Raw genomic sequence first — 57,671 nt, 5'->3', positions numbered from 1 at the left:
CAACGAAGCCAATGCCGTGCGCTATGCGCAGATTCTGGAGAAAACCTTCAAGGACTTCCCGGACAGCTACGAGCAGATGCGAGCCCAGGATTTGGCCTACTTCCGTTACTTCGCCGCAGAGAAAGCCCTTGAGAAAGGCGCGGGCGCACAATCTGGCGCGGATCTGGAGCAGTTGATCAGCGCGGGATACATCAGCTACGAGCCGCTGGTGTACGAAGACTTTCTGCCGGTCAGCGCGGCGGGGATCTTCCAGTCCAACCTCGGCGATGACGCCCAAGCCCACTACAACACCAACTCCAACCAGCAGGATTTTCAGCGGGCGCTGGGGCGCAACACCATCAACGAATTGAAACTCTACGCCGACACACAACAGCGATCCTTGCAGGTGTGCGCCGAGGCGCTGGGGATAACTTCGCTGGTCTGACCATTCGCCAAGGCGCTCAGCGTGATTGACACCTATTCTTCCTCAAGCATTTCTCTGCGGCTGATGCTCAAGCAAAGGTAGCGAAAGCATGAGGAAGATTTGGAGGCGGTATCTGGATCTGCTGGACCAGGATCTGAATACCAAGGTGTTCGATAACGTCAAAAACCTGCTGGTCTGCGCGTTGCTGTTTGCCGCAGGCAGCAACGCGCTCAACGGCAATCAGAAGGTTCTGATGGCTCTGTGGGGTTCTCAATTGACGGGGGTGGGCCTGATAGCAGTGTCCGCCGTGCTGATGTTGTTGAATATCAGCGATGGCCTGCGCCGCCTGGCGAAGCTGCGCTATCACAGGCTGCTGCAGGTGTTCTTCTGTTTGCTCTACCTGCTCATCGCCGTGCGGGTGGTGGAAATAGTCTGGGGCTTCAGGGCTAATTGATTCAGCTTTGACGGCGCAGCCACTCGTCGGCGACATCACCCATGGTTTTCGGCCGACCGTCTTTGATCCAGGCCATAAACGGGCGGTCGAACTTGAACTCGGCACCGCACTGCTCGATCAGAAAGCGCCGCACGCGCTGGGTGTTCTTGTAGCCTTTGTCCACGGGAGTGTCCCGGGAGATGGGGGTGCTGTGCCAGTCGAAGCTCATGAAAAAATTCCTTTTAGGTGACGGTAGATGCCGATGCGGTATGCGGCGCCCCTGACACAGCACCTTCTCCCAGTAAACACAGGCACTGTAGGAGCGCGCTTGCCCGCGATGACGTCGGCATGAGCAACAAATAGGGAGGCTCTGAAATCGCATCGCGGGCAAGCGCGCTCCTACCTGAGAGCATTTCAAATCAGACGATTACTTCAAACCTGAATGTTGCCGAGGTCGGCTTACAAAATCACCCGCATACACTGCCCGGCATGGTACAGGTTGAAGCCCGCTTCGTAAGCCAGCGCCCGCACCCCCGCGCTCTTCAGTTCAGGGGCCGGGGCGAAGGGGATTGGTAGTAAGCCGGGGTCGTCTTTTATCAGGAAGTCCGCAAAGGCTTTGCCCATGACTGTCCCCGTGGTGTTGCCCCGGCCGTTATAGCCATTGGCAGCCACCAGACCGGGGGCAGGCTCGAAAAGCTTGACCATGTGATCCGGGGTGAAGTCGATGCAGCCGGTCCAGTGCATCTGCCATTGGACCTTGCCCAACTGCGGGAAGTAATGGCCCTGAATGCGATCTGCCCAACTGCGGACAAACCAGTCTGGCTTGTTGCTCATCTTGCCCATGCTGCCCAGGATCAACCGGCCCTCATTGTCTCGGCGGATGCTGCTCAGCACCAATCGCGTATCCCACGAGCCCTGACCATACTTGAGGACTTCATCCGCTGCGCTGGAACTCAGGGGTTCGGACGCAACGTTGTAGTAGTAACCCTTGAAGAAATTCTGCTTGATGCCTGCCCATTCGCCCTCGGTATAAGCACCGGTAGACACCACGACTTTGTCCGCAGTGACAGTCCCTTCAGCCGTTTTGACCACCCATCCGGTGCCTTCGCGGTACACGGCTTGCACAGGCGACTGCTGGAAAATCTGCCCGCCGAGCTTCATCACGGTTTCGCCCAGGCCGATGGTGTATGCCATCGGGTTGATGGTCCCTGCTCGGCGGTCAAGCAATGCGGTGGGGATTTTGTCGGTGCCGCAATAGTCCCGGCATTTGGCGCCAGTGAGCAATTCGACATCGGCACCGCGACGTTTCCATTGGTCATGGCGGGCTTCAATGTCTTTGGCGCCGTTGGCGTTGTGCGCCATGTGCAAGGTGCCTTCGTGGCGCGCCTGGCAGTCGATTCCATACTTCTCGATCAGGTCGAAAACCAGCGCAGGCGCCAGCCCCATCACTGTGTTGAACCGCTCGCCGACGCCAGGTCCCAAAGTGGCCGCCGCCTCATCCGGGGCGATCCAGCTGCCCGCGTTGACGAGGCCGACATTACGACCTGAACCGCCGGTGCCCAGGCGCGCGGCCTCCAGTACTGCGACAGACTTGCCGTGTTCCAGCAGATGCAGCGCCGCCGACAGGCCGGTAATGCCGCCGCCGATGACGCACACATCGACCTTGATTGCGCTTTTGAGCAGAACAGGTTGAATCTGACGAGCCGTGGATTGTTCCCACAGACACTTTTCACGCAGCTGATCCATCTCGACCTCATCCCGCCAGCACCGCCGGTAGCCCCGGCCTAACCCTGGAAAATCATCTGCTTCATTCTTGATCCAATGCAAGGGCAACACCAAACAACCTTTAATCGGGATATCAGTCGGTTTCGGCATGATGTCCGGCCCTCGTAGTCTCCTGAGGGAGATTCCATGTTCGCCTGCAAACCCGAAGGACCCAAGGCTTATCAGCTACTTGCCCGCAGCCGCAAGACACTTGCGATAGCCTGATCACTTCCATTGATTTCAAACAGTAAAAAAGCGCCGCTACTTGTTTTAAAGTAGCGGCGTTCTGCCATGTCACGAGGCGCTGATTCGGCTAAATTGCGCTGTCTTAATACGTTCATCGGTTTGGCGCATTTTGTGATAGCTCATGGCCCGTTTTCGGCGCAGGATTTCACTGCTTTTTATGTGCCGAACACTCGGTAATGCTGTTCACCCGACTGACTAATGGAGATGCGTACGATGCTTATCCAGATTGAAGAAGGTACTCACGGCGCCAGCTGGATAGTGAAGCTGGACAATTACCCGGTTAAATGTCGCAGCTGGGATGAAGCCCGGGAATTCGCGGACAAGATGACCGCGAGAATAAATGCTCCTCACATGCTGCCCGGCAAGTTCAATGCCGCCGTTGCCAATCAGGCGCCGCCGCCCAGCCATTAATCGCTAAATACCAAAAAGCCCGGCAAATGCCGGGCTTTCCGTTTCTACGACATCGTTTTCACGAGGTTTTCACGCCCGCGCTTTTAGTCTGGCTTCACTCCTGTTGAATCTCACTTAGGCCCGCCACGTTGCGGGCCTTTTTTTGTCTGGGGTTTATATCGGATCCTCTAATCTGTAGGAGCGTGCTTGCCCGCGATAGGGGTGACGCGGTTTGTCAGGCATACCGTGTCATCGTTCATCGCGGGCAAGCGCGCTCCTACAGATTGAATTTCAGCAGGCTCACTCCGCGCTCGCAATGGCTGCTTTGCGATCATGCTTGGCGAAATCCCCCAACTGCGATAGCCGGTCAGAACTGCTCTGTTCCACTACTGCGCTGTTCCATTGGCCCGCCAGCGCCGCCATCCAGGCGAACAGAAACAACGCCACACCCTGCACTGCCCATTTTGCGATCGTCGACATCACATTACTCCCCTGCCTGAGTTCATGGCTGGGATGTAAACACCTGCGTGTTGCAAAAGGATTGCACCGCTTCGATTTAGCCCCACCGCCCATCCCTGCCAAGGAACTCCTGCCGCGCTAACCATTCAGAGCACTGAGGCCCGTATCAATCGACCGAGTGGCTGAGGCAACCGGTCTGAACAGGGAGTCACCCATGCGCGGATCAAGAACGAGCATTAAAAAAGCTGCTGTAGTTCTTTTGCCCACTCACAAAAAACTCGCGACCCATGAAGTGGTTGTCCATCAGAAGCTCGCGGAAAAAATCGCTGGCTTGCTAGGCACCGAGTTTTCAGGGCTCTACGACAGCGCCGTCCACACCTCCCCGAATCTGTATTACATCCCGTCCGACACACTGATCGGCAAACAGGACAACAGCGCCCTGAATATCCAGACCGCTGATGATCTGTTTGGCGGGCTTATCGCTCAGCCTTTCATGGCGACCAAAGCCATTTCCCACCCCTTGCTCAAGAATGCCACCGCACAGCCTCCCGGCTGGTCGCGGCAGTTCCACGAAGACGCCGCTGACGCAGTGCTGGGTGGATTCACGGTATTCAATGAAGCCGACGCCCTCAAGGCAGGTCGATTGATACTGGCGGACGGCCCGGCCCGGATCAAACCGGTATTGGCCACCGCTGGCCGCGGGCAGATCGTGGCCAGCAACGAGAGCGAGTTGACGGCGGCGATTGCCGAACAGGACATGCAGGAAGTCGCCACTTGGGGGCTGGTGATCGAAGAAGACCTCACCGATGTGGTCACCTTGAGCGTTGGCCAGGTGCAAGTCGCCGGTATCGTCGCCAGCTATCACGGCAGCCAGTGCCTGACCGAAGACAATAATGGCGAAACGGTGTACGGCGGCTCCACGCTGTGGATAGTGCGCGGCGGTTACGATCAGCTGCTGCTGCTGGATCTAGATGAACCGGTGCGCCGTGCGGTGACCCAGGCCATGCAATACGAGCAGGCCGCCTTCGAATCCTTCCCGGACTTCATCGCCTCCCGCCGCAATTACGACATCGCCCAAGGCACCAACTCCAGAGGCGAACGATGCTCGGGCGTGTTGGAGCAATCCTGGCGAATTGGGGGGGCGAGTCCCGCCGAAGTCGAGGCGCTGGTGGCATTCGCCGCTGATCCGGACTTGCGACGTATCTGCGCGTCGACCCACGAAATCTATGGCGAAACCACAATCCCTGCCGATGCCAGCGTGCTGTACGAAGGCGACGACCCGGACGTGGGTTTCATCAGCAAATTTACAAAGGTTCAACCTTATGAGCGTTAGCAGTGAAAGTATCGAGATTGCCGTAGATGGCCAATCGATTTCCGGAACGATTCTGACGCCGGGGGCCAAGATCCCTGGAATTCTGTTCGTGCATGGCTGGGGCGGTAGCCAACAGCGGGACTTGGCGCGGGCGAAAAATATCACCGGCCTTGGCTGCGTGTGCCTGACCTTCGATCTACGCGGCCACGAACGCACCCACGAGATGCGCGCCAAGGTGTCTCGGGAGCAAAGCCTGGACGACTTGCTGGCCGCTTATGACCGACTGGTTAGCCACCCAGCGGTCGACAGCGATGCCATTGCAGTGATCGGCAGCAGTTATGGCGGGTATCTGGCGACAATTCTGAGTTCCATGCGCCCGGTCAAATGGCTGGCGTTGCGGGTGCCCGCCTTGTATTGGGACGCCGACTGGGAAATGCCCAAGCAGGAACTGGATCGCGACAAGCTGGCCCACTATCGTCGTTCGGCAGTGACGGCCGCAGACAATCGTGCGCTGGCCGCCTGCAAGGAATTCCATGGCGACGTGCTACTGATCGAGTCCGAGCAGGACGACTACGTGCCCCATGCCACGCTCATGAGTTATCGCAGCGCTTTCGAACAGGCCCACTCGCTAACCTATCGGCTGGTAGACGGTGCCGACCACGCTCTGAGCAGCGACCTGAGCCAGAGCCTGTACAGCTCGATGCTGACCAACTGGATCAGCGAAATGGTCATCGGCGCCCGCCTTGTGGACTACCCGCATCATTCGGCGAAGTATTCCTGAGGATATAAAGCCTCACGCAACGGGCCTGGCGATTACCTGTGGGAGCGAGCTTGCTCGCGAAGGGGCCGGTACATCCAAATAGATTTATGGGGTCCGGAACATGGCCTTCGCGAGCAAGCTCGCTCCCACAGGGGTTTTGCGCTGCTGCCAGTTAGGCACTTACCCGACTATCAAACCCCGGCACCAGAATCACCTTGCGGCAATCTTCCTCCTTCTTGTCGAAGATCTTGTAGCCCTCGGCAGCCTCTTCCAGCGACATGCGGTGCGTGATGATCGCTTCGGGGTTCAACGCGCCGCTCTCGATGTGTTCCAGCAGCTCCGGGAGGTAGCGTTGCACGTGAGTCTGGCCCATCTTGAAGGTGAGGCCTTTGTCGAAGGCGTCGCCAAACAGGAAGCCATGAATAAACCCGGCATAAACACCCGGCACGCTGACAACACCGCCACGGCGCACAGCGGCGATGCATTGACGTAGCGCCTTGCCGCTGCTGCCTTCGAGCTTGAGCGTGGCCAGGATGGTTTCGGTGGTGCTGCCTTTGGCTTCGAACCCAACTGCATCAATCACCCCATCCACACCGCGCATACCAGGAGTCTGGTGAATGATGGTGTCTGCCGGATCATCGTCTTCATCGAAGTTGATCGGAATTACCCCATAGGTTCTTTGAGCGTACGCCAGACGATAGGGGTGGTGGTCAACCATGAAAATCTTCTCAACACCCAACATCCGAGCGCAGGCGGCACTGAGCAGACCCACCGGCCCCGCCCCGTATATCGCCAGGCTTGAGCCTTTGCCGACACCGCTGTTAAGTACGGCCTGCCAGGCTGTGGGCAGAATGTCCGAGAGGAACAGGACCTTCTCGTCCGACAAAGTGCCAGGCACCTTGAAAGGACCGGTGTTGGCCTTGGGCACCCGCACATACTCGGCCTGCCCGCCTGGAATCCCGCCGTACAGATGGCTGAAGCCGAACAAGGCCGCTCCTGGCGGAATCGCCTTTTTATTCAGAATCGCCCCACGCCCGGTGTTTGTGGTTTCGCACGCTGCGAACTGATCAAGCTGACAGAAAAAACAGCTGCCGCAGGCAATCACAAACGGGATTACCACCCGGTCGCCCGGCTTGACCGCAGTCACCCTGGAGCCGACCTCTTCAACGATACCCATGAACTCGTGACCGAAGATATCACCGGACTCCGTGGCCGGAATCTTGCCTCGATACAGGTGCAAGTCCGAGCCACAAATCGCCGTGGCGGTGACTTTAAGAACAATATCATCGGCCTCTTCGATTACCGGATCCGGCACCGTCTCGACCCGAACATCGTGGGCACCGTGATAAGTAAGTGCGCGCATAAGTTTCTCCTTATTCAAGTAAGCAATAACGCCAAGCGACAAATTAAGGAGAACGACGCCGGTATCTAAGTTCAGACCGATTAAATCCTCCAGGGACCAGCGGTAGTCCGCGCCCCGCGCACCGACCGTTCAGCCGTTACCCTGAACTTGACGAGTACTCGACATCTATATTTTGGACAAGGACCGACTGACTCCGAACGTTAGCCAACGCACGAGGATCTCGTCATGACTGCACACTTCATCAAGTTGTTCACTCACCCTGAACACGCGTGGCGAGACATTCGCCAGGACGAAGAAAAAACGCCCAGGCAATATTTAGTGCATTTGTTATTACTGGCGCTGATCCCGCCGGTCAGCCTTTATCTGGGTACCACGATGGTCGGCTGGAGCCTGGCCGAAGGCGAACAAGTAAGGCTCAACGCCAGCAGTGCCCTGCAATTAAGTGTATTGCTGTACCTGAGCATTCTGCTCGGAACGGTGCTGATGGGCGGTTTCATTCGCTGGATGTCACGAACCTTCGACGCTCGGCCGACGCTTAATCAATCCATTGGTTTCGCCGCTTATACCGCAACGCCTTTCTTTATCGCAGGGCTCGCCGCGCTTTATCCAAGTCGCTGGCTGGCGATTGCGGTGCTGGGTCTGGCAGGGGCTTATTCGACGTTTCTGCTGTTCGTGGGCATCACGACGTTTATGCGCCTGGAAGAAGGCCAGGGCTTTCTATACGCCACTGCCGCGTGGGGCATTGGCCTTTTGCTACTGGTGACGACCCTGGTGGAGATGATCCTGATCTGGTTCAACCACCTGATGCCGGAGTATGTGCGGGAGGTGGCGGTAGCGCTTTTGTAGAAGCGCGCTTGCCCGCGATTGCGGTGTGTCAAGCTATGAGCCTTTAGCTGAAACATCGCAATCGCGGGCAAGCGCGCTCCTACAGATCGCTGCGTCAGGTAATCGGCGCCGGGTTGAACAAGGTGATGTCGTTGTGCAGCCGGTAGTGCTCGGCCCAGGTTTTCTTCTTGCCGCTGGCCACGTCCAGATAGAAGTGGAAAAGCTCCCAGCCGAGGTCTTCGATGCTGGCGCGACCGGTGGCGATGCGGCCGGCGTCGATGTCGATCAGATCCGGCCAGCGTTGCGCCAGTTCAGTTCGGGTCGAAACCTTGACCACTGGCGCCATCGCCAAGCCATACGGTGTGCCCCGACCTGTGGTGAACACGTGCAGGTTCATACCGGCGGCCAGTTGCAACGTGCCGCAGACGAAATCGCTGGCCGGTGTGGCGCAGAAGATCAGACCTTTGCGGGAAACACGTTCGCCAGGGCCAAGCACGCCATTGATAGCGCTGCTGCCGGATTTGACGATTGATCCCAAGGATTTTTCGACAATGTTCGACAACCCGCCCTTCTTGTTGCCCGGCGTGGTGTTGGCGCTGCGATCGGCTTCGCCTTTGGCCAGATAACGGTCGTACCAATCCATTTCTCGGACCAGCTCGCCCGCCACTTCCAGCGACTCAGCCCGGGAGGTCAGCAGATAGATGGCATCGCGTACTTCGGTGACTTCAGAAAACATCACTGTAGCGCCAGCACGCAACAGCAAATCAGAGGCATAACCCAGCGCCGGATTGGCGGTGATGCCGGAAAATGCATCGCTGCCGCCGCACTGCATGCCCAGAATCAACTCGGACGCCGGCACTGTTTCGCGACGACGCTGATCGAGCTTTTTCAAGCGGACTTCAGCCAAATCCATGATCTGCTCGATCATTTCATTGAAGCCATGGCTGGAATCCTGAAGCTTGTAGAGCCATGGATCACTGAGGTCTACCGAGCTGTCGCCTTCATGCATGACCTGCCCGGCCTGCAATTTCTCGCAGCCCAGACTGATCACCAAGGCTTCGCCACCCAGGTTCGGGTTGCGCGCCAGGTTGCGCACGGTGCGAATCGGGATGTAAGCGTCAGTGGCCGTGATGGCCACACCGCAGCCATAACTGTGGGTCAGCGCCACAACGTCATCGACATTGGGGTACTTGGGCAACAGCTCGTCACGGATACGCTTGACCGCATGATCCAGCACGCCAGTCACGCACTGCACAGTCGTGGTAATACCCAGGATGTTACGGGTGCCGACAGTGCCGTCTGCGTTGCGATAACCCTCGAAGGTAAAACCTTCCAGAGGCTCGCCGCGCGCTGGCACTGCATCGGACATCGGCAGGCTGTCCAGCGCCGGTGCCGATGGCATGCGCAACTGATCTTCCCTGACCCAACTGCCTTTCGGAATCGGCTGTAACGCATAACCGATGGTGTGCCCGTAACGGATGATCGGCTCGCCTTCGGCGATGTCGACGGTATTGACCTTGTGACTCTGCGGTACGTTGTCGATGGTCACCAGGCCATTGTCAAACTCAGTGCCGGCTGGCACACCCTGGTCGTTGACCACCACGACCACGTTATCCAGCTCGTGGAGCCGGATGTAACGTGGCGAATCGGCATGTTGAATCAGGTTCATCACGTTTTCCTCAGGATTTAGCTTGAGAAAGTTCGCTGGCATTCTCGCCAGTCAGTGGCCCCTTGCTTGGAGGCTCTTTCAATTCAACGCGTTTGATCTCACCCACGATGAAGATGTAGCTGAATACCGCAACCACGGCGTTGGCGCCTACAAATACCAGAGCCCATTTGAACGAGCCGGTGGTGGCGATGATGTAGCCGATCACGATCGGGGTACTGATCGATGCCAGGTTGCCGAAGGTATTGAACAGGCCACCGCTCAAACCGGCGATCTGTTTCGGCGAAGCATCGGACATCACAGCCCAGCCCAGCGCGCCTACACCTTTGCCGAAGAATGCCAGGGCCATGAAGCCCACAACCATCCATTCAACATCAACATAGTTACAGGCCACAATCGAGGTCGACAGCAATAGGCCACCAATGATCGGAGCCTTGCGTGCGAAGGTCAGCGAATGGCCTTTGCGCAGCAGGTAGTCAGAGATGATCCCGCCCAGCACGCCACCGATGAAGCCGCATATGGCTGGCAAGGAGGCAATGATGCCCGCCTTGAGGATGGTCATGCCGCGTTCCTGCACCAGGTACACCGGGAACCAGGTCAGGAAGAAGTAGGTGATGCCGTTAATGCAGTACTGGCTCAAGTAGATGCCGAGCATCATGCGGTTGGTCAGCAGCTGACGAATGTAGTCCCATTTCGGACCTGACGCGCTGCCCTTGCCCTTGTCTTGATCCATATCGACCATGCCGCCGTTGTTGGCGATGTGATCGAACTCTTCCTTGTTGATGCGTGGGTGTTCGCGCGGGCTGTAGATAACTTTCATCCACACGGCCGAGAACACGATGCCCATGGCGCCCATGACGACGAACACATGCTGCCAGCCGAACTTGTAGACGATCCAGCCCATCAGCGGAGCGAACAGTACGGTGGCGAAGTATTGTGCGGAGTTGAAGATGGCCGATGCCGTGCCGCGTTCAGCGGTAGGGAACCAGGCAGCAACGATGCGCGCGTTACCAGGGAAGGAAGGCGCTTCGGCCAGACCCACCATGAAACGCAGCATGAACAGAACGACTACCGCAGAGCCGACGCCGAATTCACCGACATAGCCTTGCAGCAAGGTGAACAGGGACCAGGTGAAGATGCTCAGTGCGTAGATTTTCTTGGAGCCAAAACGGTCGAGCAGCCAGCCGCCTGGAATCTGACCGGCCACATAGGCCCAGCCGAAAGCGGAGAAGATGAACCCGAGAGTAACGGCGTCGATGCCAAGGTCTTTTTGCAGGCTGGAGCCGGCAATAGCGATGGTGGCGCGGTCGGCATAGTTGATCGTGGTCACCAGGAACAGCATGAGCAAGATCAAATAGCGGACGTGAGTCGGCTTGGACTTTTGCATTTGTGTGTGTTAACTCCCACTAATTATTTTTTTGCGCGGGTAAATCTGTTTTCTGGTGTCACTGCGCCTGTCGGCCCCTTGGAATGTGTCGCTATCAGCGGCATCTCCCACCTACAGTTGATACGCATTGTTGCAACCGATGCCACCGACCACGGCCTTCGAGGGTCATGCTGTCAGCAGATCATCAGGTGTATTGCGGGCGAATCACCAATGGCAAAAAACCGCTGATTGCTCAGCGGTTTGATGCCTGGTTGGCTGTTACTGCTTGCCCTGCTTGTCCATCAGCGCGGCGAGCATTTCGTACTCTTCGGCAGTCAGGTCGGTCAGCGGTGTACGCACTGGACCTGCGTCGTAGCCAGCGATTTTCGCGCCTGCTTTAACGATGCTCACGGCATAGCCGGATTTGCGGTTACGGATGTCCAGGTACGGCAGGAAGAAATCGTCGATCATTTTGCCAACGGCAACGTGATCGTCCTTGGCAATGGCGTGGTAGAAGTCCATGGCCAGCTTAGGTACGAAGTTGAACACTGCAGACGAGTAAACCGGTACGCCCAGCGCCTTGTAGGCAGCTGCGTAGACTTCGGCGGTTGGCAAACCACCCAGATACGAGAAGCGGTCGCCCAGACGACGGCGGATCGAAACCATCAGTTCGATATCACCCAGGCCATCTTTGTAGCCGATCAGGTTAGGGCAACGTTCAGCCAGTTTTTCCAGCAGCGGAGCGGTCAGACGGCACACGTTACGGTTGTAAACGATGACGCCGATTTTGACCGATTTGCACACAGCTTCAACGTGGGCGGCTACGCCGTCCTGGCTGGCTTCAGTCAGGTAGTGCGGCAGCAGCAACAGGCCCTTGGCACCCAGACGCTCGGCTTCTTGAGCGTACTCGATGGCTTGACGGGTCGAACCGCCTACACCGGCCAGGATAGGTACGCTGGTAGCGCAGGTGTCGACAGCAGTCTTGATCACTTCAGAGTATTCGCTGGCTGCCAGGGAGAAGAACTCACCTGTACCGCCGGCAGCGAACAACGCGCTGGCGCCGTATGGGGCCAACCACTCAAGACGCTTGATATAGCCAGCGCGATTGAAATCGCCCTGGGCATTGAAATCGGTTACCGGGAAGGACAGCAGACCGTGGGAAAGGATGGACTTCAGTTCTTGTGGATTCATTATTCGAACACCCTGAGCAGCAAAAAGTGAAAGGATCATCAGCTGTGTGCCGATGTCGTAAGTCATCGTACAACTGATACTAAATTCACTCAACAGGGATTTTTAACTTTTTCCATGAGCGGTAACAAATAGGAGCCAAGGCCCTGCAGGAATGGGGATTAGCGAGAAAGTCGCTAGACTAAGGTCGTATGATCACTGCGGACTCTCTGTAGGAGCGCGCCTGCCGCGAATAACGACGACGCGGTGTGCCTGACACAACGCGGCGCCTGCATCGCGGGCAAGCACCGCTCCCACAGACGATCACCGAACCTGTTGGAGCGAGTGGGCCGCATTCCGACTTGCCCGCTAAGAACGATGATGCGGTGTGCCTGACACCATGCGGCGCCTGCATCGCGGGCAAGCACCGCTCCCACAGACGATCACCGAACCTGTTGGAGCGAGTGGGCCGCATTCCGACTTGCCCGCGAAGAACGATGATGCGGTGTGCCTGACTGACTGCACTCCCTGTGGGAGCGGTGCTTGCCCGCGATACAGGCGCCGCGGTTCGGCAGATGGATCACCGAGACCTTATCGCGGGCAAGCAGCGCTCCCACACGGAATCCGATAAGGCCTGAACAATCAAACTCAAGCCCGCTGCGACTCTGCCTCTTCATGGGCATGGCGCAGACGTTCGCGGCTGTTGGTCAAGTGCAAGCGCATGGCGGCGCGGGCGGCGTCGGAGTCCTGGCGGGCGATGGCGTCGTAGATTTCTTCGTGCTCACGGCTCAGACGATTCATATAGTGTTGCTGATCGTCATGGGCCAGACGCGCCGAATTGAGCCGGGTGCGGGGGATGATGCTGGTGCCCAGGTGGGTCATGATGTCGGTGAAATAACGGTTACCTGTGGACAGCGCGATCTGCAGGTGAAACTGGAAGTCCGAGGACACCGCATCAGTGGCGTGGGCCGCGCTTTCATTCAAGGCATCCAGCGCGTTACGCATCGCCAGCAACTGCTCATCGGTCCGGCGCTGCGCGGCCAGCCCGGCCGACTCGACTTCAAGGCTGATCCTCAATTCGAGAATCGCCAGCACATCACGCAACGTGACGATGGTCGCCGGATCGATACGGAACCCGCTTGGGCTTGGTGTATCCAGCACGAACGTGCCGATGCCGTGGCGTGTTTCTACCAGCCCGGAGGCCTGCAATCGGGAGATAGCTTCACGTACCACCGTTCGGCTGACGCCCTGCTCTTCCATGATGGCCGATTCCGTCGGCAATTTGTCGCCACGCTTGAGCAGCCCGCTGCGAATACGCTCGGACAGTTCAGTAACCAGCTCCTGCGCAAGGCTGCGGTGCTTGCGGCGTGCGCGAGGAGGAGCGCTTTGATTTTCCATATCCAACATCAATCTCAACCAGGGAAAGAAGTCATGATAGCTCACCGAGTTATACGATCACATTCGTAAAAGCGACTGTATTCTCAGATAACGATCACAAAACCGCCTGCGAATGGGGCAGTTCGAGCAATTGTCCGCCATCAATACGCAGCAACCGTCGATGAAAGCGCTTGAGACTGCTGCGGTGGCCAATACTGATAAGGGTCACATCCGGTAACTCATCAATCACGGCCTGATACAGCAGCGCTTCGTCTTCTTCATCCATTGCCGAGGTGGCTTCATCCATATAGAGCCAACGCGGCTGATACAGCAACGCCCGGGCGAACGCCGCACGCTGTTGCTCGCCGGGAGATAACAGGCGCTGCCAATGATTGCTTTCATCGAGGCGTGACGTCAGATGACTCAATCGACAGGTTTCCAACACTTCAGCAAAACGTTCAGCAGGATAAATCTCAACGGCCTGTGGATAACTTAGCGCTTCGCGCAGTGTGCCAATAGGCAAGTAAGGCTTCTGCGGCAAAAACAGATAAGGTTCGTCGGGCAACCGGATGTGGCCCTCGCCATCCCGCCACAAACCGCCCAGTGCCCGCAGCAGCGTGCTTTTACCACTGCCGGACCGGCCACTCAGCATCACCTGATCACCCGGAGCAACCTTCAGGCTCGCGTCATTCAATAGCTGACGACTGGCACCCTGCTGCAACGCCAACCCCTGAATACTCAGCGAACTGCCTGAATGCTGAACATCAATGGCCGACACATGGGCTTCGTTCTGGTCCATGGCCTGGCGAAAGCTCAACAGCCGGTCACAGGTCGCCCGCCATGAAGCCAGAGTTGCATAGGCATCGATGAACCAACTGAAGTTTTCCTGCACGCTGCCAAACGCAGAATTGATCTGCATGAGCTCGCCCAGCTCGATCTTGCCCGCAAAATAGCGCGGCGCAGCCACCACGAAAGCAAAAATGATCGCGATCTGTGAATAGCCGGCGGTGAAGAACGTCAGGCGTTTCTGCACCCCCATCATCGACCAGTAGTTGCTCCAGACTTTGCCGAAGCGCGAGCTGAGCCGTTGATTCTCGTTGGGCTCACCATTGGAAAGCGCAATGCTCTCGGCATTTTCCCGGACGCGGACCAGCGAAAAACGCAGATCCGCCTCGAAGCGTTCCTGCTGGTTGCTTAGAGGAATCAACCGACGACCGATGACATGGGTCAGCCAGCTGCCCACCACCGCATAAAGAAACGCCGCCCAGAACATATAGCCGGGAATGGTGATGCCAAACAGCTCAATGCTTCCGGAAACACCCCAGAGGATGATCGAGAACGACACCAGGCTGACCACTGTCTTCATCAGGCCCAGACCGAGGCTCAAGGTACTGCTGGTGAACTGATTGAGATCCTCGGACAGACGTTGGTCCGGGTTATCGGTATAACCGCCCTGTTCCAGCTGGTAATAGTTTTTATGCGCCAGCCACTTGCTGAAGTGCTGCTCGGTGAGCCAGCGCCGCCAGCGGATGGTGAGCATCTGGGTCAGGTACAGGCGGTAAACGGCGCCAAGGATGCCGACGGTGGCGATGCCACAGAAATACAGGATCGACTGCGTAAACGCCGCGAGGTCCTTCTTTTCCAGGGCGTTGTAGAAATCCCGATACCAGCTGTTGAGGACCACTGAGATGCCCACGCTGAACAGCGACAGCACAATCACGGCGATCAGCAGGATCCAGGCCAGGCCTTTCTCTTCGCTGCGCCAGTAAGGGGTAATCAGTTTCCAGACGCGGGAAAAGAACTTCTCCTGCACGCTGTCATTGACAGGGCTGTACTCGGCATTGCGCTTCATGGTGATGACTCGACTTCGTAGTGAAGCTCCGCGTTCGTGCTGTGGGCAGCGAACGCTCGACACGATCATCCATGACTAAAAAATGCTCAGCGACGCACCGGACGCTTCTGCAATTTGCGCTGCAAAGTGCGGCGGTGCATACCCAGCGCTCTGGCGGTCGCTGAGATATTGCCTTCATGCTCGGTCAGCACACGTTGAATGTGCTCCCACTGCAAACGATCCACCGACATCGGGTTATCTGGCACCAGGGTGTCCAGGTCCGAATGCTGGGACAGCAGCGCTGCCAGTACGTCATCGGCATCAGCCGGTTTGCACAGGTAGTTGCAGGCGCCGCGCTTGATCGCTTCGACCGCCGTGGCAATGCTCGAATAACCGGTGAGGATCACCACGCGCATGTCCGGATCCAGCTCCAGCAGCTTGGGCAGTAGCACCAGGCCGGAATCGCCGTCCATTTTCAGGTCCAGCGCGGCAAATTCCGGAATGTCCGACTGAGCCAGAATCAAGCCTTCTTCGGCAGAACCCGCCGTGCTGACGCGAAAGCCACGTCGGGACATCGCTCGTGCCATCACGCGGGTAAAGGTTGCGTCATCGTCAACCAGCAACAGATGCGGTAGCTCTTCGCCTTCAACCTGAATTTCGTCACTCATACATCATCTCCTCGGGCGTCACGTGGCAGGCGCAGCTCGGTGAGCGTACCGCCTTGCTCATGACTGTAGAGTTTTACCGAGCCACCCGCGCGGGTCACGCTGGCCTTGCTCAAGAACAGACCCAGACCGAAGCCTTTGCCTTTGGTAGTAAAAAAGGGTTTGCCGATTTGTTCGGCAATTGCCAATGGCACGCCAGGGCCGTGATCGCGAATGCTGATACAGATTTCTGCGCTGTCCCAGTCCAGATTCACTTCCAGGTCTTCAGGACAGGCATCGGCGGCGTTGTTGAGCAGGTTGAGCAGCGCCTGGGTCAGGTCCGGCGGTGGCGCCAGCGTGGGCGCAGGGTCCTTGCCTAACAACTGGAATCGATAACTGGCTTCGGGCCGCATCAGGTGCCAGCGGTTGAGCGCCTCGGCCAGCCAATGGTTGACGGTCTGCTTTTCCACCGCCAGACGACGATTGGCCTCGGCGGCGCGCACCAGTTGCTGAAGGGTCTGCTTGCACTGTTTCACCTGCTCCTGAAGCACTTCAAGGTCATCCTGCAGCGCAGGGTCTTTGTGATCCTGGCGCATCTCCTTGAGCAGCACGCTCATGGTGGCCAACGGTGTGCCCAATTCATGAGCCGCACCGGCGGCCTGAGTCGCCACCGCCAGCAATTGCTGGTCGCGCAAGCCTTCTTCCCGGCGTTCAGCACGCAGTTGCTCTTGACGGCGCAACTCTTCAGCCATCTTCGCGGCAAAAAAGGTAATGACCGCCGCCGCCAGGGCAAAGCTCAGCCACATGCCGTAGACCTGCATGTTTTCCCGGGAAATCGGATAGGTGTCCAGCGGGTAGGAATGGCCCAGCAGCCAACTGTAAAGCGCCAGCGCGATACCCGACAGCATCAATGAATAGCGCCAGGGCAAGGTCACCGCAGCGATGGTCAGCGGTACCAGATAATAAGAAACGAATGGATTGGTCGAGCCGCCGGAGTAATACAGCAGCGCACTATGAATAAACAGGTCAAACGCCAGCTGGACGGCATATTCCTGCTCGGTCACAGGCAGCGATGTGCGCAGCCGAATGGCCGTCACCATGCACCAGATCATGGAGAACCCGAGCGTAATCGCCAGTTGCACCCAAGGCAGCGGCAACAGATGAAACAGGTAGGCAATCCCGACCGAACCGGCCTGCGCGGCCAGCACCAGCATGCGGATGAGAGTCAGACGCCAGAGGTTCTGACGAGTAGCAGACAGCAATTGTACGGGGGCGAGCATGAGCTCTCCTGATGAGTGCTCCAGGCGAATCGCAGCGAGTATAACCAAGCAGCAGGCAAAACTGCGAAAAGTGCTTCAAAGCATTACAAGTTTCATCAGAAATTAATCGTCTTGCGGCAGATACGTTTTGTGGCACAAGCATTCCGCCTGGCTTGAACCCGACACGCCGTTTACAGTCTCATGGCTTTGCGCCCGCTGGACGTCGTCCCGGGCCTGCTCATAACAAGGAGTTTTACATGTTTAGCCTTCGTCCTACTGCAGCCCTTCTCGCCCTCGGCGCCGCTGCATTGATCAGCGCACCGGCCATGGCTGAAGAGGTTCATTACAACCAGGTTTCCGTGCATGCCGAGGTCAACAAGGAAGTAACCCGCGACCTCATGAACGTTACGCTGTACAGCGAAGCGCAGAACACCGATCCGGCCAAACTGGCGGCCGAAATCACCGAAACACTGAACAAGGCTCTGGGCCAGGCGCGTCAGGTCAAAGACGTCACCATCCGTCAGGGCAATCGCAACAGCTACCCGGTCTATGACGACAAAGGTCAGAAAATCACCGGCTGGCGTGAGCGCGCTGAGTTGCGCCTTGAAAGCGCCGATTTCGCAGCCTTGTCCAAGCTGACCGGCGAACTGCTGGGCGACATGAAAATGGGCGGCATGGACTTCTCCATCGCTGCGCCAACCCGCAAAGCCAGCGAAGACGAGTTGCTCAAGGAAGCCGTCACCGCCTTCCGCACCCGCGCACAACTGGTCACCGATGCATTGGGCGGCACCGGTTACAAGCTGGTCAACCTGAACTTCAACACCTCCGGCTACCCACAGCCGTATTTCCGCGCACCGGTCATGATGATGAAGGCCGAGCGCTCCGATGCAGCACCGACCCCTGATGTTGAAGCGGGCACCAGTCAGGTGACTGTGACCGCAGACGGCACGATCGAAGTCGCTATTCCGTAACCGTCATTTGTAGGAGCGCGCTTGCCCGCGATAGCGGTGGTTGAGCCAAAAAATTATCGCCTGACCCAACGCTATCGCGGGCAAGCGCGCTCCTACGGGTCCCGTGTTTTCTCGCGACAGCGCGGCTGTCTGGATGGGTAATCCTACAGAACAACCTCAACATCTCCCTCCATCTTCACCCCGCCTGCATCCCTTCGTCCTACAACACCCAACTCCCCCGTCTGATTCCCCAAAAAATCTGTCGCCTTAAACTAGCCCTCGCTTGACTGAAAACACTTTCCACAAGGAATCACGGATGAATCCTCTAATTGAAACCTGGCTACATAAAAGCAAGAAGCAGTCTCCGCGGATCGAACTCCGCTTTTCGGCGGGCGAAGGCGATGAACATAAAGCGACCCATAGCTCCATTGAAAAAATCCTGAAAAGGGTCGGCTTCAGAGATCACGAGCTCAGAGCGATTTATTACGGCAACTGGCTGCGGGACTACTCGCAGCTGCTGGACCCGAAAATCGTTCGCGCCTGGCACATGCCAAAAGACTTTCCCGACGTCTTGTCCCGGGATGCACTGACCAAGATTGTGGACGTGCTGGCAGTGCGCGAATTCCACGACCTGATGAAAAACGACCGCGAGCGCTTCAGGGTCACCCCGCAGAGGCTAGGCGTATATCGTCCCAGCGAGCATATCGATAACCCGAAAGTCATCGACCCATATCCGGCAAACCCACAGAGCCGGGATGCAGACTTCGAGCCTTGGGTTTTGCAGGGCGACAAGATGCTCCAGGTCGACTACCAGACGTCAATGAAGCGCTATATGCATCGCAGCGCCAGTGTCATGAAAGCCGAACTAGACGATGCAGCCGAGGCAGGTCTGGAATCCACGGACGGCTTGCGCGCTTTCGGTTCCGGGCTGCATGTTCTGGAAGATTTTTTCTCGCATTCCAACTTCGTCGAGCTCAGTCTGATCAAACTCGGTTACACCAAGGTTCTGCCCTGGACCTCTAAAGCCAACTGTCGACACGGCCTGCCGCTGGTCACCGGCATGTTTGGCTCAACCGATGCGATCGCCAGCCTTGCTGCGCCGCTGGGCAAGATTCTGTTCTCGACCCAAGACACCGTGTTCACACCTATCCAGTCCGGCGAGCGGTACGAGAAGGACCAGATCATTCAGATTCTGCTCAGCGAACATCCCAACGAAAGCTATCTCAAGGCCTTTGAGGACTTCCTCCACGCTCGGGACAAATGGGCCGAGCTACCTTTCTCCGAATTCATCGAACGGATCAACCATTACATCGGCAAGCCTGGGCAGATTTTCAACAATGCCATCAGTTTTGCCATGCAGGGCCTGCTGATAGTGGTGGGTAACAGCATCGGCGGCGTACAAACCCAGTTCGATGATCCGAACACCAACGGCTTTACTGACCCGTCACATTCGCAGCTGGCCAAAGATCACCCCGAACATCCACTGCACGAGCTGGCGGCGATTCTGGCGCAACAGGCTGTCGAACATGTCGGACACGTAATGCTTGAGCAATGGCTGGATAAACCGGGCGCGGGCAATGCAGCGCTGGTCGCAGCGGGCTACTTCGAGCATCCAATGGATAGCCACTGGCAAGATGAATTCGTAGCGGAGTGGGCAGCAAAAAACCCTCACCTGGTCCGCAGGGCCGAAAGCAAAAGCGAGTTGGAAAGGATTGCCCAGCAAGCGTACAACGCCGCACTTGGACAACTCGAAGACCTTAAGGAGAACGGCAGCAGCTTTCTGGAAACCTTTCTGAGCGAAGATAATCCGATCGTGCAACTGTGGAAGAAGACCCCCATAGGGTGGTACCTGACTCGCCGGCAGTAGTCCGCGATACCGCACCCCAAACCTGCCGGTAAAGACCACGCGCCTGCGTGGAGCGAATTCATTCGCGAAGAGGCCAGTACATTCAACACATCTTCGTCGTCTGTACCGATGTCTTCGCGAGTGGGTTCCCACAGTGGGGCTGCCCGCCATCCTCATCAAATTGTCGGGAACCTTGTGAGTGCGGCACTATCCGTTGTCTATCCGCATCAGTGCCGGACCCAACGAGGACTTCATGGAAAAGAACCTATTCAAACCGCTGTTACTGACTGCCGCCCTTCTCTCCTGCGCGCCATTGGCGCAGGCGGCCAGCACTCTGGTGTATTGCTCGGAAGCCAGCCCGGCAGGCTTCGACCCAAGTCAGTACACCAGCGGCACCGATTTCGATGCGTCAGCAGAGACAGTCTTCAACCGTCTCACTCAGTTCAAGCGCGGCGGCACTGAAGTCGAACCCGGCTTGGCGACGAGCTGGGATGTCTCCGATGATGGTCTGACCTACACGTTCCACCTGCGCCCCGGCGTGAAGTTTCACACCACTGACTACTTCACGCCGAGTAGGGATTTCAACGCCGACGACGTGCTGTTCACCTTCCAGCGTCTGCTGGATGCCAATCATCCATTCCGCAAGGCTTACCCTTCGGAGTCGCCGTATTTCGCCGACATGGGCATGAACACCACAATCAAGAGCGTCGAAAAAGTCGACGATCAGACCGTCAGGTTCAACCTGAACAACGTCGATGCTGCCTTCGTGCAAAACCTGGCGATGAGCTTTGCCTCGGTGCAGTCTGCTGAGTACGCCAATCAGCTGCTCAAACAGGGCAAAGCCGAAGACATCAACCAAAAGCCTATCGGCACTGGCCCTTTCGTCTTCAAGCGTTATCAAAAAGACGCGCAGATCCGCTACGACGGCAACACCGCGTACTGGAAACCCGAAGACGTGAAGCTTGATCACCTGATCTTCTCCATCAGCAGCGATGCGGCTGTGCGCATGCAAAAGCTCAAGGCCGGGGAATGCCAGGTCAGCGGCTACCCGCGCCCGCAAGACATTGAGGAGATGCAGAAAGACCCGAACCTCAAAGTAATCAGCCAGCCGGGCTTCAATCTTGGATTCCTGGCCTACAACGTCACCCATCCGCCACTGGATCAGCTCAAGGTGCGACAGGCACTGGACATGGCCATCGACAAGCCAGCGATCATCAAGGCGGTGTACCAGAGCGCCGGGCAGTTGGCCCAGAACGCCATTCCGCCGGGCCAGTGGAGTTACGATCCGAGCATCAAAGACGCCCCTCACGATCCGGTAAAAGCCAAGCAGCTGCTTAAAGAGGCTGGCGTTGCGCCCGGCACGCAAATCAACCTGTGGGCCATGACCGTGCAGCGCGCCTCGAACCCCAATGCACGCATGTCGGCGCAGATGATTCAGGCTGACTGGGCCAAGGTCGGTATCAAGGCCAACATCGTCAGTTATGAATGGGGCGAGTACATCAAGCGCGCCAAAGCCGGTGAGCATGACGTAATGATCTACGGCTGGACCGGTGACAATGGCGACCCGGACAACTGGCTCGGCGTGCTCTACAGCTGCGCAGCAGTCAAGGGCAGCAACTACGCCAAGTGGTGTGATCCGGCCTACGACAAGCTCGTGCAAAAAGCCAAGCTGACCAGCGATCGCGACGAGCGCGTCAAGCTCTACCAGCAAGCTCAGCAGATCCTCAAGGCACAGGTGCCGATCACACCGATTGCCAATTCGAAGGTCTTCCAGCCGATGCGCAAGGAAGTGCAGGACTTCAAGCTCAGCCCTTTCGGTCTGACGCCCTTTTACGGGGTGAGCCTTTCCCGGTAAAAAACGAACCAATAGAAATATTGGTAACACTGCCGCGCCAACCGAGTGCATTCCACACGCTCGGTTGCACGAACATGGTGCACGAAACCTTTCCGATTGCGACGCGCAAACGATCAAATGCGCCAGAAATTACACTTATGCGACATTCCTGTACGCTCGTGCCACACTTTGTATCTTCTTTGACGCCAAGTTCTTGCTTTGGGTATGGCCCCTGCATAAGTATCGGCAGGATCGGCCCACAAGGCTCTTCCCTCAAAATTAAAAATGACAACAACTGAGGCCACCATGCTCAAACACGCGGTCATTCCGTTTCTACTCAGTGCAGGCTTGATTACTGCAGCTCCTTTCGCTCAAGCAGCATCGAACCTCGTGTTCTGCTCCGAAGGCAGCCCGGCCGGGTTCGACCCAGGCCAGTACACCACCGGTACTGATTTCGACGCTGCGGCAGAAACCGTATTCAACCGTTTGAGCCAGTTCGAACGTGGCGGCACCGCGGTTGTGCCAGGTCTGGCAACCAGCTGGGATATTTCCCCGGATGTGCTGACCTACACCTTCCACCTGCGTGAAGGCGTTAAATTCCACACCACGCCGTACTTCAAGCCGACCCGCGACTTCAATGCCGATGACGTGCTGTTCACGTTCAATCGCATGATCGACAAGGACATGCCGTTCCGTAAGGCCTATCCAACTGAATTCCCGTACTTCACCGACATGGCCATGGATACCAACATTGCCAAGGTCGAGAAGGTCGACGACCACACCGTCAAATTCGTCCTCAAGACCGTTGACGCGGCGTTCATCCAGAACATGGCCATGAGCTTTGCCTCGATTCAGTCCGCTGAATACGCAGACAAGCTGATCAAGGAAGGCAAGCCTGAGCTGATCAACCAGCAGCCAATCGGCACTGGCCCGTTCGTGTTCAAGAGCTACCAGAAAGATTCCAACATCCGTTACACCGGCAACAAGGATTACTGGAAGCCTGAAGACGTCAAACTGGACAACCTGATCTTCGCCATCACCACTGACGCATCGGTTCGTGCGCAGAAACTGAAGAAAGGCGAATGCCAGATCACCGCTTACCCGCGTCCAGCCGACCTTGCGCCACTCAAGGCTGACAAAGATCTGAAGATGCCGGATCAGGCTGGCTTCAACCTGGGTTACATCGCCTACAACACGATGGACAAGATCAAGGGCGACGATAAGCCAAACCCACTGGCGATCAAGGAAGTCCGCCAGGCGTTGGACATGGCCGTGAACAAGCAAGGCATCATTGATGCGGTGTATCAGGGCGCGGGCCAACTGGCCGTCAATGCCATGCCGCCGACCCAGTGGTCTTACGACACCACTATCAAAGACGCTCCGTTCGATGTCGAAAAAGCCAAGGCGCTGCTCAAGCAGGCAGGCGTCAAGGAAGGCACCGAGATCACCCTGTGGGCGATGCCGGTTCAGCGTCCTTACAACCCGAACGCCAAACTGATGGCCGAAATGCTCCAGTCCGACTGGAAGAAGATCGGTATCAACGCCAAGATCGTCAGCTACGAGTGGGGCGAATACATCAAACGCGCCAAGGCAGGCGAAAACGGCGCGATGCTGATTGGCTGGAGTGGCGACAATGGTGACCCGGACAACTGGCTGGGTACCCTGTTCGGCTGTGACGCCATCAATGGCAACAACTTTGCCAAATGGTGTGACAAGCCTTTCGACACCTTGATCCACCAGGCCAAGGAAACCCCAGATCAGGCCAAGCGCACCGAACTGTACAAACAGGCGCAGCACCTGCTCAAAGAAGCCGTTCCGATGACGCCAATCGCGCACTCGACGGTTTATCAACCGATGCGCACAACCGTACAAGACTTCAAGATCAGCCCGTTTGGTCTGAACTCCTTCTACGGCGTTAGCGTAACTGGCAAGTAAGGATCAATTAACTGCGCTGTTAATACAGCGCAGTTAATTCTGTTCGCGCACGGTACCTGTATGAGCTCACGAGCAACGCGAGGCAGCGATAGCGGGATGTCAGATATACCGTAATCGCTGGCCTCGTAACCTCGGTGAGCTCCTACATAACGCGGTCAGGCCAAATATCTAAGCGTAACTTACTGACAGAAGCTTCCTACGCTTTTTAGAGCAAGCGGTACTACATACAGCCGCGCCCGACGGACATACCTTCGACGGCGTGGGCCAAGCTATTTCAATTTGTTACTGAGCAGTCGCGAAGGCTCCCGGATTGCAGGGACCCTCTTGCCTGATATTTGTTGGGCATTTACGACTCACATTTAGGGATAAGGATCATCATGCGTAAAACCATTGCCATGTCGTCGTTGTTCAGCCTTGGCTTATTGGCGCTCACGCCAGCGGCCCAGGCTGCCAGCAATCTGGTGTTCTGCTCGGAAGGCAGCCCGGCGGGCTTCGATATTGCTCAGTACACCGCAGGCACCGACAACGACGCCGCCGAGCCGATTTACAACCGCCTCACCGAATTCGAACAAGGCAGCACAGCCGTAGTCCCGGCGCTAGCCACCAAGTGGGACGTTTCCGAGGACGGACTGGTTTACACCTTCCACCTGCGCGAAGGTGTGAAATTCCACACCACCCCGTACTTCAAGCCGACACGTGAATTCAATGCCGATGACGTGCTGTTCACGTTCAATCGCATGCTCAAGACGGATCATCCATTCCGGGTCGCTTATCCGACCGAGTTCCCGTACTTCAACGGCATGGGGATGAACAAAAACCTCAAGTCAGTGGAAAAAACCGGTCCGCTGACCGTGGTCTTCACCCTGAACAAAGTGGATGCCGCTTTCATTCAGAACGTCGCCATGAACTTTGCGTCGATTCTGTCTGCTGAATACGCCGACCAACTGATGAAGTCCGGCGAACTGCATGACATCAATCAGAAGCCAATCGGTACCGGACCATTTGTTTTCCAGCGCTACCAGAAAGACTCGCAGATCCGTTACAAGGGCAACAAAGAGTTCTGGGACCCGAGCCGGGTAAAAATCGACAACCTGATTTTTGCCATCAACACCGACGCTTCGGTGCGCATGCAGAAGCTCAAGGCTAACGAGTGCCAGGTTTCCCTGAACCCGCGACCGGCTGACCTGCAGAAGCTCAAGGAAGACAAGAGCCTGAAAGTCATGGAACAGGCTGGCTTCAACCTGGGTTACATCTCTTACAACGTGCGCCACGAGCCATTGGGCAAGTTGGAAGTGCGTCAGGCGCTGGACATGGCCGTCAACAAGAAAGCCATCATCAATGCCGTGTATCAAGGCGCCGGCCAACTGGCCGTGAATGCCATGCCGCCGACCCAATGGTCTTACGACGAAACCATCAAGGACGCCGAGTACAACCCGGAAAAAGCCAAAGAACTGCTGCGCGCCGCTGGCATCAAGGAAGGCACCGAGCTGACCCTCTGGGCCATGCCGGTCCAGCGTCCGTACAACCCGAACGCCAAGCTGATGGCTGAAATGCTCCAGGCCGACTGGGCCAAGGTGGGCATCAAGGTCAAGATCGTCAGCTACGAGTGGGGCGAATACCTCAAGCGCACCAAAGCCGGCGAGCACGATATCTCGCTGATTGGCTGGACTGGCGACAATGGTGATCCGGACAACTGGATGGGCACGCTGTACAGCTGCGCCGCCATCGGCGGTAACAACTACTCCATGTGGTGCGACGAGAAATACGACGCACTGGTCAAGGCCGCCGTTGCCACTGCCGACAAAGCCCAGCGGATCGACTTGTACAAGCAGGCCCAGCAGTACTTGAAACAACAGGTGCCAATTACGCCGATTGCCCACTCCACGGTCAATCAACCACTGCGCGCTGAAGTTCAAGGTTTCAAGGTCAGCCCGTTTGGCCGTAATACTTTCTCCGGCGTCAGCATCGCCGACTAACACGTAAATAACCGAAAAAAACCGCTGCCCTGACCAGGGCAGCGCGCTTCGCCGTGGCGTTATTTCGGTTTGCAAATACAGAGTTTGTTGATGAGTTAGATCAGCACTCGATAAAAACAAAGTGCGGCCACAAGCCTCACGCCATCAAAGCCAGCCCATAAAAACTGGCGTATATAAAAGTAGTAAAGGAGCGTTTAATCGTGAGAAAAATCAGTACCGCTGCAGTCGCCTTGTCCATCGCCTCGTTGAGTGCAATGGCTCAGGCAGAGCCTACCAGCCAGGCATTCGTGCCGACCGGGCTGAGCACCAAAAACGCCCAGGCCGATGCCAACGGCTTTTTCGAAGACCAACACCTGACCGGTACCACCCGTAACTGGTACGCCAACGAACTGCGCCGTCGCGACAGCGTGTTTAGCTACAACGATGACGGCGTGCGCAAAACCACCCCGCGCCGCATCAACTGGCAACAAGGCACCATCGTCAACTACACCTCGGGTTTCACCCAGGGCGTCGTAGGTTTCTCCACTGAACTGGCGCTGTACAACGCCATCGCCCTGGACCGTGACGTCGGTGACTTCGCGGGCAGTTCCAACCGTACTCTGGCTGACAGCGACGGCGATGCGGTAGGCCAGTGGAGCAAAATGGGCCTGGGCAACGTCAAGGCGCGCGTTTCCAATACCACGCTGACCATGGGTCGCCAGTCGGTGAACACCCCGGTTATTGCCTACATCGGCAACCGTGCACTGCCTTCCAGCTTCCAGGGTTTTGCGGTACAGAGCGACGAGCTCAATAACCTGTCCCTGCAAGCTGGTAGCTTCGACCGCGTTTCGCCACGTATGGAACAGAGCCTGGACAAATTCCGCTCTGAATACGGCGACCGCAGCCAGACCGCTGATCGTCTGGACATGCTGGGCGGCGACTACAAACCATCCGAAAGCCTGACCACCAGCTTCTATGCGTCGAACCTGGAAGACTTCTGGCACCAGTACTACTTCGGCTTCACCCACGAAATGGGCGACACCGACGTCGTAGGCCTGAGCACCAACCTGAACTACTACAAGACCAAAGATTCGGGCCAGCGCAAAATGGGCCCTATCGACAACGATACCTACAGCCTTTCCTTCACCGGTACGCACAAGGCCCACAGCCTGAGCATCGCCTATCAGGAAGTTGCCGGTAACGAATACTTCGACTACGCCCACGAAACCAACGCCATCTTCCTGGCCAACTCCCTGCTCTCGGACTTCAACGGCCCGAACGAGAAATCCCTGCAGGTCGCCTATGTCTTGAATATGGCTGAATACGGCGTGCCAGGCCTGAAATTCAATATCTATCAGGCACGTGGCTGGGACATCGACGGCACCCACTACAAAGGCAACGCGTACAGCGACGTGCGGGCAATGGACGGCGAAACCCACTACGAATATGGCATCGGCTCTTCGTACTCGGTACAGTCCGGCCCGCTCAAGGCCACAGCGATCCGCGCGACTTACACCACCCACCGCGCCAGCGAAAACCAGGCTGATGGCAACATCAACGAATTCCGTCTGGTCACCACCGTTCCATTCAACATTTTGTAATCGGCACCTGATCGGCGCGGCGTGTGGGCACTTACCTCTCGCCGCACCGGTCACAGGCGTCAAATCTACGGAGGGTTTCCATTGAAACTGTTATCGCTACGCAACTCGATCGCCCTGGCCCTGTTCAGCGCGACATTGAGCGTCTCGGCCAAGCCCTTGGTGGTCTGCACCGAAGCCAGCCCTGAAGGCTTTGATATCGTTCAATACACCACCGCTGTGACGGCGGATGCCACAGCAGAAACCTTTCTGGACAAACTGGTCGGTTTCAAACCCGGCACCACTGAAACCGAACCCAACCTGGCCGAAAGCTGGGACGTGAGCGACGATGGCCTGACCTACACCTTCCACCTGCGCAAGGGCGTCAAGTTCCAGACCACTGACTACTTCAAGCCAAGCCGCGAAATGAACGCCGATGACGTCCTCTGGAGCTTTCAGCGTCAGCTGGACCCGAAGCACCCATGGCATGAAAAATCCCTGACTGGTTATCCGTATTTCGAAAGCATGGGCTTCAATGACCTGCTCAAAAGCATCGAAAAAGTTGACGAGCACACCGTCAGGTTCACCCTGTCGCGCCCTGAGTCTCCGTTCCTGCGTGATCTGGCGATGCCGTTCACCTCGATCTACTCCGCCGAGTACGCCGACCAGTTGCTCAAGGCGGGCAAAACCGCAGATCTGAACAGCAAGCCCGTCGGAACAGGCCCGTTCATCCTGACCCGCTATGCCAAGGACGCCCAAGTTCGCTATAAAGCCAACCCGGATTACTGGAAGGGTGCGGTCCCCAGCGAAGCGCTGATTTTCGCGATTACGCTGGACAGCAACGTGCGCCTGCAAAAGCTCAAGGCCAACGAGTGTCAGGTCGCGCTGTATCCGAAACCAGATGACATCGAAACCATCAAGGCAGACCCCAAGCTCAAGATCGACGAGATGGAAGCCATGATGACCAGCTACATCGCGATCAACACAACGCATAAGTACCTGAGCGATGTGCGTGTCCGCGAAGCGATCAGTCTGGCATTCGACAAAAAGGCTTATATCAAGGCGTTGTTCGGCGAGGGTAAAGCCACCGAAGGTGTGAATCCTTACCCGCCAACCTTGCTCGGCTACGCCAACGACATTAAAAATCCGCCGCACGACCCGGAGAAGGCGCGGTCACTGCTTAAAGAAGCTGGCGTACCGGAAGGTCAGGAGTTCAGTCTGTACCTGCGCAATGGGGGTGCCGTTACCAACCCGAACCCGGCGCTGGGTGCTCAGATGCTGCAAGCGGACCTGGCAAAGGTCGGGATCAAGCTGAATTTGCGCGTCATGGAATGGGGCGAAATGCTCAAAAGGGCCAAAGCCGGTGAACATGACATGGTGTTTGCGGGCTGGGCTGGCGACAATGGCGATCCGGATAACTTCCTGACACCGAACCTGAGTTGCGAAGCAGCCAAGAATGGCGAAAATTACGCCCGCTGGTGTAACAAGGCATTTGAAGAAGCCATCTCCAAAGCACGGGAAAAGACCGACCCGGCCGAACGAGCGGCCCTTTATGAGCAAGCCCAGCAGATTTTCTACAAAGACGTACCCTGGCTGAGCCTGGCTTATCCAAAACTGTTCACGGCAATGCGCAACAACGTCGAAGGCTATCAAATCAGCCCGCTGACCAATAACAACTTCTCCACTACCAGGGTGAAGTAGAAAAATAATCCGGTGAGCTCTACCCAGAGACTCGTAAGACCGTGTGAAAACGTAGCGAGCGAAGACAAGACAAGGCAAAAACAGGCGGAAAAGCGGAGTCTAGGTGTTCTAAATGAGCATTTTCCGCCTGTTTTTAACGCAGTATTGTCGAGCGCAGTAGTTTTCACGGGGTCTGTACGGAATAAGCCTAACCGGCCGATGAGGAACACAACACGATGTTTAGTTTTATCGCCCGCCGAGTGGGGTTGTTGATACCCACGTTTTTCGGCATCACCTTGCTGACCTTCGCGCTCATTCGCCTGATTCCGGGCGACCCGGTTGAAGTCATGATGGGTGAACGCCGGGTCGATCCGGAAATGCACGCTCAGGCCATGGAACGACTGGGTCTGAACAAACCGCTTTATGCGCAATACATCGACTATGTCGGCAAGCTCGCCCAGGGTGATCTTGGCGAATCGTTGCGCACGCGGACCAGCGTCTGGACCGAGTTCACCGCACTGTTTCCGGCAACCCTGGAGCTGTCGATTGCAGCCCTGATCTTCGCCGGTATTCTCGGGCTGTTGGCTGGAGTCATTGCGGCGCTCAAGCGAGGGTCACTCTTCGATCATGGGGTGATGGGCATCTCCCTGGCGGGATACTCGATGCCGATCTTCTGGTGGGGCCTCATCCTGATCATGTTTTTCTCGGTCACCCTGGGCTGGACGCCAGTCTCGGGGCGTATCGACCTGCTGTATGACATCCCGCCCAGAACCGGTTTCATGCTGATTGATACCTTGCTCAGTGATGAAGAAGGCGCGTTCCTCGATGCCCTGCATCACCTGATTCTGCCCGCCATCGTGCTCGGTACCATCCCGTTGGCGGTGATCGCCCGGATGACCCGTTCGTCGATGCTTGAAGTTTTGCGTGAAGACTACGTACGTACCGCCCGGGCCAAAGGCCTGTCGCCAGCGCGCGTGGTATTTGTTCACGGCCTGCGTAACGCGTTGATCCCGGTGTTGACCGTGTTCGGCCTGCAAGTCGGCGCCCTGCTCGCCGGTGCAGTACTGACCGAAACGATCTTCTCCTGGCCGGGTATCGGCAAATGGTTGATCGAAGCCATTGGCGCCCGTGACTACCCTGTCGTGCAAAACGGCATTCTGCTGATCGCCTGCCTGGTGATCCTGGTCAATTTCGTGGTGGATATCCTCTACGGCTTTGCCAACCCACGCATTCGTCACCAGCGCTGAGATCCTGACTATGAGCATACCTACTCCCTCGGTAGCAGTCGATCAAAGTCTGCTTTACCCCTCGCCGTACAAAGAATTCTGGCTAGCCTTCGCCAAGAACAAGGGCGCTGTCGCCGGCCTGATGTTCATGACCCTGATCGTGTTCTGCGCACTGTTTGCCCCTTGGGTTGCGCCCCACGATCCAAGTGAGCAATACCGCGACTTCCTGCTGACCCCGCCGGTCTGGCTTGAAGGCGGTCAATGGCAATTCCTGCTGGGCACTGACGAGCTGGGCCGTGACCTGCTGTCGCGTCTGATCCAGGGTTCGCGCCTGTCGCTGCTGATCGGTTTGTCCTCGGTGGTAATGTCGCTGATTCCAGGCATCCTCATGGGCCTGCTGGCCGGGTTCTTCCCGCGCATCCTCGGCCCGACGATCATGCGCCTGATGGACATCATGCTCGCCCTGCCCTCGCTGCTGCTGGCTGTGGCGATTGTCGCCATCCTCGGCCCTGGGCTGATCAATACCGTGATCGCCATTGCTATTGTTTCCCTGCCGGCCTATGTCCGCCTGACCCGCGCTGCGGTAATGGGCGAGCTGAACCGTGATTACGTGACCGCTGCACGTCTGGCTGGCGCGACCTTGCCACGCCTGATGTTCATCACCGTGCTGCCTAACTGCATGGCACCGCTGATCGTGCAGGCTACCTTGAGTTTCTCCTCGGCAATCCTCGACGCTGCGGCGCTGGGCTTCCTCGGTCTGGGCGTACAACCGCCAACGCCTGAGTGGGGCACCATGCTGGCTTCGGCCCGTGATTACATCGAACGCGCCTGGTGGGTGGTGAGCCTGCCAGGTCTGACCATTTTGCTCAGCGTGCTGGCAATCAACCTGATGGGCGACGGGCTGCGCGATGCGCTGGACCCGAAACTCAAAAATGCCGCCTGAGGAGATTCGTATGCCACTTTTAGAAATCAAGAATCTCAACGTCCGCTTCGGCGATGCCAGCGCAGTGCCGGTTGTCGACGGCCTGTCGTTGAGCGTCGAAAAAGGCGAAGTCATGGCCATCGTCGGCGAGTCGGGTTCGGGTAAATCCGTGACCATGATGGCGTTGATGGGCCTGATCGATCACCCCGGCGTGATCACGGCCGACTCCTTGAACTTCGACGGTCATGAACTGCTCAAGCTCAACAACCGCCAGCGTCGCAAGATCATCGGCAAAGACCTGGCGATGGTGTTCCAGGATCCGATGACCGCACTGAACCCCAGCTACACCGTGGGTTTTCAGATTGAAGAGGTTCTGCGCCAACACCTGAACCTGTCTGGCCGGGCTGCGCGTCAACGTGCGTTGGAGCTGTTGCAGAAAGTTGAAATTCCCGGTGCTGCTTCGCGTCTTAACGCTTACCCGCATCAACTGTCCGGGGGCATGAGCCAGCGTGTGGCAATTGCCATGGCCATCGCGGGCGAGCCCAAGCTGTTGATCGCCGACGAACCGACTACTGCGCTGGACGTGACCATTCAGGCGCAGATCATGGACTTGCTGCTGAGCCTGCAGAAAGAGCAGGACATGGCGCTGGTTTTGATCACTCACGACCTGGCAGTAGTGGCCGAAACCGCTCAACGTGTCTGTGTGATGTACGCCGGGCAGGCTGTTGAAGTCGGTCAGGTGCCGGGCTTGTTCGACGTGCCTGCGCATCCTTATAGCGAAGCGTTGCTGGCGGCGATTCCGGAACACAGCATGGGTGCCGAGCGTCTGGCCACTTTGCCGGGCATGGTTCCTGGCCGCTACGACCGCCCGCAAGGCTGCCTGTTGTCACCGCGCTGCCCTTACGTGCAGGAAAACTGCCGCACCCAGCGCCCAGGCCTTGATCCCAAAGCCCACAGCCTGGCGCGTTGCTTCTATCCGTTGAATCAGGAGGTGGCGTAATGAGCGTCGTTCTTACCGCCCGCGACCTTACCCGTCACTACGAAGTATCCCGTGGCCTGTTCAAGGGTCACGCACTGGTCCGCGCCCTGAACGGCGTATCGTTTGAGCTTGAAGCTGGCAAGACGCTAGCTGTGGTCGGCGAGTCCGGCTGCGGCAAATCGACTCTGGCCCGGGCCCTGACCCTGATTGAAGAGCCGTCGTCCGGCTCGCTGAAAATCGCCGGCCAGGAAGTCACCGGAGCCACCAAGGAACAACGCAAGCAACTGCGCAAAGACGTGCAGATGGTTTTCCAAAGCCCGTATGCGTCGCTCAATCCACGGCAGAAAATCGGTGATCAATTGGGTGAACCCCTGCTGATCAACACCAATCTTTCCGCCAAGGAACGTCGCGAGAAAGTGCAGGCGATGATGGCCCAGGTCGGCTTGCGCCCTGAGCACTATCAGCGTTATCCACACATGTTCTCTGGTGGTCAGCGCCAACGTATCGCCCTGGCTCGGGCCATGATGCTGCAACCGAAAGTGCTGGTGGCGGACGAACCGACCTCCGCGCTGGACGTATCGATTCAGGCTCAGGTGCTGAACCTGTTCATGGATTTGCAGCAGGAATTCAATACGGCCTACGTGTTCATTTCCCACAACCTGTCGGTGGTGCGCCACGTTGCTGACACGGTGTTGGTGATGTATCTGGGTCGTCCGGCGGAAATGGGTCCCAAGGAAGAGATCTACAACCGTCCGCTGCACCCGTATACCCAGGCGCTGCTGTCTGCGACCCCGACGATTCACCCGGACCCGCTGAAGCCGAAGATCAAGATCGTCGGTGAACTGCCCAACCCGCTCGACCCGCCAAGCGGCTGCGCCTTCCACAAGCGCTGCCCCTACGCGACCGAGCGCTGCGCCACCGAAGAACCAGCCCTGCGTCTGGTAGACAACCGCCAGGTTGCCTGCCATTACGCGGAGCAGTTTGTAGCGGCGTAACGCAACAGCCTCGCTCCGACAGGGCTCACAAATCCTGTGGGAGCGAGCTCGCGAATGCGATTTGACAAGCCCAAAAGATGTTGAGGATGTACCGGCCCCTTCGCGAGCAAGCTCGCTCCCACAGGACATCACTCCGGCTCCAGGGAATCAATAAACATCCCTTCGATACCGCCCCTGCTCGATCAACTCGCCCACCACTTGCGTGCCAAGGATATCGATCAGCGCAGCATCCACGTCCGCCGCCATGCCTTCCAGGCTGCCGCAGATGTAAATCATGGCGCCATCGGCTAACCAGTCGCGAAGCTCATCCGCCGCTTCAATCAAGCGATCCTGCACATAGATTTTCTCAGCCTGATCACGGGAAAACGCCAGATCGAGCCGCGCCAGCTCTCCCGAAGCGTGACACTGCATCAACTCGCTTGCGCAATGGAAGTCATGCTCCCGATTGCGCTCGCCAAACAACAGCCAGTTACGCGACTGACCTCGGGCAATACGCCCTTTCAGCAAGCTGCGCAGACCCGCCAAGCCGGTACCGTTACCGATCAGGATCAAAGGGCGCGGTTCGCTTGGCAGATGGAAACTGCTGTTGCGGCGCATGCGCAGACTGATCGCATCGCCGAGTGCAGCGTGCTCGGTCAACCAGCCAGAGCACAGCCCCAGACTGCCGTCCGGATGAATTTCCTGACGCACAATCAACTGCAACAGGCCATCGTCAGGGATCGACGCAATGGAATATTCACGCATAGCCAGCGGTACCAGCGCATCGACCACCGCCTGAGCATGCAAGCCCACCAGATGCGCCCGATGCTGTGGCAATTGACGACTGGCGAGCGCCACTTTCAGTGGTTCCTCAAGCCCGCCGATCTGTACCGATGTGTGATCGGCAATCCCCAGGCCATTGAGGAAATGCTCCACCGCCTGGACGCTGTTACGTGGCATGACCTCCACCAGATCCCCCGCTTCCCAAACCGTCGATGGCGGCGGTGTCAGGCCAATCAGAAACACCTTCGAGCCGCTGCTGCCGGGGTTCAGGTGTTCACGCTGGGCCAGTGTCCAGTTGTCATAAGCCGGTGCCTGCCACAGCGTTGTCGGCGCAGCGCCGGTGATGTGGCCCAGTTGCTGTTGCCAGTGTTGCAAGGCCAACGGGTCTGCACTGTCGACTTCAACACCGTCGAACAACAGCTTGCCGCCGCGATCAGCGAGCCAGCCATGCAGGCGTCGGGCGAAGCCGCAAAAGTGTTGATACTGCCGATCCCCGAGGCCCAGCACTGCGTAATTGAGGTTTTCCAGGGCCAACGGACTGCCCAGCAACTTGCGCTCGAAGCCCAGGGCGCTGTCCGGAGCTTCGCCGTCGCCAAAGGTGCTGACCACAAAAAGGGCGTTCTGGCTCTGGCGCAGATCCTGTTCAGTGACATCCGCCAGCCGCTGCACCTTCACCGGCAACCCCGCCGCCTGCAACTGCCCGGCGGTCTGCCACGCCAACTGTTCGGCGAAGCCACTCTGAGTCGCGAAACCGATCAGCCAAGCGGGTACATCGATGTCAGTGTTGCCCGTGACACTGCCACGGGCATTCTTGATGTCTCGCTTCTTGCGGCGGCGATCCAGATACAACAACCAGCCAGTAATAAAGAACAACGGCATCATCAAAGACGCGGCCGTCATGATCAGGCGCCCGACGATGCCGAAGTAACTGCCCACGTGCAGCGAGTAGTTGCTGACCAGTAGTTGCGCGCCAAAACTCTTGTCGGCGTATCGGGCGACCGAGCTGACTTTGCCCGTGGCCGGGTCCAGGATAATGGTATTCAGCGCCCTTGGATGTGGCGAATCCTTGAGCAAGTAGAAAATGGTGGCTGGCTGACCGACCGCATTGGGCAAGCGAATGTTGTAGGCCGACAGCTCAGGGCCGGCAGTGGTCTTGATGCTTTCCCAGATGGCGGCGAAATCAGCTTTTGCCGATGTCGTTTGAGGTGCGCCATTACCACCAGACCGACCACCGCCGCGACGCTGTTCACCGGCGGGAGCATCACCCAGTAACCGGTTCATACCGTTGCTGAACCAGTCGTAGGACCAATTCAGACCGGTGATCGCGAACAGCAGATAAAACAGCAGGCACCAGGTGCCGAAAATCGAGTGCAGGTCCCAGTTGAAACTGCGGCCTTTTTTTGCCCAGTCCAGGGTCAGCCACACCCGCCAGTTCAGAGGCTTGCGCGGCCAGCGCAGGTAAAGTCCGGACAGGCAGAAAAACACCAGGATCAGCGTACAGGCGGCAGTCACCTGTTTGCCGTACTCGCCCATGGCCAGAAATCGGTGCAGCCGCAGAACGAAATCAAAGAAACCGGCACCTGTCGCGTCACCGGTAATCTCGCCGCTGTACGGATCAAAGTTGCGCATCGGCCCACGGCGCTCGCCGGGTGCTGGGGTGAAATAGACTTGCGCCGCTTTGTCGCCAACGGTCTGCACGCGCAGAATGGCAACGGTCAGCCCGGTGGCTGTTTCAAGCTTGCGCACCAGCTCAATCGGCGGCAACGCCTCGCCGCGAGGCTGAATGATCAATGCCTCGGGGTTGGCCCACTCAAGGATTTCATCCTCGAACGAGTAAATGGCGCCGGTAATCCCCATCAGGGCCAGCACCAGTCCGGCGGTGATGCCGAAGAACCAGTGGACTTGAAACAGGACTTTCTTCAACACCCTTTGTTACTCCATCAAGCCAGGCGCAAAACCTGTGGGAGCGGTGCTTGTCCGCGATAAGGGCGACGCGGTATTAAGACAGACCGAGTTGCTCTTATCGCGGGCAAGCACCGCTCCCACAGGGAATGCATTCCAATCAAATACCACGTTTCCCAAACACCAAAAAACCCCGCCGACCATCAGGGCCAGCAGGGCTCCAACATTCTCTTCTAAATCAGAAGTGGAAGTTGGCACTCATCAGTGCAGTACGGCCGGCGGCCATGTGCGCATAGTGAGTGGTAAACACCTGATCGTAATAGCGCTTGTCGGTCAGGTTTTGCAGGTTGAGCTGCAGGTCGACGTTTTTGGTCAGCGCGTAGCTCGCCATCGCGTCATAGCGCCAGTATGAAGGCACCTCAACCGAGTTGGCTTCGTTACCGAAACGCGAGTCGACGAAGGTTGCGCCACCGCCCACGGTCAGCTTCGGCATCAGTTCGTAGGTCGACCACAGGTTGAAGCTGTTACGCGGCGTGTTCGGCATGTGATTGCCCTCGTCCGCAGCCGCCGTGGTTTTGACCAGCTCGCTCTCCATGTAGGTGTAACCGCCGTAGACCTTCCACTTGCTGGTGATCTTGCCGGTGTAGGTAAACTCGAAGCCATCCACACGCTGCTCGCCATCAAGCACCTGGAACGTGGTGTTGTCCGGATCAGTGATGCGCGCATTGGTTTTTTCAGTGCGGAACAGCGCAGCGGTCAGCGAAAGGTCATCGCCGAAGAAATCCCACTTGGTGCCCAGTTCGTAGTTACGATTCTTTTCCGGATCGAGATTGGTGTTGGCCGCCGTCATCTCCAGGCCACCGTTACCGCTGGTTTCACCGGACGGGTTGCTGGACGTCGACCAGGCGGCATAAACGCTGCCGTTCGGCAATGGCTTGAAGACCAGACCCACCTGATAGTTCCACAACTGGCTGGTGTTCTCGCGCTTGAAGTTGCCCGCCACCGTGCCACGGCCGACGGTCGCATAACCGCTGGACTTGATGTCGTAGTCGTCATAACGCAGGCCCAGGTTCAGCGACCACTGCTCGTTGAACTTCAGGGTGTCGAATACATAAGCAGCGCTGGTCTTGGTGTCCGTATCGGTGAACGCCTGGTTGTCCGTGATAGTGCCGTTCCAGGGGTCTTTCGGGCCCGGGTTGTACAGATTGGTACAGTCACCGGACCGCAACAGCGCCGCCGAGCAAAGGCTGGCAATAGTGCCGCCGTTGGCATCCAGGACGTTGTAGTTGCGGTTGTGGGTGTCCTGATACGAGAACTCTACGCCGGTGACCAGGCTGTGATTGATAAAGCCGGTGTCGAATTTGGCACTCAGGTCCGTCTGGTTGACGAAGCCGCTGGTGGTCGAATTGCGGCTCTTGGCCGAACGCGAAAGCAGGCCATTGGCGACGTTGCCGCGGCTGTCATCCGGGTTGGTGACGATGTAGTCCAGCGTCGAGCGGGACATACGGAAGCTGTTGGACAGGGTCAGGTTTTCATTCAGGTCGTGCTCGATCCGGAGCGTGCCGCTGTCGTTCTTGCTCTTGCGATAGTCGCGGCCGGTCAGGCCATAGAAATTGCTTTCATTGACGTGGGCAGGTTTGTCGACGATGTACTTGCTACGCCCCGTGGTGGAGGTCAACGGGATGCCGTAGTCAGGCATATCGTCGGTTTCCAGGTGGTAGTAATCCAGCTTGACCCGGGTGTCTGTGCCCAAGCCAAAAGCGAACGACGGCGCCACGCCCCAACGGCTGACATCCACGTTATCGCGACCGGCCACGTTGGCATCGTGCTTCATCAGATTCAGGCGGAACGCAGAGGTGTCGGTGATCTGCTGATTGAGGTCAGCGGTGTAACGTTGAGTCTGGTCGGAACCAAAGGTGTAACCGCCGTTGTAGGCGTTACCCAGATGCGCGCCCTTGGTGATCAGATTCAGGCTGCCACCGGTAGAGCCCGCGCCGGTGAAGGCCGAGCCTGGGCCCTTGCTGACTTCAACCGATTCAATGTTGAAGATTTCCCGACTTTGCGCGGCACCGTCACGCATGCCATCGATGAAGACGTCACTTTCAGCGTTAAAGCCGCGAATGATCGGGCGGTCAGCGGCCGGATTACCACCCTCGCCTGCACCAAAGGTGATACCCGGCGTAGTGCGCAAGGCATCCGCGAGGCTGGTGGCGCCGGTGTCACTGATCACTTGTTGCGGGATGACAGTGACGCTCTTTGGCGTTTCACGCAGTGGCGCGGTGTACTTTTTTGAAGTCGATTCGTCGGTCTTGTAGGACGCGTCTTGCTCACCATTGATGCTGGTTGCACCCAGCGAAACAGCTTTCTCGTCAGCGTTTTCAGCGGCCTGCGCCAGATGACCTGCAGACATGGCAGCGATGGCAACACCGACGGCCGAAGCCAGCGAGCGTTGTGAGTGAGCACCAGATAGTAACGATTGACGCGACATGAATGATTTCCTTCCCCAAGGAGTTGAGGCGGCGGAATATATTGTAAATAGTTACCGGTAGCAATTGGGATTCATTGCTATTTAGTAAGAAATTTCATTCAATACCCATTCTCTCTACAAAATTTTCATGTCCAAGGGTGTACGCCGCCGCTCAGGCACGCGTCCAAGCCCAAAAAATGGTGCCACGTCCATGCTTTTACACATCCCTGGCTTGTTCGATCGTGATGAAGTGGCGCGCATTCGCCAGGCGTTACAGCAGACCGAGTGGGCCGACGGCAAGATCACTGCCGGCTATCAGTCGGCCAAAGCCAAGCACAATCTGCAATTGCCGGAAGGTCACCCACTGGCACTTGAAGTGGGCAGTGCCATGCTCGAACGCCTATGGGCCAACCCGCTGTTCATGTCAGCCGCTTTGCCGCACAAGGTGTTCCCGCCATTGTTCAACTGCTACACAGCAGGTGGCAGCTTCGACTTCCATATCGACAATGCCGTACGCCAGGCCAGAGGCAGCGCCGAGCGGGTCAGGACCGACCTGTCCGCCACGCTGTTCTTCAGCGACCCGGACGAATACGACGGCGGCGAACTGGAAATCCAGGACACCTACGGCACCCAGCGAGTGAAACTGCCCGCTGGCGACATGGTGCTGTACCCGAGCACCAGCCTGCACAAGGTCAGCGCGGTGACCCGTGGCACCCGTTACGCCTCGTTTTTCTGGACCCAAAGCCTTGTGCGCGAAGACAGCCAGCGGGCGCTGCTGTTCGAAATGGACAATGCCATCCAGGCGCTGACCCGTGATGTGCCGGACCACCCTTCTCTGCTCAAACTGACCGGCACCTACCACAACTTGCTACGCCGCTGGGTTGAGGTCTGATCCATGAGCTGGAATCTGCAGCGCGAAGAAGTCCTCAATGGCGATCAACTGCGGGCCATGCTCGCCGCCAACCCCGCCAAGGCTGCTCAGGCAATCGTTGCCGCAGCGGGGCAGAACATTGTCGAAGCCCAGGCATTGCTGGGGCAGATTCTGCTGGACGGGCAAGGTATCCAATGTGATCAGGCATTGGCGCGTCAATGGTTTGAAATTGCCGCCCGCAACGGTCATGTCATGGCCCGCAACATGCTGGGGCGCTGTCATGAACATGGTTGGGGATGTGCAGCTGATGCGTCCATCGCAGCCAGCCACTATCAACTGGCCGCAAAGGCGGGGCTGGATTGGGGCCTGTACAACCTGGCCAACCTGCTCGCCACCGGTCGTGGCGTCAGTGAAAACCATCCACTGGCTCTGCGCTGCTACGCACAAGCCGCGCAGATGGGCCACGCCAAATCGATGAACCTGCTGGGGCGGTATCTGGAAGAAGGCCGGCACTGCCCTGCCGATCCGAGCGCTGCTTTCGAGTGGTATCGACGCTCGGCCGAAGGCGGGGATTTCCGCGGGCAGTTCAGCCATGCCGCTGTACTGGCTGGTCAAGGCCAGCTCGAACAGGCCGTGGCCTGGCTGAAAATCGCTCTGGAAAACGGCAACCTGAATTTCCTGCGCGTGGCCCGCAAAACCCTGGCCGTCGCGCCTATCCCGGCTGTCAGAGCACTGGCCGCAGACTACCATCGCCGCGCCGCGTCACTGGGCGATGAAAGCGACCGGGCCGCGTACGCCTCTTTGACTTGAACTGAAGGAGCTGTCGCCGAAGGCTTCGACTCGCGGCGATTTTCTTCGTAGGCAAGCGCCCGTTCTTCTGTGAAGTCCCCTCATCCCTCCTACAACTCGTGTCCCCAATTCCGCTTTGACTCCCAACGGCACTAACTCTAGCCTTGAGTTCGTGCAAAGGAACTTGCACTACCAGAATTACAATTCATTAAAGGATTAATGAAATGTCTACAAATGAAAACATTACCGATACGAACAGCTCCGTCGTCGATAACGCCAGCCTGGCTCCAAAAATACTGATCGATGCCTCGGTAGGCCGCTTGGACAACGTAACTCGCGAGCCAGGCTTGATCCTCACCAAAGAGCAGATCAAGAACATCAAATACTATGAAATGTTAGGTCTTAGACTGCCAGTTGAACTGCAAGCCGTCATTACTTATCTCGGTTATGAGAAAGGTGCCGGCAACGGCCTCGACGCCGAACACTTCCAGGATACGTTTAAAACCGTTCGCAACCATGCCAGCACTTGGAACCCATTACGGGTTGATCTTCTTGCCGTCGGCAGCAAGCTAAGGGTATTTGCAGGACAAATGCTTGTATTCGGTCAAGGTATGGAAGAAATTTTTGCCGACATCAAAAAAGGCCCGCTCACACCGTACAACATCAAGACACTGGAAGATCTAAACAAGGTTGAGCTGGAGCTTGGCAAAAACTATCCCGGCCTTGAACTCGACGCTGAGGACAAGGAAACGGTTAAAGATTTCAGCATTTACCTCGACAAAATGTTTACAGAAATAAAAAAACGTCAAACCGAAGCCAACCAACTCAAGGAACGACTGGATAAATTCAGCTTTGATTTGCGCAATACCGTCTACTCGGCGGTCAAGCTCAGGCTCTCTGCTATTGATAACAACACGCTGGGTGCCGAAATCAAGGCACTGAATCTTGTCATTGAGGAGCGTGCAAAAAATATCGACCTTAAAACCGAGGCATATAACAAGCTCGTCAAAGACGCCATAGGATCGGCCGCAACACTGAATGTCGTTGGCATTGGGATGTCCATTTATCTGGGCGTAGAGGCAGAAAACATTCGCAAAGAACGAAATAAAATGCGCGAAGCTCAAGCGCGCGATATCGCTACCATGAACACCAAGGATGCCATTCTGGGCCGTTTGAATACTGTCAGGCTGGAGTTGCAAAATCTGGACATGATTATCGTTGATGCAGATACGGCGACGAGAAACCTGGTTCACGTGTGGAGCACAATCGCGTCTTATATAGATCAATCTTCTGAGTTAGTACCTGAAATTACCAACGAATTAATATTAGTCCGATTCATCTTGGAATTCAGGCTGGTAATCCAACCTTGGAAGGATATCCAGCACGACACTCATCTATTACTTGACGTATTCAAACAAGCTGACGATGAATTCAGAATTGAATATGAGCAAAATGCTAAAGGAATTTAATCATGCCAACTATCAATGTTTCGCCAACGACCTTCGAGCCCTTTGATTTACTCGCCTTACAACAGGCTAAAACGAACTGCAACAACAAATGGATAGACGTGCAGACCTTCCACGGCAAGACAAATTACCTTGTCGACTTCCATAACAAAGTCCGAGCGGTAAATTCAGCCATCAACGAAGCAGAATTCCACCTGCCCGATAACGCCCTGAAAATCTATATGGACCTTACGTTTAAGGTTAGTTCCGTCAACAACTTTCAGGAAGAACTTGCCGAAGCAAGCGATGAGGAAGATCGGGAGTACATCCTCAAGGGTATAGCTAACCTCGTGAGCAAAGCCACCACTAAGACCCGTGACTATACAGTGGGACTGGCCTCAAGACTGCAACCTCTGAACGCCTCAATCAGCCGCAGTGCCTTACAGTTGAGGCTTGAAGCCTGCGAAGGCGAAGCTCTTCAAGTACCCGAAGACATCGCGAAGCTTCAGGAGAAAAAAGCCGTACTGGACGGTGAATTCGCCACACTCACCAGCGCCATTAACGCGCTAGATAGTACTCCGCTGCCTGAAACCAGCAAAGAAACCACTCTCAACCCGGCGACCCTCGCCGCGCTTGGCCTCACAGCCCCGCAACTGGCAGCGGCCCAGGCAGCGCTGGACCTGCTGCAGAAAGCCCTGCGAGAGTTGAACGCTGCGCTTAATTACCTGGGGCTGATTTCGCTAAGAGATAGCCTGAGCCAACGTATCAACAAGGTCCTTGAAGATATCGCAAAAACACGCCTGGAGCAGGCTCAAATCAATGACCGAATTCGTCTTATTGAAGCTATTCAGGGCTTTGACGACGAACGCACTTCCTTCGTCAACGAGTTTTCCACCATCGTGACGTCACTGAATTCGTTCCTCGCTGAAGCTGCCAATATTGCCAGCGATGATGTATTGGGTGAGCAATTCGTTCAGAACGCTAATGCCTTGATCACTTACCTGAAACCGATTCGTTAAGGCATCTGATGTTTGCGGGGGTGCAGTTGCACCCTCGCACTTCACACAGTGTATTTCCAAGCCCAAAAAGCGCACGTCAACATGACTATTTATCTTATCGAACACGCGGACAGCGTCGGTCTGTCCAACCATCGTTATTACCTTGAGCAATTACCCCAGCGGATCGAGCTGTTCAAGATGGATCTGGGGCTGGTTCCTGCGCATGAAGTTGGCAAATACCGAGAACCCGCCCTAACCCCGACCACTGAACGCGCCAGACAGGACATGTCCAGATGGCCCGACATGGTCAAACCCATGCGCCAACTGCATCAGGACTTTGCGCTGTTCATCAGGGAAACAAACAGGTTCGTCAGCCAGCTGGAAACCTACAAGGAGTTGAAAGGCAGACCTGGTACCCGAGACTCTATCGACACACTGGCGCTGCACCTGGAGCCCTTCAATTTGACCGGCAAACTGGGTATCAGTCCGTCCACCAAGACGTCCGAAGTCGTGGCGTTGGTTAGCCAAAAGCTCCAGGACTTCGAAGGTTTGTTTAGCGTCAAAGCGACAGAAATGGAACTGATTCGACTCAGTGTTCATGAGGTCATTCCCAGGTTCATCGACTTTATGAACCTAAGAATCGTCGAGCATGAAGCCAAACATCGCCGTAACAATCAGCAGCTCTCTGCCACTGTCCTCGATGAACTGGCAACGGCAAGGAGCAAGCTTCGCTGGTCAGAAAAACAATATTTATATGGCCTGCAGGCGGCCAGCAATATGGGCACCTACTGTTCACGGATGGCTGAATTGCTTCGATACGCCAAGGCTGAGCTGGACGGTATCAATGACCGGAGCAGTGTAGCGATCCTGGCACTCTCCACCGGTTTGATGAGTGCCCGAACCAACGAATCGGAGAGCCTGGCAAAGCGCGTGTGGGAAATGTTGTAAATATCAACACAAAGGATCTGTAGGAGCTGCCTAAGGCTGCGAACAGCGGTTTATCAGACACTCCGCATTCGTCGTCGTAAACTCCGACAACTCTTACAGGCGCGCGCTGTACCTGACCTGTGAGAACAATAGATGCCCCCCTGCAGAATCAGCCAGCCACAAAAAAACCCGCGATCACCCGCGGGTTTTTTATGCAGCACTAACGCTTAAACGTAGAACGATTTCAGCGGCGGGAAGCCGTTGAATTCTACGGCGCTGTAACTGGTGGTGTACGCACCGGTGGACAACCAGTACAGGCGATCACCGATTGCCAGGTTCAACGGCAGGCCGTACTTGTAGTTTTCGTACATGATGTCGGCGCTGTCGCAGGTTGGGCCGGCGATGACCACTTCTTCCATCTCGCCTTTCTTCTCGGTCCAGATCGGGAACTTGATAGCTTCGTCCATGGTTTCGATCAGGCCGGAGAACTTGCCCACATCCGTGTACACCCAACGCTCTACAGCGGTACGGGACTTGCGCGACACGAGCACCACTTCGCTGACCAGAATACCGGCGTTGGCGATCAACGAACGACCTGGCTCCAGAATGATTTCCGGCAGATCGTCGCCGAAGTCTTCTTTCAGGTAGCGGATGATTTCTTCAGCGTAGGTTTCCAGGCTGTTGGTGCGGGTGATGTAGTTGGCCGGGAAGCCGCCGCCCATGTTGATCAGCTTAAGGACGATGCCGTCTTCTTCTTTCAGGCGCTCGAAGATCACTTTGACTTTGGCAATCGCCGCGTCCCAGACGCTGATGTCGCGCTGTTGCGAACCGACGTGGAACGAGATGCCGTAAGGCACCAGGCCCAGGTCACGGGCGAGAATCAGCAGATCCATGGCCATGTCGGTCTGGCAGCCGAATTTACGCGACAAAGGCCAGTCAGCCGTGGTCGAGCCTTCGGTCAGGATACGCACATAAACTTTCGAGCCCGGTGCAGCCTTGGCGATGTTGCGCAGGTCGGCTTCGGAGTCGGTGGAGAACAGACGCACGCCCTTCTCGTAGAAGTAGCGGATGTCCTTGGATTTCTTGATGGTGTTGCCATAGCTGATGCGGTCGGGGCTGACGCCACGGTCCATGACCTTGTCCAGCTCGTAGATCGACGCGATGTCGAAACTCGAACCTTTATCCTTGAGCAGGTCGATGATTTCAACGGCCGGGTTGGCTTTGACAGCGTAGTAAACCTTGGCAAATTCGAAGCCTGCGCGCAGGTCGTCGTAGGCCTTGCTGATCATCGCGGTGTCGATGACCACGAATGGGGTTTCTTGCGTATCGGCAAACGCCTTCATTTTGTTGAAGGTGTCGCGCTGGAAATAGTCTTCGACTTGAATCGGCATGCTGGGACTCCTACTGGCAAACTGCATTTAATCAATGGGTGCGAGGGCGTGCGCTGGCACTCCCCTATGAACGTCCTCCGTGTGTATCCCCACTTTGGTTCGCCTACTTCCCAAGGCCAATCGCCGAAAGCAAAAAGACCATATGGGGCGTGGTAAGCACGCTCCCTATGGCCTTGCTGTCTCGTCGTCAGTACTTGAGCCGGATGGATCGTTTCCAGCTTGGACGTTCGGCGCGAACTTTAGGACCTGGGGGCCTCGGAATCAACAAAAAATGTCGCATTTGCGGACGTTTCTGCCGGGACGGCACCCTGTGCCCCTTTTAACCACTGTAGTAACCGACCTGTATGACAGCCTGATGTTCCTCAGACTGCTTATTTCGCGACGGACCGGCTGTTTATCCCAGATGCAAAACACCCTGCACTTGGCAGGGTGTTTTGGCTCTTGGTAGTACCGTTGGAACGAGCGGGCGGCGATCCGACTTGCCCGCGAACCGAACGCCGGGGTACTACAGGAAGACCGCGTTATCGTTCTTCGCGGGCAAGCCCGGCTCCAACGGAGGAGTCAGATCACACTACCGATCACAACGTCCACTTCAACGAGAACATCAGGTTACGCGGGTCGCCGTAGACGCCAGTGCCGGTGCCTGTCGGGATGCCCTGCCAGTATTTGGTGTCGAACACGTTATTGAAGTTGACGCGGCCATCCCAGTGCTCGTCGAACTTGTAGCCTGCCATCAGACCAACCACGGCGTACTCATTCTGCTTCGCGTAGCCAGTGGTGGTGACGCGGGTAAAGGTTTCACTCTGGGCCAGGACGTCGCCGCCCACACGCCACTTGCTCAGGTCGCCGGTCAGGTTGTAGCTGGTGGCAGCCTTGAACAGGTGTTTCGGCTGGTTAGGGGCGAATAGACGGCCTTCGTTACGCTCGTCGGCATCTTTGACGTACTGGCTCAGCACGTAGGTATAAGCCGCCGAGAACTGCCAGTTCGGCGTCAACGCACCGCTGATTTCCGTGTCGATACCCTGGCTGCGCACTTCACCGGAGGCCGCATTACACGCACGATTCTGGGCGCTGCAGATGGCCGGCACAGGAGTAATCGCATAGGCACGGTTTTCCTGGGTCATGTCGAACAGTGCAACCGAAGCGTTCAGCGCGCCGTCGAAATACTCGCCCTTCAGGCCGATCTCGTAGCTTTCACCGGTCATCGGGTCCAGCACGGAGCCGGAAACGTCTTGTTCGGTCTGAGGCTTGAAGATTTCGGTGTAGCTGGCGTAAACCGAGTAGGTGTCGTTCAGGTCGTAGATGACACCGGCGTACGGCGTGACTTCCTGAGTCACCTTATAGTCGCCATCGCCGCTGCGGTTGTCGTAGTCATACCAACTGACGCGGCTGCCGAGGATAACGTGCAGCGGATCAATCGGGTTGAAACGCGCCACCGCGTAAGCCGACTGCTCAGTCGCCGTGTTCTTGCTCGAGTACGGCTGGCGGTCAGCACGGTCCGGCTTGGCGATCACGCCCGGGTTGAAGTTGTAGATATCAATCGGTGTTGCAGCCAGCCAGTAACCACCGTTCTGGTCGAATTTCTCCTGACGACGGCTCACACCCACGGACAGTTCATGTTCGCGACCAAACAACTGGAACGGGCCGGACAACGAGCCGTCAAGGTTGGTCTGCACATCCGTGGTGTCGTATTGACCCGAAGATTGTGCGAAGCCAGTGCCCGAGGCATCAGCGCCCAGGTAGCTGGAGAAGGTGTTGGATTCAGCCCAGATCTTGGCGGCGGAAAGCTTGGCATTCCAGCCGTTGTTGAAGCGGTGTGTCACGTCCGTGAAGACGCTGACGTTATCGCGATTCCAGTAAGCCCAGTCATTGCTCAGGAAGGTCGAGCGCGACAGGTGCAGGTTTTCGCCGTTGGGCCCGGCTGGCAATGCGCCCCAGTCCGAGGTTGCATCATCGCGCTGCTTGGACGCACCGATGGTCCAGGTGGTTGAATCGTTCAGATCGGTTTCGAGAATGCCGTAAAAGGTCTGACGCTGTTTCTCCCGCTCATCCTGGAAGCTGTGGTCATCCTGATAAGCCGCGACGACGCGACCTCGCACAGTGCCGGAATCGTTGAGTTTGTTCGAAGCGTCCACTTCGGTGCGATAACGGTCCCAACTGCCGGCGCTGGTGGTGATGCTCACCTGCGGGGTTGCCGTCGGACGCTTGCGCACCAGGTTCAGCGTCGCAGACGGGCTGCCAGCGCCAGTCATCAGGCCGGTTGCGCCGCGCACCACTTCCACGCGGTCGTACATGGCCAGATCGGCCTCCGCCAAGGTGTCTTGGGTGAAGGTGCCCAGGCTGGTTGGCAGGCCGTCGTACATCAGGTTATCGATGGTGAAACCACGGGCGAGGAACTGCTGACGGTCGCCCCCAAACTTGCGCAGGGTCACGCCTGGGGCGTATTTGACCGCGTCGTTGACGTCGTTCATGCCCTGGTCATCCATGCGTTGACGGGTCAAGACGCTGACCGACTGCGGCGTCTCACGGATCGACAACGGCAGCTTGGTCGCTGTATTCATCGAGCCGGTGGTGTAGGAGTTGGTGCCTTCGGTGGTCGATGAGCCTGCAATGCTGGTCTCGGCATTGATGTTGATGCCGTCCAGAGCAATCGAACCAGCTTGAGCCGGAGCAGCAACGCGAGCGGCATTACCTTCCACACTGGCGGTCAGACCGCTGCCTGCCAGCAGACGCTGCAAGGCCTGCGCAGGTTCCATATCGCCGCGAACGGTCGGAGCCTGTTTGCCCGCTACGGCTTGCGGATCGAACATGACCTTCAGGCCGCTGATCTGACCGAACTGCGCCAGGGACTTACCCAACGGCTGAGCAGGCAGATCAACGCGAACAGGAGCGGCCAGAATCGAGGCGGAAAAGCCAAGCGTAAGGGCAATCGTCAGCGCATTTAGAGCAGGACGGGACATCGTCAGATTCCAGAAATAGAGATGAGAGGCGCACCTGTAGGACTGGTCTGAAAATGCCGAAGAACCCTCTACCAGACATGTACGCATGTGGTGCGCATGCTAGTGGTTGGGAATCGACATGTAAATACTAATGGTTCTCAGTTGCTAAGAAAGTTTGCGATGCGCCGAACAAGAGGTGGATTTATGGGTCGTGAAGGAAAACTGCGCCTCCCGTTCGGGAGTGGTGAGATCAGTCCTGTGAGAGCGGTGCTTGCCTGCGATACAGGCGACGCGATCCATCAGGCAAACGGCGTTATCGTTCATCGCGGGCAAGCACCGCTCCCACAGAAAACTGCCACTCGCAACCTTCGGTAGCTCCTGCAAAGTTTGATGCATGCCGAAAGCCCCGCACCATTGCAGCGCGGGGCTTGCTTTCGATCAGGCCTGTGCTTCAGCCACAATGTCAGCCGGCGAAACAATACTCGTCTTGCCACCACGGGAACGGCCCGAGCTCAGGTACTCGGCGATGGATTCCTGCGTCACTTCACCCAGGAATACGTTCTCGGCATCCAACACTGGCAGCCACGAGCGGTTGAACTCGTACATGCGCGACAGCAGGATGCGCAAGTGTTCGTCGTAGGCCGCAGTCGCGTTGAAGGGACGCAGGAACTGCAGGCAATCACCGGTCTGGCGATGCAAGTCGCGACGACGCACGTAACCCATGGCTTTGTTTTCGCCATCAGTAACGACGATGTAGCGACGGTCGTTTTCGTCCATCACTTCCAGCGCATCGGCGACTGGCGTTTCCGGGCTGACCGACGGGGCGTTGTCGGCGGCGTCTTCGGCTTTCACCAACAGCAGGCGCTTGAGGGTGCTGTCCTGACCGACGAAGCTCGACACGAACTCGTCTGCCGGATGGGCCAGCAAGGTGTCCGGGTGGTCGATCTGCAGCAGTTTGCCTGCACGGAAGATCGCGATTTTGTCGCCCAGCTTGATGGCTTCGTCGATGTCGTGGCTGACCATGATCACGGTCTTGTTCAGCGCGCGCTGCATCTCGAAGAATTCGTTCTGGATCATCTCGCGGTTGATCGGGTCGACCGCACCGAAGGGTTCGTCCATCAGCAGCAAAGGCGCATCAGCGGCCAGCGCACGGATCACGCCGATTCGCTGCTGCTGACCACCGGACAGTTCACGCGGGTAGCGATGCAGATACTGCTTGGGTTCCAGCTTGATCATGCTCATCAGCTCGCGAGCACGGTCGTGGCAGCGTTTGGCGTCCCAGCCCAGCAATTTGGGCACGACCACGATGTTTTCTTCGATGGTCATGTTCGGAAACAGGCCGATCTGCTGAATCACGTAGCCGATGTTGCGACGCAGGGTCACTTCGTCCAGGCCGGTGGTGTCTTCGCCGTTGATCAGCACTTTGCCGGAGGTCGGCATGATCAGGCGGTTGATCATTTTCAGCGTAGTGGACTTGCCGCAACCCGACGGGCCGAGGAAGACGCAGATCTCGCCTTCGTTGACGGTGAGGCTGACCGAATCGACAGCCTTCACTTCTTTGCCGTTGCTTTGGAAAGTTTTCGAGAGGTTCTGTAGTTCGATCATTTCAGTAATCCTTTTGGAGTCAGCGCACGTTGCAGCCATTGCAAGAGAAGGTCAGCGATGATGGCCAGAATACTGACCAGTACCGCGCCGACGATCAGCATCGACATATCGCTGCGGCTGATTGAAGCAAGAATAAGTACACCCAGACCGCCCGCGCCGATGGTGGCAGCGATGGTCATGACGCCGATGTTCATCACCACGGCAGTACGCACGCCAGCGAGGATCACCGGGACCGCGATAGGCAGTTCAACCATGCGCAGGCGCTGGCCGAAGGTCATGCCGATGCCTTTGGCGGCTTCGCGAATGCCGGGCTCGACGCCGGTCAGCGCAAGATAGGTGTTACGCATGATCGGCAGCAGCGAGTAGAGAAACACTGCTGTGATCGCGGGCATCGGGCCCAGACCCTGGCCGAACTTGGAGTAGAACGGCAGCAGCAGACCGAACAGGGCAATCGACGGCACGGTCAGCAGCACGGTGGCGCTGGCCTGCAGTGGACCGGCGAGTGCCGGGAAGCGGGTCATCAGTACGCCCAACGGGACGCCGACCAGGATCGCCAGTGTTACTGCGATGCCAACCAGGGTGATGTGCTGCAAGGTCAGGTGAATAACCTGATTCCAGTCCAGCTGGGAGAAAACGCTAAAAAAACTCATGTCGTCTCCTTCCTTAATTGAGTGGATGCTGGCGCAGGAAATCTGCGGCAACGGTGGACGGGCTTTCATGATCCACGTCGATGCGAGCGTTAAGATCGATCATGGTCTGGCTATCCAGCAGATCAGCCAGCGGCTTGAGCAACGTGGCGATGTCCGGATGCTTGTCCAGATACTCCTTGCGGATCACCGGAGCAGCGGTGTAGTCCGGGAAGTAATGCTTGTCGTCTTCCAGCACTTTGAGCTTGAAGGCGTTCAGGCGACCGTCGGTGGTGTAGACCAGCCCGGCAAAAACCTGACCATTGCGCAGCGCGGTGTAGACCAGGCCGGCGTCCATCTGCCGGGTGTTCTCACGATCGAGATTCATGTCGTAATGCTTGACCATGCCGACCAGACCGTCAGAACGGTTGGCGAACTCGGTGTCCAGCGCTACGACATGACCCTCTTTGGCTTCGTCTTTGAGGACTTTGGTCAGGTCGGTCATGGTGTTGACCTGCGGATATTTGTCCGCCACTTTCTTCGGCAGTGCCAATGCGTAGGTGTTGTTGAATTTCGATGGAGAAAGCCAGACCAGGCCTTTCTTCGCGTCGACTTCTTTCACACGAGCGTAGGTTTGTTCGCTGTCGAGTTTTTCATCGATGTGGTTGTACGACACGAGCGAAACGCCGGTGTATTCCCACAACATGTCGAGCTGACCGCTTTCCTGTGCGCTACGGGCCAGGTTGCTGCCCAGACCGCCGGTGATTTGCACGTCGTAGTTCTTGGTACGCAAGTATTGCGCGGTGATTTCAGCAAGGATGGTTTGCTCGGTAAACACCCGGGCACCAATCCGTAACAGCGGCTTATCGGCCGCTTGGGCAAATACCGGGAACAGCACGGCAAAGCCTAGAAACAAGCATAATCTTTTCATTGGATTTCCTTCGCTCAGCGAGTCAGGCCGCGTTCCAGCCAGGTACGACTGGCGAGTGTCACCAGACCATCGAGCAGCAATGCCAGCAGTGCGGTACATACCGCGCCAAGCACGAGTTGCGGCTGATTGTTCAGGGCGATGCCAGGGAAAATCAGGCTGCCGAGGCTGTTGGCGCCGATGAGAAAGGCCAAAGGCGCGGTACCGACGTTGATCGCCAGTGCGACCCGCACACCGCCGACGATGATCGGCACGGCGTTGGGTAATTCGACCCGCCACAGGACCTGACGCGGAGTCATGCCGATGCCGGTGGCTGCTTCCTTGAGGGAACCTTGAACGTTTTTCAGGCCTTCGTAGGTGTTGCGCACGATAGGCAACAGCGAGGCAAGGAACAGAGCGAAGATGGCTGGCCCGCTGCCGATCCCGAGAATCCCGAGGGCAATGGCCAAAACGGCGAGAGGTGGAACGGTGTTGCCAATGTTGAAGATCTGCATGAAGCGTTCGGCGCGGCCAACCATGCTTGGTCGGCTAAGGGCAATGCCCGCCGGGATCCCGACCACCAGGGCCGCCAACATTGAAACCAGAACCAGAATCAGGTGAGCTTGCAGATAGAACAGCAGGTCATCCTGGTATTGTTTGATGGTACTTATGCCGATCCAGTGGATCAGCAGGGCCAGGAGTGCGATAACAACCGCACCTCCAATCAGCCCCTTGCCATAGCGATTAGCCACAGGCGGACTCCTTATTTCAGTCGGCGAACGCGTTGCCGTGACCGACCCTTGCAGGTGATCAGGAATAACGTTCGCGAAGAGCAGCGGGTGGGTCGCCGTTGAGGTTGCCCTCGGCGAAAACACAAGCCATTAGCGCAGCTTCGTCAAGCCAACATGCTGATGATTCAGCCCCTGACGTTGGCCGTTTTACTGGCCTTGACGGGGGAATGGACGTCTCCACGATCTGAAAGGTTCCCATAAAAGATGCTAATTGGCCATTGCGCATCTACTGAACGGTACGGTTATTGCCTCGACTTAGGCTATAATCTGCGCCCTTTTTTGACTCACCTGCCAGGCGATTTCCCATGACCCAACAGGCCGCCGAAGTCGCGAAACGCCGCACTTTCGCCATTATTTCCCACCCGGATGCGGGTAAAACCACCATCACGGAAAAACTGCTGTTGATGGGCAAGGCCATCTCCGTCGCTGGCACGGTGAAATCTCGTAAATCCGATCGCCATGCGACATCCGACTGGATGGAAATGGAGAAGCAACGCGGCATCTCCATCACTACCTCGGTCATGCAGTTCCCGTATCGCGATCACATGATCAACCTGCTCGACACCCCGGGCCACGAAGACTTCTCCGAAGATACCTATCGCACTCTGACCGCCGTCGACTCGGCGCTGATGGTGCTCGATGGCGGTAAAGGGGTTGAGCCACGGACCATCGCGCTGATGGACGTCTGCCGTCTGCGTGACACACCGATCGTCAGCTTCATCAACAAACTCGACCGCGATATTCGCGACCCTATCGAGTTGCTGGACGAGATCGAAGCGGTCCTGAAGATCAAGGCTGCGCCGATCACCTGGCCGATTGGTTGCTACCGAGACTTCAAGGGTGTCTACCACCTGGCCGATGACTACATCATTGTTTACACCGCCGGCCACGGCCATGAGCGCACCGACGTGCGGATCATCGAGAAGCTGGATTCGGATGAAGCCCGCGCTCACCTGGGCGACGAGTACGACCGGTTTGTTGATCAGCTGGAACTGGTTCAGGGCGCTTGCCATGAATTCAACCAGGAAGAGTTCATCAACGGTCAGCTGACTCCTGTGTTCTTCGGCACGGCACTGGGTAACTTCGGTGTCGATCACGTACTCGACGCCGTGGTGAACTGGGCGCCGAAGCCGTTGGCCCGAGTTGCCAACGAGCGCACCGTTGAACCCATCGAAGAAAAATTCACCGGCTTCGTGTTCAAGATCCAGGCGAACATGGACCCGAAACACCGCGACCGTATTGCCTTCATGCGCATCTGTTCCGGCCGTTACGACAAGGGCATGAAAATGCGCCATGTGCGTCTGGGCAAGGATGTGCGGATCGGCGACGCCCTGACGTTCTTCTCTTCCGAGCGTGAAATGCTCGAAGAGGCCTATGCAGGCGACATCATTGGTCTGCACAACCACGGCACGATCCAGATCGGCGATACCTTTACCGAAGGCGAGAACCTCGGCTTCACCGGTATCCCGCACTTCGCTCCGGAACTGTTCCGTCGCGTGCGTCTGAAGGATCCGCTCAAGTCCAAGCAATTGCGTCAGGGCTTGCAGCAACTGGCCGAAGAAGGCGCCACTCAGGTGTTCTTCCCACTGCGCAGCAACGACATCATCCTCGGCGCCGTCGGTGTGCTGCAGTTCGATGTGGTCGCCAGCCGCCTGAAAGAAGAATACAAAGTCGAATGTGCCTACGAGCCGATCACCGTTTATTCAGCCCGCTGGATCGATTGCGCGGACAAGAAGAAGCTCGAAGAGTTTGAAGTCAAAGCCGTGGAAAACCTGGCAATGGACGGCGGCGGTCACCTGACCTACCTCGCTCCGACGCGGGTCAATCTGGCCTTGATGGAAGAGCGCTGGGCCGACGTGAAATTCCGCGCGACCCGTGAGCATCATTAATAGCTGATAGCACTGCTCCCCAGGGTGGTGAAGACGTGGGACCGGCTTTAGCCGGGAAGGCGGCATTTCAGTCATCAATATGTATTGGATGTACTGGCCTCTTCCCGGCTAAAGCCGGTCCCACGTCGTCACATCCGCTTGCGGGCAGACACCTGACTACTTCACCACCATCCCCACTCCCCTGCCCCTTGGGTCGGACGCCGTCTCCAGCTTCGTGCCGTCGACCTTGATCGCCTGCACATTGCCCATCTCCCAACCCTGGTCTTCCAGCTTGTAGCCCATTGCCTTCAACTCTTCGGCAGGCTTGCCGGTCAGTGGCGCGTAAGCGTCGTAGTAAATAGTGTCCTTGGGCAGCAATTGGTGATGCACGCGCTGGGCGCCAACCGCCTCTTTAAGTGGCAGGTTGTAGTCATAGATGTTGTTAAGCACCTGGAAGATCGAGGTAAAAATCCGCGAACCACCCGGTGTGCCCAGCACCAGCGTCACTTGCCCGTCACGGGTCACCAGGCTGGGACTCATGGAAGACAGCATGCGCTTGCCCGGCTCGATGGCATTGGCGCTGCCCCCCACCACGCCAAAGGCATTGGCCACGCCAGGCTTGGAGCTGAAGTCGTCCATTTCATCGTTGAGCAAGAAGCCTGCGCCCTTGACCACCACACCGCTGCCGTAATCCCAGTTCAGGGTGTAAGTGTTGCTGACCGCATTGCCCTGCTTGTCGACGATGGAGAAGTGCGTCGTCTGGTGCGGCTCAAGGCCTGGCTTGATGTTCTCGGTCGGTGAGATGGCCGTCGGGTTGATCTCGTTGGCGCGCGTGGCGAGATAGCTGGCGTCAGTCAACTCAGTGACCGGGGCCTTGGTAAATTGCGGATCGCCAAGATAATCGGCCCGATCGGCAAACACCCTTTTTTCGATTTCCGCCAACAAGTGGATATAACGTGATGAGTTGAGCTCGACACCTTTGAAGTCATCGGCGCGCAGCTCCTTGATGCCGATCAACTGCGCCAGCGCCACGCCGCCGGAGCTGGGCAGCGGCGCGGTGTACAAGGTGTTACCGCGCCAGTTCACATGCAGAGGTTTGCGCCAGATGGCTTTGTACTCGGCCAGATCCTGTTTGGTGATCAGGCCTTTGTCTTGCTCCATCTGCTTGACCAGCAGATCAGCGGTCTGGCCCTCGTAAAACTCTTTGGCGCCCTTGTCGGCAATGCGTTCAAGGGTTTTCGCCAGCTCGGGCTGACGAAGGACTTCACCCACTTTCATGCTGCCGAAATAATCGTTGAAGTTAGTCGTTCCCTTGAAGAGTTCCAGGGCTTCCTGGCGATACATGTATTGTTTCTCGGCCACTTTGAAGCCGTTGCGCGCGTAGACGATGGCCGGGGTCAGCAATTCGGCCCAGGGTAATTTGCCGAATTTTTCGTGGGCATCCCACAGCCCCATCACTGTCCCGGGTACGCCAGCCGCCCGGGCACCCACCAGGCTCATGTTCTCGATGACCTCACCCTTTTCGTCCAGATACATGTTGCGGCTCGCGGCCTTGGGCGCGGTCTCGCGGTAATCGAGAAAATACGGTTTGCCATCCATGAACAGCGTCATGAACCCTCCGCCGCCGATATTCCCGGCTTCGGGATAAGTCACCGCCAGGGTGAAGGCGGTGGCGACCGCGGCGTCCACCGCGTTGCCGCCTTTACGAAGAATATCCGCCGCCACCTTGGCGCCGTACTCGTCCGGCGAGGCGACCGCACCGCCTTCCAGCGTCACGGCAAACGCGGCAGAAGAACTGATGATTGCCGCTGACAGGGCCAGGGTCTTGAAGATGATCAGGCGCATGAGGCTTCCTTATTGTTTGCAGAACAGACCGCAATCAGTAATGACCAGGACGGGCACAAACGCAAACGACCACCCGAAGGTGGCCGTTTTCTGACAATCAATAGTCGCTCAGGGCTCAGACCATCTCGTCAAGAATCCAATCAACCACCGAGGTGCGCTTTGGCACCCAGCCCAGCAACTCACGGGCGTTCTTGCCGCGCACCCGGCTATTGGAGCCCAGACCGTAATTGGCCATTTCATAACCCCATTCAGCCTCGGCATCCTTGAGCGGCCAGCTTTGGGTCACTGCCAGCTTCAATGCCTTGGCGATGGCGGTGCTCATGGCGACAAACGAAGCTTCACCACTTTCAACAAAGTAGAAGGTGCCCGGCTGATTCTTTTCCAGCGCCAGGGCGTATAGCTCGACGACATCTTCGATATGCACGTTGGACCAGATGTTCAGGCCCGGCCCGACATGGCGCACGACGTCACTTTTGCGGGCCTGCTTGAGCAGACGCGGCAACTGCACGCTGTCGCGCTTAACACCCAGGCTGTGACCGTAAATCAGGGTGTTGCAGATGACTGCCGAATTGACACCCTCTTTGGCGGCATCCAGCACCAGATTGTCGATGGCCACCCGCGCGGCTTTATCGGGCGTTGGCTCAGGCAGCTGACCTTCGTAATAGATGATGTCGCTGGCCTTGCCGCCGGATGCATCGCCAACAATGCTCGAGCCGCTGGTATGCAGGAAGACTTTGTTCGACCCCTTCAGGCCCGCAATCAATGCCTCGACCGCGCCGCGATGATCACTGCTCGCGGCGTTGATCACAGCGTCGGCTTTGGCGGCGTGTTCGGTCAATAGCGCACTGTCGTCCAGAGTGCCGACGACCGGAGTGATACCGAGGGCGAGCATTTCATCAGCCTGCTCGGCACTGCGCACCAGGCCGGTGACCTGATGGCCGCGCTGGACGAGACCGGTGGCGATGGAGCCACCGATGAAACCTGCGGAACCTGTGATGAATACGTTCATGGTGACTCCCACTGTCGATAGATGATGGGTTCAGTATCGGCGCGGGATTGATGCGGAAAAAGGCAGGTTTGGTTAAATCGCTTTTGCGCTGTGCGCACGAATCAAAGCGCAACTAAATTACCGAATTCCTTGATGACACAGGCAGGTCTCCGACCTGTGGGAGCGAATTTATTCGCGAATGCAATGTTAAGACCGATAAGGATACGCCGAATATACCGGCCTCTTCGCGAATGAATTCGCTCCCACGAGGTGTTGCGCAAACAATCAGCTAATCGTTAAACCACATACCCCTTCATCTTTTCCTGAATGAAATCCAGAAAGCATTGAATCCGCAGCGCCAGTTGCGAGTTGCGGTAGTACACCGCGTGGATCGGTTGGCGCTGCTGGCTGCTCGCGGCGCTCAGGATGACTTGCAGGTGGCCCAGGCGGATGTCTTCATGGGTCATGAAATGCGACAGGCAGACAATGCCCTCCCCCGCCAGCGCCAGTTGACGCAGGGTCTCGCCACTGGAGGCGGCAATGGCTGGCTGGATCAGCAGACGATCACCGTCGGCGTGACGCAGCGGCCAGTGGTTGAGGGTTTCGGTCTGGGTGAAGCCCAGCAGCACATGCTCGGTCAGGGCCGCCACGGTCTTGGGGGTGCCGTGGCGTTCGAGGTAGGCCGAACTTGCCAGAATATTCAGCGGGCTACTGCCCAGGTAACGAGCATGCAAAGTCGAGTCGGCCAGTGCCCCAATGCGGATGGCGATGTCGGTACTTTGCTCCAGCAGATCGATGATCACATCGTTGCTGTTGAGCTCCAGCTGAATGTCGGGATAACGCTGACGAAACTCGGCCACGTAGGGCACCACCGAGTGCAGCATGAAGGGGAACGCCGCATTGATGCGCAGACGTCCGGCCGGGGTCTGGTGTCGCAGCGACAAATGCTCTTCCAGATCCTCCATTTGCGCCAGAATCTGCCGAGCTCGCTCAAGGAAATATTTACCCTCTTCCGTCAGATCCATGCGCCGCGTGGTGCGGTTGATCAGCGTGGTTTCCAGCTTGGCTTCCAGGCGCGAGAGCGTCCGGCTGATGGCCGACGGCGTCTGACCGACCTGCTCGGCCGCCGCAGAAATCGAACCGCTCTCGATCACCGAGACAAACACCTGCAACTCATCGGATCGGGCTTTCATCTTTGCTCTCCGCTCAAAACAGGCTGGATATTAGCGCTATTTTGAGCAGGAAAGATCAACACATGGTCTGGAGGAATTCGATCTCTGTGGGAGCGGTGCTTGGTCTCAATATTGGCGCGATGACGTGGGACCGGCTTTAGCCGGGAAGAGGCCAGTACATCCATCCGATATTTATCGTCTGAAATGCCATCTT

General features: G+C 57.2%; 46 protein-coding genes (1 of these 46 running past the window's edge). 23 read left to right on the top strand and 23 right to left on the bottom strand.

Annotated elements, in window-relative coordinates:
* Positions 1-424, top strand: partial view of a VOC family protein gene (locus tag IV01_RS24150; protein WP_032624905.1) — the 3' end only. Its footprint begins 977 nt before the window's first position; 424 of the gene's 1,401 nt are visible here — the last part of the coding sequence; the start codon falls outside the window, past its left edge; it ends in the stop codon at positions 422-424.
* An 88-nt stretch (positions 425-512) separates the two neighbouring features.
* Positions 513-857 carry a hypothetical protein gene (locus tag IV01_RS24155; protein ID WP_032624903.1) on the top strand — a complete coding sequence of 115 codons (345 nt, stop codon included), beginning with the start codon at positions 513-515 and terminating at the stop codon, positions 855-857.
* A 1-nt stretch (position 858) separates the two neighbouring features.
* On the opposite strand, the gene IV01_RS24160 is transcribed toward IV01_RS24155, so the two are convergent.
* Complete coding sequence (locus IV01_RS24160) at positions 859-1,065, bottom strand: DUF6434 domain-containing protein (protein WP_032624901.1); 207 nt, start codon at positions 1,063-1,065, stop codon at positions 859-861.
* Positions 1,066-1,295: 230 nt separating this feature from the next.
* Positions 1,296-2,582 carry an NAD(P)/FAD-dependent oxidoreductase gene (locus IV01_RS24165; RefSeq protein ID WP_032625013.1) on the bottom strand — a complete coding sequence of 429 codons (1,287 nt, stop codon included), beginning with the start codon at positions 2,580-2,582 and terminating at the stop codon, positions 1,296-1,298.
* 477 nt (positions 2,583-3,059) lie between these two features.
* On the opposite strand from IV01_RS24165, the gene IV01_RS24170 reads away from it, so the two are divergent.
* A complete protein-coding gene (locus tag IV01_RS24170; RefSeq protein WP_032624897.1) occupies positions 3,060-3,257 on the top strand; it encodes a hypothetical protein in 198 nt (65 codons plus the stop codon).
* Between the two features lie 279 nt (positions 3,258-3,536).
* Here the strand turns inward: IV01_RS24170 and IV01_RS0124390 are convergent, their stop codons facing one another.
* Positions 3,537-3,716: a hypothetical protein gene (locus IV01_RS0124390; RefSeq protein WP_050507243.1), complete on the bottom strand. Its 180-nt coding sequence runs from the start codon at positions 3,714-3,716 to the stop codon at positions 3,537-3,539.
* A gap of 193 nt (positions 3,717-3,909) precedes the next feature.
* On the opposite strand from IV01_RS0124390, the gene IV01_RS24175 reads away from it, so the two are divergent.
* Together IV01_RS24175 and IV01_RS24180 are read left to right on the top strand one after the other, a co-directional pair.
* Entirely contained in the window at positions 3,910-5,028 is a 1,119-nt protein-coding gene (locus IV01_RS24175; protein WP_032624895.1) for a DUF3182 family protein, read from the top strand.
* Positions 5,018-5,788, top strand: a complete 771-nt coding sequence (locus tag IV01_RS24180; protein WP_032624893.1) for an alpha/beta hydrolase family protein — start codon at positions 5,018-5,020, stop codon at positions 5,786-5,788. Before IV01_RS24175 ends, IV01_RS24180 begins: the two co-directional genes overlap by 11 nt.
* Positions 5,789-5,939: 151 nt before the next feature.
* Here IV01_RS24180 and IV01_RS24185 read toward each other — a convergent pair whose 3' ends face one another.
* Positions 5,940-7,130: a zinc-dependent alcohol dehydrogenase gene (locus IV01_RS24185; protein ID WP_032624890.1), complete on the bottom strand. Its 1,191-nt coding sequence runs from the start codon at positions 7,128-7,130 to the stop codon at positions 5,940-5,942.
* Positions 7,131-7,355: 225 nt separating this feature from the next.
* Here IV01_RS24185 and IV01_RS24190 point away from each other — a divergent pair, with 225 nt between their 5' ends.
* Positions 7,356-7,976 carry a Yip1 family protein gene (locus IV01_RS24190; RefSeq protein WP_032624888.1) on the top strand — a complete coding sequence of 207 codons (621 nt, stop codon included), beginning with the start codon at positions 7,356-7,358 and terminating at the stop codon, positions 7,974-7,976.
* 94 nt (positions 7,977-8,070) lie between these two features.
* Here the strand turns inward: IV01_RS24190 and garD are convergent, their stop codons facing one another.
* From garD to IV01_RS24225, 7 genes are all read right to left on the bottom strand, one after another.
* Complete coding sequence (gene garD / locus IV01_RS24195) at positions 8,071-9,624, bottom strand: galactarate dehydratase (RefSeq protein WP_032624886.1); 1,554 nt, start codon at positions 9,622-9,624, stop codon at positions 8,071-8,073.
* 10 nt (positions 9,625-9,634) lie between these two features.
* Positions 9,635-11,008, bottom strand: a complete 1,374-nt coding sequence (locus IV01_RS24200) for an MFS transporter (protein WP_032624883.1) — start codon at positions 11,006-11,008, stop codon at positions 9,635-9,637.
* Positions 11,009-11,266: 258 nt separating this feature from the next.
* Entirely contained in the window at positions 11,267-12,178 is a 912-nt protein-coding gene (kdgD, locus tag IV01_RS24205) for a 5-dehydro-4-deoxyglucarate dehydratase (RefSeq protein WP_032625010.1), read from the bottom strand.
* A 624-nt stretch (positions 12,179-12,802) separates the two neighbouring features.
* Positions 12,803-13,552 carry a FadR/GntR family transcriptional regulator gene (locus IV01_RS24210; protein WP_032624881.1) on the bottom strand — a complete coding sequence of 250 codons (750 nt, stop codon included), beginning with the start codon at positions 13,550-13,552 and terminating at the stop codon, positions 12,803-12,805.
* 94 nt (positions 13,553-13,646) lie between these two features.
* Positions 13,647-15,383 (bottom strand): ABC transporter ATP-binding protein/permease, encoded by a 1,737-nt coding sequence (locus IV01_RS24215; protein WP_032624878.1) that lies wholly within the window; start codon positions 15,381-15,383, stop codon positions 13,647-13,649.
* Positions 15,384-15,469: 86 nt separating this feature from the next.
* Positions 15,470-16,030, bottom strand: a complete 561-nt coding sequence (locus tag IV01_RS24220; protein WP_032624876.1) for a response regulator transcription factor — start codon at positions 16,028-16,030, stop codon at positions 15,470-15,472.
* Entirely contained in the window at positions 16,027-17,286 is a 1,260-nt protein-coding gene (locus IV01_RS24225; protein WP_032624874.1) for an ATP-binding protein, read from the bottom strand. The genes IV01_RS24220 and IV01_RS24225 overlap by 4 nt, the downstream gene beginning before the upstream one ends.
* Before the next feature lie 236 nt (positions 17,287-17,522).
* Here IV01_RS24225 and IV01_RS24230 point away from each other — a divergent pair, with 236 nt between their 5' ends.
* The 11 genes from IV01_RS24230 (at position 17,523) to IV01_RS24275 (ending at position 33,164) form a co-directional block, all read left to right on the top strand.
* Positions 17,523-18,236: an SIMPL domain-containing protein gene (locus tag IV01_RS24230; RefSeq protein WP_032624872.1), complete on the top strand. Its 714-nt coding sequence runs from the start codon at positions 17,523-17,525 to the stop codon at positions 18,234-18,236.
* Positions 18,237-18,531: 295 nt separating this feature from the next.
* Positions 18,532-20,082 carry an HET-C-related protein gene (locus tag IV01_RS0124385; RefSeq protein ID WP_050507242.1) on the top strand — a complete coding sequence of 517 codons (1,551 nt, stop codon included), beginning with the start codon at positions 18,532-18,534 and terminating at the stop codon, positions 20,080-20,082.
* A gap of 232 nt (positions 20,083-20,314) precedes the next feature.
* A complete protein-coding gene (locus tag IV01_RS24235) occupies positions 20,315-21,916 on the top strand; it encodes an ABC transporter substrate-binding protein (protein ID WP_032624870.1) in 1,602 nt (533 codons plus the stop codon).
* A 285-nt stretch (positions 21,917-22,201) separates the two neighbouring features.
* Positions 22,202-23,830: an ABC transporter substrate-binding protein gene (locus tag IV01_RS24240; RefSeq protein ID WP_032624868.1), complete on the top strand. Its 1,629-nt coding sequence runs from the start codon at positions 22,202-22,204 to the stop codon at positions 23,828-23,830.
* 377 nt (positions 23,831-24,207) lie between these two features.
* Positions 24,208-25,806, top strand: coding sequence for an ABC transporter substrate-binding protein (locus IV01_RS24245; RefSeq protein ID WP_032624866.1), 1,599 nt, complete (start codon positions 24,208-24,210; stop codon positions 25,804-25,806).
* 200 nt (positions 25,807-26,006) lie between these two features.
* Positions 26,007-27,386 carry an OprD family porin gene (locus IV01_RS24250; RefSeq protein ID WP_032624864.1) on the top strand — a complete coding sequence of 460 codons (1,380 nt, stop codon included), beginning with the start codon at positions 26,007-26,009 and terminating at the stop codon, positions 27,384-27,386.
* 81 nt (positions 27,387-27,467) lie between these two features.
* Positions 27,468-29,063 carry an ABC transporter substrate-binding protein gene (locus IV01_RS24255; protein WP_032624862.1) on the top strand — a complete coding sequence of 532 codons (1,596 nt, stop codon included), beginning with the start codon at positions 27,468-27,470 and terminating at the stop codon, positions 29,061-29,063.
* A gap of 215 nt (positions 29,064-29,278) precedes the next feature.
* Positions 29,279-30,289 (top strand): ABC transporter permease subunit, encoded by a 1,011-nt coding sequence (locus IV01_RS24260; RefSeq protein WP_032624860.1) that lies wholly within the window; start codon positions 29,279-29,281, stop codon positions 30,287-30,289.
* A gap of 10 nt (positions 30,290-30,299) precedes the next feature.
* On the top strand, positions 30,300-31,211 hold the full coding sequence (locus tag IV01_RS24265) for an ABC transporter permease subunit (RefSeq protein WP_032624859.1): 912 nt from the start codon (positions 30,300-30,302) through the stop codon (positions 31,209-31,211).
* A 10-nt stretch (positions 31,212-31,221) separates the two neighbouring features.
* Entirely contained in the window at positions 31,222-32,190 is a 969-nt protein-coding gene (locus IV01_RS24270) for an ABC transporter ATP-binding protein (RefSeq protein WP_032624856.1), read from the top strand.
* Positions 32,190-33,164 carry a peptide ABC transporter ATP-binding protein gene (locus IV01_RS24275; protein WP_032624854.1) on the top strand — a complete coding sequence of 325 codons (975 nt, stop codon included), beginning with the start codon at positions 32,190-32,192 and terminating at the stop codon, positions 33,162-33,164. Before IV01_RS24270 ends, IV01_RS24275 begins: the two co-directional genes overlap by 1 nt.
* A gap of 147 nt (positions 33,165-33,311) precedes the next feature.
* On the opposite strand, the gene IV01_RS24280 is transcribed toward IV01_RS24275, so the two are convergent.
* On the bottom strand, positions 33,312-35,849 hold the full coding sequence (locus IV01_RS24280) for a PepSY domain-containing protein (RefSeq protein WP_032625008.1): 2,538 nt from the start codon (positions 35,847-35,849) through the stop codon (positions 33,312-33,314).
* Positions 35,850-36,066: 217 nt separating this feature from the next.
* On the bottom strand, positions 36,067-38,316 hold the full coding sequence (locus IV01_RS24285) for a TonB-dependent receptor (protein WP_032624852.1): 2,250 nt from the start codon (positions 38,314-38,316) through the stop codon (positions 36,067-36,069).
* Between the two features lie 190 nt (positions 38,317-38,506).
* Between IV01_RS24285 and IV01_RS24290 the strand changes: the two genes are divergently transcribed.
* From IV01_RS24290 to IV01_RS24310, 5 genes are all read left to right on the top strand, one after another.
* Positions 38,507-39,187 carry a Fe2+-dependent dioxygenase gene (locus IV01_RS24290; RefSeq protein ID WP_032624850.1) on the top strand — a complete coding sequence of 227 codons (681 nt, stop codon included), beginning with the start codon at positions 38,507-38,509 and terminating at the stop codon, positions 39,185-39,187.
* 3 nt (positions 39,188-39,190) lie between these two features.
* Positions 39,191-39,976, top strand: a complete 786-nt coding sequence (locus tag IV01_RS24295) for a tetratricopeptide repeat protein (RefSeq protein WP_032624848.1) — start codon at positions 39,191-39,193, stop codon at positions 39,974-39,976.
* 203 nt (positions 39,977-40,179) lie between these two features.
* Positions 40,180-41,424, top strand: coding sequence for an alpha-xenorhabdolysin family binary toxin subunit A (locus IV01_RS24300; protein ID WP_050507241.1), 1,245 nt, complete (start codon positions 40,180-40,182; stop codon positions 41,422-41,424).
* 2 nt (positions 41,425-41,426) lie between these two features.
* Positions 41,427-42,419: an alpha-xenorhabdolysin family binary toxin subunit B gene (locus IV01_RS24305; RefSeq protein ID WP_032624846.1), complete on the top strand. Its 993-nt coding sequence runs from the start codon at positions 41,427-41,429 to the stop codon at positions 42,417-42,419.
* Positions 42,420-42,500: 81 nt separating this feature from the next.
* Positions 42,501-43,346, top strand: coding sequence for a hypothetical protein (locus IV01_RS24310; protein WP_032624844.1), 846 nt, complete (start codon positions 42,501-42,503; stop codon positions 43,344-43,346).
* A gap of 206 nt (positions 43,347-43,552) precedes the next feature.
* Here the strand turns inward: IV01_RS24310 and IV01_RS24315 are convergent, their stop codons facing one another.
* The 6 genes from IV01_RS24315 to IV01_RS24340 all read right to left on the bottom strand — a co-directional run bounded on the left by IV01_RS24315 (position 43,553) and on the right by IV01_RS24340 (position 51,545).
* A complete protein-coding gene (locus tag IV01_RS24315) occupies positions 43,553-44,716 on the bottom strand; it encodes a type III PLP-dependent enzyme (RefSeq protein ID WP_032624842.1) in 1,164 nt (387 codons plus the stop codon).
* A gap of 578 nt (positions 44,717-45,294) precedes the next feature.
* Complete coding sequence (locus tag IV01_RS24320; RefSeq protein WP_032624841.1) at positions 45,295-47,676, bottom strand: TonB-dependent siderophore receptor; 2,382 nt, start codon at positions 47,674-47,676, stop codon at positions 45,295-45,297.
* Positions 47,677-48,093: 417 nt separating this feature from the next.
* Positions 48,094-49,260 carry a betaine/proline/choline family ABC transporter ATP-binding protein gene (locus IV01_RS24325; RefSeq protein WP_032624839.1) on the bottom strand — a complete coding sequence of 389 codons (1,167 nt, stop codon included), beginning with the start codon at positions 49,258-49,260 and terminating at the stop codon, positions 48,094-48,096.
* Positions 49,257-49,910, bottom strand: coding sequence for an ABC transporter permease (locus IV01_RS24330; RefSeq protein ID WP_032624836.1), 654 nt, complete (start codon positions 49,908-49,910; stop codon positions 49,257-49,259). The genes IV01_RS24325 and IV01_RS24330 overlap by 4 nt, the downstream gene beginning before the upstream one ends.
* 13 nt (positions 49,911-49,923) lie before the next feature.
* Positions 49,924-50,817: a glycine betaine ABC transporter substrate-binding protein gene (locus IV01_RS24335; RefSeq protein WP_032624834.1), complete on the bottom strand. Its 894-nt coding sequence runs from the start codon at positions 50,815-50,817 to the stop codon at positions 49,924-49,926.
* Between the two features lie 14 nt (positions 50,818-50,831).
* Positions 50,832-51,545, bottom strand: a complete 714-nt coding sequence (locus tag IV01_RS24340; RefSeq protein WP_032624832.1) for an ABC transporter permease — start codon at positions 51,543-51,545, stop codon at positions 50,832-50,834.
* A gap of 344 nt (positions 51,546-51,889) precedes the next feature.
* On the opposite strand from IV01_RS24340, the gene IV01_RS24345 reads away from it, so the two are divergent.
* On the top strand, positions 51,890-53,473 hold the full coding sequence (locus IV01_RS24345; RefSeq protein ID WP_032624831.1) for a peptide chain release factor 3: 1,584 nt from the start codon (positions 51,890-51,892) through the stop codon (positions 53,471-53,473).
* Between the two features lie 156 nt (positions 53,474-53,629).
* Here the strand turns inward: IV01_RS24345 and ggt are convergent, their stop codons facing one another.
* The 4 genes from ggt to IV01_RS26920 all read right to left on the bottom strand — a co-directional run.
* The gene (ggt, locus tag IV01_RS24350) at positions 53,630-55,297 is read right to left on the bottom strand and encodes a gamma-glutamyltransferase (protein ID WP_032624829.1); all 1,668 of its coding nucleotides are present in this window, start codon (positions 55,295-55,297) and stop codon (positions 53,630-53,632) included.
* Between the two features lie 115 nt (positions 55,298-55,412).
* On the bottom strand, positions 55,413-56,306 hold the full coding sequence (locus IV01_RS24355) for an NAD-dependent epimerase/dehydratase family protein (protein ID WP_032624827.1): 894 nt from the start codon (positions 56,304-56,306) through the stop codon (positions 55,413-55,415).
* Between the two features lie 275 nt (positions 56,307-56,581).
* Positions 56,582-57,478 (bottom strand): LysR family transcriptional regulator, encoded by an 897-nt coding sequence (locus tag IV01_RS24360; RefSeq protein ID WP_032624825.1) that lies wholly within the window; start codon positions 57,476-57,478, stop codon positions 56,582-56,584.
* On the bottom strand, positions 57,475-57,671 hold a 197-nt coding region (locus tag IV01_RS26920; protein WP_229636068.1), incomplete at its 5' end, for a hypothetical protein. The genes IV01_RS26920 and IV01_RS24360, both read right to left, overlap by 4 nt.

This window comes from Pseudomonas syringae, assembly GCF_000737245.1.
GTDB lineage: Bacteria > Pseudomonadota > Gammaproteobacteria > Pseudomonadales > Pseudomonadaceae > Aquipseudomonas > Aquipseudomonas syringae_J.
Note: the sequence above shows the minus strand (reverse complement) of the source record. Positions and strands in the feature narration are given on the sequence as shown.

Excerpts from the sequence above, each read along its gene's own strand:
- IV01_RS24155 (WP_032624903.1), top strand. The coding sequence starts at position 513 with ATGAGGAAGATTTGGAGGCGGTATCTGGATCTGCTGGACCAGGATCTG.
- IV01_RS24160 (WP_032624901.1), bottom strand. The coding sequence starts at position 1,065 with ATGAGCTTCGACTGGCACAGCACCCCCATCTCCCGGGACACTCCCGTG.
- IV01_RS24165 (WP_032625013.1), bottom strand. The coding sequence starts at position 2,582 with ATGGATCAGCTGCGTGAAAAGTGTCTGTGGGAACAATCCACGGCTCGT.
- IV01_RS24170 (WP_032624897.1), top strand. The coding sequence starts at position 3,060 with ATGCTTATCCAGATTGAAGAAGGTACTCACGGCGCCAGCTGGATAGTG.
- IV01_RS0124390 (WP_050507243.1), bottom strand. The coding sequence starts at position 3,716 with ATGTCGACGATCGCAAAATGGGCAGTGCAGGGTGTGGCGTTGTTTCTG.
- IV01_RS24175 (WP_032624895.1), top strand. The coding sequence starts at position 3,910 with ATGCGCGGATCAAGAACGAGCATTAAAAAAGCTGCTGTAGTTCTTTTG.
- IV01_RS24180 (WP_032624893.1), top strand. The coding sequence starts at position 5,018 with ATGAGCGTTAGCAGTGAAAGTATCGAGATTGCCGTAGATGGCCAATCG.
- IV01_RS24185 (WP_032624890.1), bottom strand. The coding sequence starts at position 7,130 with ATGCGCGCACTTACTTATCACGGTGCCCACGATGTTCGGGTCGAGACG.
- IV01_RS24190 (WP_032624888.1), top strand. The coding sequence starts at position 7,356 with ATGACTGCACACTTCATCAAGTTGTTCACTCACCCTGAACACGCGTGG.
- garD (WP_032624886.1), bottom strand. The coding sequence starts at position 9,624 with ATGAACCTGATTCAACATGCCGATTCGCCACGTTACATCCGGCTCCAC.
- IV01_RS24200 (WP_032624883.1), bottom strand. The coding sequence starts at position 11,008 with ATGCAAAAGTCCAAGCCGACTCACGTCCGCTATTTGATCTTGCTCATG.
- kdgD (WP_032625010.1), bottom strand. The coding sequence starts at position 12,178 with ATGAATCCACAAGAACTGAAGTCCATCCTTTCCCACGGTCTGCTGTCC.
- IV01_RS24210 (WP_032624881.1), bottom strand. The coding sequence starts at position 13,552 with ATGGAAAATCAAAGCGCTCCTCCTCGCGCACGCCGCAAGCACCGCAGC.
- IV01_RS24215 (WP_032624878.1), bottom strand. The coding sequence starts at position 15,383 with ATGAAGCGCAATGCCGAGTACAGCCCTGTCAATGACAGCGTGCAGGAG.
- IV01_RS24220 (WP_032624876.1), bottom strand. The coding sequence starts at position 16,030 with ATGAGTGACGAAATTCAGGTTGAAGGCGAAGAGCTACCGCATCTGTTG.
- IV01_RS24225 (WP_032624874.1), bottom strand. The coding sequence starts at position 17,286 with ATGCTCGCCCCCGTACAATTGCTGTCTGCTACTCGTCAGAACCTCTGG.
- IV01_RS24230 (WP_032624872.1), top strand. The coding sequence starts at position 17,523 with ATGTTTAGCCTTCGTCCTACTGCAGCCCTTCTCGCCCTCGGCGCCGCT.
- IV01_RS0124385 (WP_050507242.1), top strand. The coding sequence starts at position 18,532 with ATGAATCCTCTAATTGAAACCTGGCTACATAAAAGCAAGAAGCAGTCT.
- IV01_RS24235 (WP_032624870.1), top strand. The coding sequence starts at position 20,315 with ATGGAAAAGAACCTATTCAAACCGCTGTTACTGACTGCCGCCCTTCTC.
- IV01_RS24240 (WP_032624868.1), top strand. The coding sequence starts at position 22,202 with ATGCTCAAACACGCGGTCATTCCGTTTCTACTCAGTGCAGGCTTGATT.
- IV01_RS24245 (WP_032624866.1), top strand. The coding sequence starts at position 24,208 with ATGCGTAAAACCATTGCCATGTCGTCGTTGTTCAGCCTTGGCTTATTG.
- IV01_RS24260 (WP_032624860.1), top strand. The coding sequence starts at position 29,279 with ATGTTTAGTTTTATCGCCCGCCGAGTGGGGTTGTTGATACCCACGTTT.
- IV01_RS24265 (WP_032624859.1), top strand. The coding sequence starts at position 30,300 with ATGAGCATACCTACTCCCTCGGTAGCAGTCGATCAAAGTCTGCTTTAC.
- IV01_RS24270 (WP_032624856.1), top strand. The coding sequence starts at position 31,222 with ATGCCACTTTTAGAAATCAAGAATCTCAACGTCCGCTTCGGCGATGCC.
- IV01_RS24275 (WP_032624854.1), top strand. The coding sequence starts at position 32,190 with ATGAGCGTCGTTCTTACCGCCCGCGACCTTACCCGTCACTACGAAGTA.
- IV01_RS24285 (WP_032624852.1), bottom strand. The coding sequence starts at position 38,316 with ATGTCGCGTCAATCGTTACTATCTGGTGCTCACTCACAACGCTCGCTG.
- IV01_RS24290 (WP_032624850.1), top strand. The coding sequence starts at position 38,507 with ATGCTTTTACACATCCCTGGCTTGTTCGATCGTGATGAAGTGGCGCGC.
- IV01_RS24295 (WP_032624848.1), top strand. The coding sequence starts at position 39,191 with ATGAGCTGGAATCTGCAGCGCGAAGAAGTCCTCAATGGCGATCAACTG.
- IV01_RS24300 (WP_050507241.1), top strand. The coding sequence starts at position 40,180 with ATGTCTACAAATGAAAACATTACCGATACGAACAGCTCCGTCGTCGAT.
- IV01_RS24305 (WP_032624846.1), top strand. The coding sequence starts at position 41,427 with ATGCCAACTATCAATGTTTCGCCAACGACCTTCGAGCCCTTTGATTTA.
- IV01_RS24310 (WP_032624844.1), top strand. The coding sequence starts at position 42,501 with ATGACTATTTATCTTATCGAACACGCGGACAGCGTCGGTCTGTCCAAC.
- IV01_RS24315 (WP_032624842.1), bottom strand. The coding sequence starts at position 44,716 with ATGCCGATTCAAGTCGAAGACTATTTCCAGCGCGACACCTTCAACAAA.
- IV01_RS24320 (WP_032624841.1), bottom strand. The coding sequence starts at position 47,676 with ATGTCCCGTCCTGCTCTAAATGCGCTGACGATTGCCCTTACGCTTGGC.
- IV01_RS24325 (WP_032624839.1), bottom strand. The coding sequence starts at position 49,260 with ATGATCGAACTACAGAACCTCTCGAAAACTTTCCAAAGCAACGGCAAA.
- IV01_RS24330 (WP_032624836.1), bottom strand. The coding sequence starts at position 49,910 with ATGAGTTTTTTTAGCGTTTTCTCCCAGCTGGACTGGAATCAGGTTATT.
- IV01_RS24335 (WP_032624834.1), bottom strand. The coding sequence starts at position 50,817 with ATGAAAAGATTATGCTTGTTTCTAGGCTTTGCCGTGCTGTTCCCGGTA.
- IV01_RS24345 (WP_032624831.1), top strand. The coding sequence starts at position 51,890 with ATGACCCAACAGGCCGCCGAAGTCGCGAAACGCCGCACTTTCGCCATT.
- ggt (WP_032624829.1), bottom strand. The coding sequence starts at position 55,297 with ATGCGCCTGATCATCTTCAAGACCCTGGCCCTGTCAGCGGCAATCATC.
- IV01_RS24355 (WP_032624827.1), bottom strand. The coding sequence starts at position 56,306 with ATGAACGTATTCATCACAGGTTCCGCAGGTTTCATCGGTGGCTCCATC.
- IV01_RS24360 (WP_032624825.1), bottom strand. The coding sequence starts at position 57,478 with ATGAAAGCCCGATCCGATGAGTTGCAGGTGTTTGTCTCGGTGATCGAG.